Source organism: Blautia sp. AM28-27, assembly GCF_003480905.1.
In the GTDB taxonomy this organism is placed as follows: domain Bacteria; phylum Bacillota; class Clostridia; order Lachnospirales; family Lachnospiraceae; genus Fusicatenibacter; species Fusicatenibacter saccharivorans.
The window spans coordinates 403700-461370 of the sequence record NZ_QUJK01000002.1; the positions used below are offsets into that span (position 1 = coordinate 403700).

Annotated in this window: 48 protein-coding genes (2 of these 48 running past the window's edge); 40 read left to right on the forward strand and 8 right to left on the reverse strand. The window is 49.3% G+C overall.

From position 1 onward, the window contains the following. The 3 genes from fliB to DW743_RS06030 all read left to right on the forward strand — a co-directional run. Positions 1 to 1126, forward strand: the 3' portion of a protein-coding gene (gene fliB / locus DW743_RS06020; RefSeq protein ID WP_055265399.1) for a flagellin lysine-N-methylase. 50 nt of this gene lie to the left of the window's left edge; 1126 of the gene's 1176 nt are visible here — the last part of the coding sequence; the start codon falls outside the window, past its left edge; the stop codon is at positions 1124 to 1126. Positions 1127 to 1211: 85 nt separating this feature from the next. Then, positions 1212 to 1859, forward strand: coding sequence for a YczE/YyaS/YitT family protein (locus tag DW743_RS06025; RefSeq protein ID WP_117509208.1), 648 nt, complete (start codon positions 1212 to 1214; stop codon positions 1857 to 1859). A 137-nt stretch (positions 1860 to 1996) separates the two neighbouring features. Next, the gene (locus tag DW743_RS06030) at positions 1997 to 2482 is read left to right on the forward strand and encodes a cytidylate kinase-like family protein (RefSeq protein WP_022461910.1); all 486 of its coding nucleotides are present in this window, start codon (positions 1997 to 1999) and stop codon (positions 2480 to 2482) included. Positions 2483 to 2556: 74 nt separating this feature from the next. On the opposite strand, the gene DW743_RS06035 is transcribed toward DW743_RS06030, so the two are convergent. Next, positions 2557 to 3348 carry a DUF975 family protein gene (locus DW743_RS06035; protein WP_117509207.1) on the reverse strand — a complete coding sequence of 264 codons (792 nt, stop codon included), beginning with the start codon at positions 3346 to 3348 and terminating at the stop codon, positions 2557 to 2559. 295 nt (positions 3349 to 3643) lie between these two features. On the opposite strand from DW743_RS06035, the gene DW743_RS06040 reads away from it, so the two are divergent. The 4 genes from DW743_RS06040 to DW743_RS06055 all read left to right on the forward strand — a co-directional run bounded on the left by DW743_RS06040 (position 3644) and on the right by DW743_RS06055 (position 6993). Further along, the gene (locus DW743_RS06040) at positions 3644 to 4555 is read left to right on the forward strand and encodes a GTP pyrophosphokinase (RefSeq protein WP_226906353.1); all 912 of its coding nucleotides are present in this window, start codon (positions 3644 to 3646) and stop codon (positions 4553 to 4555) included. A gap of 32 nt (positions 4556 to 4587) precedes the next feature. Further along, positions 4588 to 4815, forward strand: a complete 228-nt coding sequence (locus tag DW743_RS06045; RefSeq protein WP_055227506.1) for a hypothetical protein — start codon at positions 4588 to 4590, stop codon at positions 4813 to 4815. Further along, positions 4812 to 5366 (forward strand): hypothetical protein, encoded by a 555-nt coding sequence (locus tag DW743_RS06050; RefSeq protein ID WP_022461914.1) that lies wholly within the window; start codon positions 4812 to 4814, stop codon positions 5364 to 5366. The genes DW743_RS06045 and DW743_RS06050 overlap by 4 nt, the downstream gene beginning before the upstream one ends. A 202-nt stretch (positions 5367 to 5568) precedes the next feature. Beyond that, entirely contained in the window at positions 5569 to 6993 is a 1425-nt protein-coding gene (locus tag DW743_RS06055; protein ID WP_158568543.1) for an alanine/glycine:cation symporter family protein, read from the forward strand. 19 nt (positions 6994 to 7012) lie between these two features. Here DW743_RS06055 and DW743_RS06060 read toward each other — a convergent pair whose 3' ends face one another. Next, complete coding sequence (locus DW743_RS06060) at positions 7013 to 7906, reverse strand: polysaccharide deacetylase family protein (RefSeq protein ID WP_226906352.1); 894 nt, start codon at positions 7904 to 7906, stop codon at positions 7013 to 7015. 136 nt (positions 7907 to 8042) lie between these two features. On the opposite strand from DW743_RS06060, the gene recQ reads away from it, so the two are divergent. The 3 genes from recQ (at position 8043) to DW743_RS06075 (ending at position 11288) form a co-directional block, all read left to right on the forward strand. Continuing rightward, positions 8043 to 9878 carry a DNA helicase RecQ gene (gene recQ, locus DW743_RS06065; protein ID WP_117509420.1) on the forward strand — a complete coding sequence of 612 codons (1836 nt, stop codon included), beginning with the start codon at positions 8043 to 8045 and terminating at the stop codon, positions 9876 to 9878. Positions 9879 to 9930: 52 nt separating this feature from the next. Further along, on the forward strand, positions 9931 to 10812 hold the full coding sequence (locus DW743_RS06070; protein ID WP_117509205.1) for a hypothetical protein: 882 nt from the start codon (positions 9931 to 9933) through the stop codon (positions 10810 to 10812). 137 nt (positions 10813 to 10949) lie between these two features. Beyond that, on the forward strand, positions 10950 to 11288 hold the full coding sequence (locus DW743_RS06075; RefSeq protein WP_055227503.1) for a cyclic-di-AMP receptor: 339 nt from the start codon (positions 10950 to 10952) through the stop codon (positions 11286 to 11288). Positions 11289 to 11292: 4 nt separating this feature from the next. Here the strand turns inward: DW743_RS06075 and DW743_RS06080 are convergent, their stop codons facing one another. The 3 genes from DW743_RS06080 to DW743_RS06090 all read right to left on the reverse strand — a co-directional run bounded on the left by DW743_RS06080 (position 11293) and on the right by DW743_RS06090 (position 14400). Further along, entirely contained in the window at positions 11293 to 12060 is a 768-nt protein-coding gene (locus DW743_RS06080; protein ID WP_117509204.1) for a TIGR03915 family putative DNA repair protein, read from the reverse strand. A 98-nt stretch (positions 12061 to 12158) separates the two neighbouring features. Further along, positions 12159 to 13598: a putative DNA modification/repair radical SAM protein gene (locus tag DW743_RS06085; protein WP_117509203.1), complete on the reverse strand. Its 1440-nt coding sequence runs from the start codon at positions 13596 to 13598 to the stop codon at positions 12159 to 12161. A gap of 322 nt (positions 13599 to 13920) precedes the next feature. Next, a complete protein-coding gene (locus DW743_RS06090) occupies positions 13921 to 14400 on the reverse strand; it encodes a COG2426 family protein (RefSeq protein WP_055265411.1) in 480 nt (159 codons plus the stop codon). A 278-nt stretch (positions 14401 to 14678) separates the two neighbouring features. On the opposite strand from DW743_RS06090, the gene hisH reads away from it, so the two are divergent. The 4 genes from hisH to DW743_RS06110 are packed head-to-tail and all read left to right on the forward strand — an operon-like array spanning position 14679 to position 18395. Further along, positions 14679 to 15296, forward strand: a complete 618-nt coding sequence (gene hisH, locus DW743_RS06095) for an imidazole glycerol phosphate synthase subunit HisH (RefSeq protein ID WP_117509202.1) — start codon at positions 14679 to 14681, stop codon at positions 15294 to 15296. Between the two features lie 3 nt (positions 15297 to 15299). Continuing rightward, positions 15300 to 16061 (forward strand): imidazole glycerol phosphate synthase subunit HisF, encoded by a 762-nt coding sequence (gene hisF / locus DW743_RS06100; protein ID WP_055265415.1) that lies wholly within the window; start codon positions 15300 to 15302, stop codon positions 16059 to 16061. A 19-nt stretch (positions 16062 to 16080) separates the two neighbouring features. Beyond that, complete coding sequence (locus tag DW743_RS06105; protein ID WP_117509201.1) at positions 16081 to 16773, forward strand: uracil-DNA glycosylase; 693 nt, start codon at positions 16081 to 16083, stop codon at positions 16771 to 16773. After that, positions 16770 to 18395, forward strand: coding sequence for a putative polysaccharide biosynthesis protein (locus tag DW743_RS06110; protein WP_117509200.1), 1626 nt, complete (start codon positions 16770 to 16772; stop codon positions 18393 to 18395). The genes DW743_RS06105 and DW743_RS06110 overlap by 4 nt, the downstream gene beginning before the upstream one ends. A gap of 229 nt (positions 18396 to 18624) precedes the next feature. On the opposite strand, the gene DW743_RS06115 is transcribed toward DW743_RS06110, so the two are convergent. Next, positions 18625 to 22878 carry a 2-hydroxyacyl-CoA dehydratase gene (locus tag DW743_RS06115; protein ID WP_117509199.1) on the reverse strand — a complete coding sequence of 1418 codons (4254 nt, stop codon included), beginning with the start codon at positions 22876 to 22878 and terminating at the stop codon, positions 18625 to 18627. A 258-nt stretch (positions 22879 to 23136) separates the two neighbouring features. Here DW743_RS06115 and tgt point away from each other — a divergent pair, with 258 nt between their 5' ends. From tgt to DW743_RS06155, 7 genes are all read left to right on the forward strand, one after another. Next, positions 23137 to 24273 carry a tRNA guanosine(34) transglycosylase Tgt gene (tgt, locus tag DW743_RS06120; protein WP_117509419.1) on the forward strand — a complete coding sequence of 379 codons (1137 nt, stop codon included), beginning with the start codon at positions 23137 to 23139 and terminating at the stop codon, positions 24271 to 24273. 123 nt (positions 24274 to 24396) lie between these two features. Beyond that, positions 24397 to 24741 (forward strand): preprotein translocase subunit YajC, encoded by a 345-nt coding sequence (gene yajC, locus DW743_RS06125; RefSeq protein ID WP_117509198.1) that lies wholly within the window; start codon positions 24397 to 24399, stop codon positions 24739 to 24741. Between the two features lie 283 nt (positions 24742 to 25024). Further along, entirely contained in the window at positions 25025 to 26110 is a 1086-nt protein-coding gene (gene leuB, locus DW743_RS06135; protein ID WP_117509196.1) for a 3-isopropylmalate dehydrogenase, read from the forward strand. Positions 26111 to 26140: 30 nt separating this feature from the next. Next, a complete protein-coding gene (ilvD, locus tag DW743_RS06140; RefSeq protein WP_055228625.1) occupies positions 26141 to 27802 on the forward strand; it encodes a dihydroxy-acid dehydratase in 1662 nt (553 codons plus the stop codon). A gap of 210 nt (positions 27803 to 28012) precedes the next feature. Continuing rightward, complete coding sequence (gene ilvB, locus DW743_RS06145; RefSeq protein WP_117509195.1) at positions 28013 to 29701, forward strand: biosynthetic-type acetolactate synthase large subunit; 1689 nt, start codon at positions 28013 to 28015, stop codon at positions 29699 to 29701. Positions 29702 to 29885: 184 nt separating this feature from the next. Further along, on the forward strand, positions 29886 to 30968 hold the full coding sequence (gene serC, locus DW743_RS06150) for a 3-phosphoserine/phosphohydroxythreonine transaminase (RefSeq protein WP_117509194.1): 1083 nt from the start codon (positions 29886 to 29888) through the stop codon (positions 30966 to 30968). Further along, positions 30968 to 32131, forward strand: a complete 1164-nt coding sequence (locus DW743_RS06155; protein ID WP_117509193.1) for a phosphoglycerate dehydrogenase — start codon at positions 30968 to 30970, stop codon at positions 32129 to 32131. The genes serC and DW743_RS06155 overlap by 1 nt, the downstream gene beginning before the upstream one ends. A 282-nt stretch (positions 32132 to 32413) precedes the next feature. Here the strand turns inward: DW743_RS06155 and cysS are convergent, their stop codons facing one another. Then, positions 32414 to 33862 (reverse strand): cysteine--tRNA ligase, encoded by a 1449-nt coding sequence (cysS, locus tag DW743_RS06160; RefSeq protein WP_117509192.1) that lies wholly within the window; start codon positions 33860 to 33862, stop codon positions 32414 to 32416. A gap of 984 nt (positions 33863 to 34846) precedes the next feature. Between cysS and DW743_RS06165 the strand changes: the two genes are divergently transcribed. From DW743_RS06165 to DW743_RS06190, 6 genes are all read left to right on the forward strand, one after another. Next, positions 34847 to 37060, forward strand: coding sequence for an ABC transporter substrate-binding protein (locus DW743_RS06165; protein WP_117509191.1), 2214 nt, complete (start codon positions 34847 to 34849; stop codon positions 37058 to 37060). A 119-nt stretch (positions 37061 to 37179) separates the two neighbouring features. After that, a complete protein-coding gene (locus tag DW743_RS06170; protein WP_117509190.1) occupies positions 37180 to 38751 on the forward strand; it encodes an ABC transporter permease in 1572 nt (523 codons plus the stop codon). Between the two features lie 6 nt (positions 38752 to 38757). Then, positions 38758 to 39726 (forward strand): ABC transporter permease, encoded by a 969-nt coding sequence (locus DW743_RS06175; RefSeq protein ID WP_055228618.1) that lies wholly within the window; start codon positions 38758 to 38760, stop codon positions 39724 to 39726. Between the two features lie 13 nt (positions 39727 to 39739). Beyond that, the gene (gene oppD, locus DW743_RS06180) at positions 39740 to 41488 is read left to right on the forward strand and encodes an oligopeptide ABC transporter ATP-binding protein OppD (protein ID WP_117509189.1); all 1749 of its coding nucleotides are present in this window, start codon (positions 39740 to 39742) and stop codon (positions 41486 to 41488) included. A 12-nt stretch (positions 41489 to 41500) separates the two neighbouring features. Continuing rightward, positions 41501 to 42805: an ATP-binding cassette domain-containing protein gene (locus tag DW743_RS06185; protein ID WP_270423095.1), complete on the forward strand. Its 1305-nt coding sequence runs from the start codon at positions 41501 to 41503 to the stop codon at positions 42803 to 42805. Positions 42806 to 43124: 319 nt separating this feature from the next. Then, positions 43125 to 44360, forward strand: coding sequence for a hypothetical protein (locus tag DW743_RS06190; RefSeq protein ID WP_117509188.1), 1236 nt, complete (start codon positions 43125 to 43127; stop codon positions 44358 to 44360). On the opposite strand, the gene DW743_RS19020 is transcribed toward DW743_RS06190, so the two are convergent. Beyond that, positions 44285 to 44539, reverse strand: coding sequence for a DUF6783 domain-containing protein (locus DW743_RS19020; protein ID WP_416388104.1), 255 nt, complete (start codon positions 44537 to 44539; stop codon positions 44285 to 44287). The genes DW743_RS06190 and DW743_RS19020 overlap by 76 nt on opposite strands. 101 nt (positions 44540 to 44640) lie before the next feature. Between DW743_RS19020 and glgB the strand changes: the two genes are divergently transcribed. The 13 genes from glgB to DW743_RS06255 form a co-directional block, all read left to right on the forward strand. After that, entirely contained in the window at positions 44641 to 47355 is a 2715-nt protein-coding gene (glgB, locus tag DW743_RS06195) for a 1,4-alpha-glucan branching protein GlgB (RefSeq protein ID WP_117509417.1), read from the forward strand. A 3-nt stretch (positions 47356 to 47358) separates the two neighbouring features. Further along, positions 47359 to 48231, forward strand: coding sequence for a mechanosensitive ion channel family protein (locus DW743_RS06200; RefSeq protein ID WP_055265441.1), 873 nt, complete (start codon positions 47359 to 47361; stop codon positions 48229 to 48231). Positions 48232 to 48397: 166 nt separating this feature from the next. Next, the gene (gene rimP, locus DW743_RS06205; RefSeq protein ID WP_022462927.1) at positions 48398 to 48865 is read left to right on the forward strand and encodes a ribosome maturation factor RimP; all 468 of its coding nucleotides are present in this window, start codon (positions 48398 to 48400) and stop codon (positions 48863 to 48865) included. Positions 48866 to 48896: 31 nt separating this feature from the next. After that, positions 48897 to 50078, forward strand: a complete 1182-nt coding sequence (gene nusA, locus DW743_RS06210; protein ID WP_117509187.1) for a transcription termination factor NusA — start codon at positions 48897 to 48899, stop codon at positions 50076 to 50078. A 30-nt stretch (positions 50079 to 50108) separates the two neighbouring features. After that, positions 50109 to 50387 carry an RNase P modulator RnpM gene (gene rnpM / locus DW743_RS06215; RefSeq protein WP_022462929.1) on the forward strand — a complete coding sequence of 93 codons (279 nt, stop codon included), beginning with the start codon at positions 50109 to 50111 and terminating at the stop codon, positions 50385 to 50387. Continuing rightward, positions 50371 to 50682, forward strand: coding sequence for a L7Ae/L30e/S12e/Gadd45 family ribosomal protein (locus DW743_RS06220; protein ID WP_055221524.1), 312 nt, complete (start codon positions 50371 to 50373; stop codon positions 50680 to 50682). The genes rnpM and DW743_RS06220 overlap by 17 nt, the downstream gene beginning before the upstream one ends. A gap of 95 nt (positions 50683 to 50777) precedes the next feature. After that, entirely contained in the window at positions 50778 to 53387 is a 2610-nt protein-coding gene (gene infB / locus DW743_RS06225) for a translation initiation factor IF-2 (protein WP_334291847.1), read from the forward strand. Positions 53388 to 53402: 15 nt separating this feature from the next. After that, positions 53403 to 53789 (forward strand): 30S ribosome-binding factor RbfA, encoded by a 387-nt coding sequence (rbfA, locus tag DW743_RS06230; protein ID WP_022462931.1) that lies wholly within the window; start codon positions 53403 to 53405, stop codon positions 53787 to 53789. Continuing rightward, a complete protein-coding gene (locus DW743_RS06235; RefSeq protein WP_117760940.1) occupies positions 53776 to 54759 on the forward strand; it encodes a DHH family phosphoesterase in 984 nt (327 codons plus the stop codon). The genes rbfA and DW743_RS06235 overlap by 14 nt, the downstream gene beginning before the upstream one ends. A 72-nt stretch (positions 54760 to 54831) precedes the next feature. Next, positions 54832 to 55758 (forward strand): tRNA pseudouridine(55) synthase TruB, encoded by a 927-nt coding sequence (gene truB, locus DW743_RS06240; RefSeq protein WP_117760891.1) that lies wholly within the window; start codon positions 54832 to 54834, stop codon positions 55756 to 55758. Beyond that, positions 55755 to 56690, forward strand: a complete 936-nt coding sequence (locus tag DW743_RS06245; RefSeq protein ID WP_117760893.1) for a bifunctional riboflavin kinase/FAD synthetase — start codon at positions 55755 to 55757, stop codon at positions 56688 to 56690. Before truB ends, DW743_RS06245 begins: the two co-directional genes overlap by 4 nt. 286 nt (positions 56691 to 56976) lie before the next feature. Next, positions 56977 to 57243: a 30S ribosomal protein S15 gene (gene rpsO / locus DW743_RS06250; RefSeq protein WP_022462935.1), complete on the forward strand. Its 267-nt coding sequence runs from the start codon at positions 56977 to 56979 to the stop codon at positions 57241 to 57243. A gap of 208 nt (positions 57244 to 57451) precedes the next feature. After that, on the forward strand, positions 57452 to 57671 hold the beginning of the coding sequence (locus DW743_RS06255) for a polyribonucleotide nucleotidyltransferase (RefSeq protein ID WP_022462936.1). 1877 nt of this gene lie beyond the right edge of the window; 220 of the gene's 2097 nt are visible here — the first part of the coding sequence; it begins with the start codon at positions 57452 to 57454; its stop codon lies beyond the right edge, outside the window.

Consider the following 57671-nt stretch of genomic DNA (forward strand, 5'->3'; position numbering starts at 1 on the left):
AGACTGCCCGGATACGTGCTGTGCCGGCTGGCAGATCGTGATCGACGAGGATTCCCTGGAGCGGTATGGAAATGAGAAGAGTGAGTTTGGAAAGCGCCTGCGCAATTCGATCGACTGGGAGGAAGAGTGTTTTTACCAGAACAACCGCCGCTGTGCCTTTCTGAATGATGAAAATCTCTGCGATCTTTACAAGGAACTGGGGCCGGATTCCTTATGTGACACCTGCCGCCTTTACCCGCGCCATACGGAGGAGTACGAGGGTCTGCGTGAATTATCCCTGTCCCTTTCCTGCCCGGAAGCTGCACGGATTATCCTGTCCTGCAAAGAGCCGGTGCGTTTTCTGGAGGAGGAGACCGACGAGGAGGATGATTTTGAAGAGTTTGACTTCATGATGTTCTCCCAGCTGGAAGACACGAGAGATGTTTTGTTCCGGATTCTGCAGAACCGCGAACTGCCGCTGCAGGAGCGCATGACGGCGGCAGAGCAGCTCGCAGAACAGTATCAGATCTGTATGGAGGAGCAGCGGGAGTATGATATCGATGACCTGCTTCGGAAGTATGAAAAGCATCTGGAAGAGGGAACCTTAAGCGAGTGCGTGGCGGAGAGCCTTGCGGAAAAAGGTGTGGATGCTGCATCCTTTCATGCATATGACCGCCAGGTGAAGGAACTTGCCGTTCTCCGCGGTCTCGAGCGTCTTCGTCCGGAATGGGATACTGTGCTTGACGGCACAGAAAAAGCGCTGTATCAGAACGGAGAAACCGCTTATCAGGCCATCTGTGAAGAATTCCATCGCACCTGGGGCGCTGCAGGTGAACGCCGTGCAGAGTGGGAAAACATCGGTGAGCAGCTTTTGATGTTTTTCGTCTACACCTATTTCTGCGGCGCCGTCTATGACGATATGGTCTGTTCCAAAATGGAACTCGCGCTGTTCTCTGTCCGTTGGATTCAGGAAATCCTGGTTGCACGGTGGCTGGAAAATGGAAAAACGCTTTCCATGCACGACATCGAGGAGCTTTCCTGGCGCTATGCGCGTGAGGTCGAGCATTCCGATGATAATCTGAATGCGCTTGAGGACTGGCTTTTTGAAACTTATGCACCAGAAGGCTGTGTGCTGGAGGAGGAGTAATCCTGCATCCGATAGACTTACTGCACATTTTCCCTGATGTGTGTTAAGATAGAAGCGTTGTTACAGAAAGAAAAGAGGGAAAATTATGCAGGAAAAACAAAAGAAATGGATTCTGCGCATTGCGCTTTATCTGATTGGAATTATGGTGCTGGCACTCGGTATCACACTGAATACGAAGACGAACCTCGGCGTATCGCCCATCATCTCCATGCCGTACGCCGTGGCACAGATCTTCGGCTATGAAACAGGAACCGCCGTCTTCGTGGCGTATTTGATCTTCATCGTATTACAGATCGTACTGCTGAAAGGAAAATTCCCGCCGTTCCAGCTTCTGCAGGTTGCCGCAAGTTACCTGACGAGCGCCTTTATCACCATCTTCGACCGGATTTTCCCGGCACCTGACCAGATGGGAATGCGGCTTCTCGTTCTTGTCCTTGCCATCATTCTTACGGGAATCGGCGCCGCTGTGACCGTAGACGTCAACATCGTCCCAAACCCGGCCGACGGCCTGGCAAGAGTTCTCGGCGAGCGCTGCGGAAAGAACATGGGTTTCGGAAAAAATCTTTTTGATTTCTCCGCCATCGTCATTTCCCTTGCGATCGGCCTCATCGATGCCGGCCGCCCGGTAGGAATCGGAATCGGCACTGTTATAGCCATGGTCTGCACAGGAAGAGTCATCGCGGCATTCAATCATTTCGCAAAAAAGAAAATAGAAGAAATCACCATCGCCTGAGTGATCCATGCCCCTGTCGAAAAACCTTGAGTTTTCGGTGGGGGTTTGTTATAATAAAAGACAGCGAAAGAAAAATTTTTTGATTTGTCATAAGGCGTTTGTTTGCGTTATGAGAAGTGCGAAGGAGGAAGTGGCAAATGAACTTAGTTATTACGATGAGCCGCCGGTTTGGTACTGGGGCGAGTATTATTGCGAAAGAACTTTCCGAGAGACTGCATATCCCGGTATATGATAAGGACGATGTAGAGCACGGCATGCGTGAAAATGCCTTTGAATCTGAGGCGGATGCGATCCGCGAGCTGGCGAAACAGCCGTGTATTATCATTGGACGGTGTGCTTCGGAGTTTCTGAAAGATAAAAGCAACGTCATCAATATTTATGTCTGCGCGGACAAAGAGGACCGGATCAAACGTATCATGAAGCTGTTTTCCCTGACAAGAGAGGCGGCTGAGGTGATGCTGGAAGAGACAGACAAGCAGCGTGCCGAGTATTATTATAAAAATACCGGAAAGACATGGGGCGATGTCAATAACTACCATATGATCCTGAATACCTCGGATCTTGGCATCGAGAACTGTGCCGATATTCTGATGCGGTATTTTGAAATGAAAGATTATATCTAAGAGATATTTAAAAAGAAATACATAAAAAATCAGGTGCTTCCCGAAAAAGAGAAGCACCTGATTTTTTGTGCGGTTTAGTAAGCCTGATACGTATTGCCATAACTCCGGCTGGAGAAGTAATTCTGTTTCAGAACCAGGAACAGTTCGGCATCGGTTGCATATTTGTACGGATACAGATAGAAAATACCGACAAGATTGCAGGTGATTCCGGAAAGAATATACCATCCGATAAAGGAGAGATCAAGAATAAATGTATTCATCTTTTCACCGTTCATCATTTCACGGCTGATGCGGAATGCTTCTTCGGTCGAAAGTTCCGGGTAGTCGGCGAGAAGATAAGGAACCATGCGGTATTCATAAGCTTTCACAATTCCAGGAATCAGAAGAAGCAGCGACCAGAGGAATATATAAAGATTTTTTAAAAACAGAGTCCACACAGTTTTTCCATAGTAGCCGTTCTGGAATCCGAACAGTATGTTGCCAAGTCCCGCTTTTTCCATCGAGTTTTCAATGAAAAACCTCGAGCCTCCTACCTCAAATGGTGCAAGAACAAAAATACGGATCAGAATAAAGGCAAGACCAATGACAAGAAGTACAATGCCGCTGAAGACAGTAAAAACAAATTTAACCGGTCCAAGCGGGGTGAATTTTTCTGCAAAGGATTCCACATTGAAGTTATCGGAAGAAATCGTAAATCCAGATATACCGACCGAGTTAGTCTGATTGCTGTCATTGTTGGAATTTCCAGAATTAGAAGTACCGCTTCCGACCAGCAGAGTCAGAATCAAGGCGGCTACCACACAGATCCAGTAATTGCGTAAAAATGCGGCTTTTCCGCGGGTTTTCAGTTCCTCTCGAGTCCACATAAAAAAGACCTCCCTCTTAATGTAAGTGTAAACAGCAGACAATTCTGCCAAGTCACGATTATCTTACCATGGGGCAGGTGAAACATCAAGACAGCTTAAGGAAAGTTTAAGAAATTGGCAGAAAGATTAAAGTGGAAATGTGCATTCTTAAATAAAGATTTTACTTGTGAAGCGGGGATGAATGTGCTATAATCTCTCCGGTGCGTCAGAACGCAGCGGGGCCGGGTTTCTCCGGGGTGCGTTCTGAAAAAAAGAAACCTGTACGTTGAATTGACAAAGAGAGCGAGGAATCTACGTGTATCTGACAAAGGACGAGTTTTTGCAGAAATTCGGAATTCTGCCGCAGGAATTTGAGGAAGCAGATATTTCCTGGGAAGAACTGCTGGAAATTGCGGATGATTATGAACGGCGCCGTCCGACGCTGGAAAAGATCCGAAAAGAATTTGTGGCAGAGTTTTTGCAGGACAAGGAAAAAGAGATCGGACTGCAGTCGTACCACAGCCGTCTGAAGGACACCGAACATCTGGTGGAAAAGCTGGTGCGCAAGCGCCTAGAAAATTATGCAAAGTACCGGAAAATGGATTCGACAAGCTATATGCGTTACGTGACAGATCTGATCGGAATCCGGGGACTTTTGCTGTATCGGGAGGACTGGGTAAACTTCCATAAATACATTACGCACTGGTTTAAAAATGATCCGGAGAAATACATCCGTGATTACGGCCGTGACTACGACCAGAACGCATCGGGCTATATGGCAGAGCCGCCGAAAGTCCATACAAGACTTGGCGATTACGCCGACATTTATGTGAACTGGATTCCGGAGGAGAACATTCTGGACCGGAAACATTACCGTGCGGTGCATTACATTGTCGTTTACCGCGGCGTCTACATTGAAATTCAGATTAAGACGCTGTTCGAGGAGGGCTGGGGAGAGATTGACCACAGCATTCTTTACCCGCGGCGCAAGGGAAACGCCATGCTGACAGAGTTTTCCGAGCTGCTGAACCGTCTGGCGGGCATGGGAGATGAGATGGGATCGTTCTACCGCCGTCTCCAGGTTGTGCCGGATGAGAAGTTCCAGAGCAAGGAAACGATCGTGCGCAAGCGTGAATTAAAACCGCAGGTCAAGGCAGCGGTGGAAAAACGCGATCTGAATGAAATTCATACGATGGATGATGCCGTCTGGAGCATACTGAAAGAATAAAACTGCTTTTCAGACATGGGAAAGGATAAAAAATGGATGGAAGAAACACGGGCCGCATGGGCTTCTCTCATGCAGCAGAGGACTCTGCGGAGAATATGATGGCGGCAGTCAAAGCCGGAAAAATCCGAAAACATCTGATGGGAAATACCTCGCCGATCCGCTACGGAACAATGGAAAAACGCGAGATGACCGAATATACCGACTTTGTCCGGACGAAACTCTGCTATGAAATCCTGAATCTGCCCGGGGAGGAAAAATGAATACAATAGAAAAAATATACACAAACTACGACGGACTTCTGGAAGAATTTTCCGAGGAAGTAATCCAGAGCCGTTACGCTGTTTTTTACGAAGAAATCGAGGAATTTGCCAAGAGTCTCGGCATCCGCGAGAAAATCCAGATCAGCGAGTCGCTGTTGAGCCATGCAGTGCTGGACTATTTCACGGATATTTCCCGCCTGAAACATTTTCATCAGGCAAAGCATATCAATTCATTGAAAGTGATCTCCTATGAGACCTACTGGCTGCTGCGGAGAAAACCGATCCAGATCCTGGTGGAGGATGAGACATCGGATGCGATGGCATTTCTGAACGAAAAGTTCGTCTTTTCCCGGATTGCCAAATATCTGATGGGCGACGGAAAACGGGTGATTTTAAGTCCGGAGACGAAAAAAGGCTTTCTGAATTATCTCGATTCGCTGTTTTATTACCTGAAATACCGCAATTACGATGCAGAAATGCTCGAGATGATGCTGATGGGCTTCAAAGCGGGTGTTCTCGTGGCGGATGATTTAAAGGAGCAGGAGTCCTGAAAAACGGGCGGAAGCGGAATACAACAAAATAAGATGAAGATCGAAAGAACCGGACGGGCCGTAAGGCTGCTGTCGGGTTCTTTTTTTGTGCGGTGCTGCATAAAGTGCAGAGAAAACATTGCGATGCATGGACAGAAAACCGTTTAACAATGGAGGGACGGGAACTGCTTTCCTTTGGAACTTTGTACAGGGAGGAATGGATATGACCACGCTTGAAAAAATCAATGCATTTCTAAAAGCGGTGAATGCAGCCGCCTGGGGACCGCCGCTTCTTTTTCTGCTGCTTGGGACAGGCATTTTTCTGACCATCCAGCTTCGCGCGCTACCCATTCGACGGTTGTTCTTTGCGCTTCGTACAGCATTCGGCCGTGAGGCGAGATACAGCGGGGAGAAAACAGAAGCAGGAGTTTCGCCGTTCGCATCGCTGATGACGGAACTTGCGGCGGAAATCGGGACGGGCAATATCGTGGGGGTTGCCTCCGCAATGGCGCTTGGAGGACCAGGAGCACTGGGATGGATGATGCTGGCGGCGGTTGTGGGACTTGCTTTGAAATTTTCTGAGAGTTTTCTCTCGGTGCAGTACCGGATGCAAAGAAAAGACGGAACATACTGCGGCGGTCCGATGGTGACGCTGACCAGAGCATTTCCGGGGGAGCGGCTGGCGAAGATGCTGGCTGTGTTTTTTGCCGGAAGCACCGTGCTGGTATCTCTCGGAATGGGCAATATGACGCAGGCAAACTCGATTGCGCTGGCGATGCAGGATACGTTTGGCGTGGCAAGAGAAAAAAGCGCGTTGGTGCTGACGATTCTTCTTCTGCTCGTGGTGACAGGCGGACTGCGTTCCATTGCAAAAGCGGCGGAGGTGCTGGTACCGGGAATGGCACTCTTTTATCTGGGCGGGGCAGGAATGGTAATCGGTCTGCACGCCGGAGAGCTTCCGCGGACACTGCTTGCGATAGTACGGGACGCGTTTTCTTTCCGGGCGGTATCGGGAGGAGCGGTGGGTGCGGGAATTTCCCTGCTGCCGCCGGCCTTGCGGTATGGAATTTCCCGCGGTGTGTTTTCGAATGAAGCAGGGCTTGGAGCAGGCGGAATCAGTGCTGCGGCGGCACAGACCGACGATCCCGTGCGGCAGGGGTACATCAGCATGACAGGTGTGTTCGTTGATACCATGGTGATCTGTCTTGTGACCGGCCTTGCCGTTGGAGTGACCGGGGCGGCAGAGGGGATACTGGAGGCGGAAAAAGCGGATGGAGCGGCGATGGTAATTCAGGCCTTTGAAAGTGTGTTCGGACCGGCGGGAGGCTATGTTGTCGCGGTCGGGATTCTGCTGTTCGCATTTGCAACGATGGCCGGCTGGGCATACCAGGGGGAGCAGGCGTTTCTCTGGCTGGTGAAAAAGGATAGCTTCGGAATGGTTTACCGTGTTTTCTTCTGTTTTGCAGCGTTTGCCGGGTGCGTCTGCATGGCAGAAACGGTCTGGAATTTTGCGGAGCTTGCCAATGCCTGCATGGCGGTGCCGAACCTGCTCTGTGTGCTGCGGCTCTGGAAGGAAGTAAAAGAGGAGGCATTCCGGTTTGAAAGCAGGATAAAAAAAGCAGAACAAAAGAAAGATAGAAATACATGAGAAACCGTATTTCCGGTCCTCAGGCAGATTTCGATGCGAGCTGATCGAGAGAGCCGAAAGAATATCCCATTTCTTCCCATTTCGTCAGCAGCTCATCGAGAATCTCCGCGTTGGTGGATGAGGTATTATGAAGCAGGACGATGGCACCGGGATGAATGCGTCCGGTCAACTTTTTGAAAGCCTCCTCGTGGGTCGGCTGCTGATCCTGGTACCAGTCTACATAGGCGAGACTCCAGAAAAACGTCTGGTATCCGAGGTCCTTTGCCATCTGCAGGTTCTGTGTGCTGTATTTTCCCTGCGGCGGCCGGTAAAATTTCACCATTTCCTGGCCGGTGGTTTCCTGATAAAGTGTGGAGACTCGGTTCAGTTCTTCTGAGAAGGCTTCCTGCGTGGAGATTTTGGACATATCCGGGTGCGACCAGGTGTGGTTTCCGACGATATGGCCTTCCGCTGCCATACGTTTGACAAGATCCGGCTGGTCGGAGAGAAAATTGCCGACGACAAAGAACGTTGCGGGAGCCTGATGCTTCTGGAGCGCATCAAGAATCGTTGGTGTGTTGCCGTTTTCATAGCCGCAGTCAAACGTCAGATAGATGATGTTTTCTTCCGGTGAAGCGGCAAACCAGGCGTTGTAGGCGGCAAGCTCTTCGGATGTAGCATTGCCGACGGGAGTCTTCCCTTTTTCCGGGAAGGAGAGCCCCCAGTTTTCGGCAGCAGAGGAGAGGACGGGCATCGAAACGGAAGAAACAGGTGTCTCCGGCGCAGCAGAGAGAAAAACTGGGGCTGCCTTTCGGAGCGCACGGCAGGTAAAGTGGGACAGAACAGAGCCAAAAAGAAAAGCGGAGCAGAAAAAAGCGGCGGCGATACCGGCTTTTTTCAGGATCCGGCGGGAAAGGGGTGAAAGAGAACGCATAAAATCCCCCTCCAGGACTTTTTGAGACAATATATGTATGGATGAAAGAAAACATGCGGCACACATCTGTTTGACTTTACCTGCAATCTATGTCACAATGGAGGTAGAGTGGATGGAAAGGGCAGAGAAAAACAAGATGACAAAATATGAGGTTTTAAAAAAGTACTTCGGTTACGATTCCTTCCGGGAGGGGCAGGAGATGCTGGTGGATGCGCTTCTGAACGGACAGGACGTGCTCGGCATCATGCCGACCGGAGCAGGAAAATCGCTGTGTTATCAGATTCCGGCGCTTCTGCTGCCAGGAATTACCCTGGTGGTATCACCGTTGATTTCTCTGATGAAGGATCAGGTATCGACCCTGAACCAGGCGGGGATTCACGCTGCGTTTCTGAACAGCTCCTTAAGTGCGGCGCAGTACCGGAAGGCACTCGGCTTTGCCATGGAGGGCCGGTACAAGATTATTTATGTCGCCCCGGAACGCCTTCTGACACCGGAATTTTTGTGCGCGGTGCAGTCGATGGAAATTTCGATGATTAGTGTTGATGAGGCACACTGTATTTCCCAGTGGGGTCAGGATTTCCGCCCAAGCTACCTGAAAATCACAGAGTTTGTCGAGCAGCTTCCCGCACGGCCGGTGATCGGTGCCTTTACGGCAACGGCAACAAAAGAGGTACGGGATGATATCGAAGCACTACTGTCTTTGCGTGATCCGGTACGTCTGGTCACAGGCTTTGACCGGAAAAATCTGAAATTTACGGTACAGCAGCCGAAAGATAAATTCGCAGCCGTGGAATCATTCCTTGCAGAGCACGAGGCGGACTGCGGAATTATTTACTGTCTGACCAGAAAAAATGTGGAGGAGGTCTGTGAGAAACTCGAGCAGAAAGGATATTCTGTCACAAGATACCATGCGGGTCTCTCTGACCTGGAACGGAAGGAAAACCAGGAAGATTTTATTTATGACCGGAAGCAGATCATGGTAGCGACAAACGCTTTTGGTATGGGAATCGATAAATCGAATGTGCGGTACGTCATCCATTATAATATGCCGAAAAACATGGAAAGCTATTATCAGGAGGCCGGACGAGCAGGCAGGGACGGCCTTCCGGCGGAATGTATTCTGCTGTACGCGGGACAGGACGTCATCACAAACCAGTTTTTTATCGAAAACATGGCGCAGGAGAGTGAGGATCCCGAGACGACAGCGCTGATCCGTCAGCGGGAGGAGGAACGGCTGAAGAAAATGACGTTTTACTGTTTCACCCATGAGTGCCTCAGAGATTATATCCTGAGGTATTTCGGGGAATACGGTTCCAATTACTGTGGAAACTGTTCCAACTGCCTCTCGGAATTTGAAACGGTGGATGTGACAGCGGCGGCAAAGGCAATCCTTGGCTGTGTGCGGGAATGCCGTCAGCGCTACGGCACGACGGTGATTCTCGATACCCTGCACGGTGCGAATACCGCGAAAATCCGCCAGTACCGCATGGATGAAAACTCCCATTACGGGGAACTGGCAAAAGAGCCGGTCTACCGGCTGCGGCAGATCTTAAATGAACTGCAGGTCCGGGAATATCTCTATGTAACGGCCGACACATACAGCATTGTGCGCCTGTTGCCAAAAGCGGCGGAGCTGCTGGATGAGGACGGCACGATGCTGATGAAGATGGCAAAAGAAGAAAAACGGATTCCGAAAGCCGCAAAAGAGAAGACAAAGACAAAAACCTCGGCAGCGGCAAAGGATCTTTCCAACGAGGAGGCCGCGGTATTCGAAAAACTGCGGGCACTCCGGATGGAGCTTGCAAAGGAGCATAAAGTGCCTCCGTATATTATCTTCTCGGATAAAACACTGATCCAGATGGCGATGGAGAAACCGTCCAACAAAGAGGAAATGCTGGCGGTCTCTGGTGTCGGCGAGAGCAAATTTGAAAAGTACGGGGAACCGTTTCTTGCATGTCTTGCAGAAAGATAAAACAAGTCGTGTAAAAAAAACGGGAAAACAACAGGAAAGGAAGAATACGCTTATGAAAAAAGAAAACGCAGTTATTTTTGGAGTGACCGGTGTTGTAGTTGCCGCCGTGCTGATTGGAGGCGGAATCTATATGAAAACGGAACGGGACCGAAATCTGAATGCAGATACAGCAAGTACTGCAGCGGACAGCAATAGGGCAGAAGAAGTACAGAAAGCCGTATTTCTTGCAGAAGATTCCGGGTTATGGTACCTGGGAGATCTGGAACACGGAAACATCTATGTGACACATACACCGTCCGACACACTTTACGATGAAAATGGAAATGCTATTGATCCGTCCGAGATCAAAAAAGGAGATTTTCTTCAAGTGGAGGGCGACGGTATTATGCTGAACTCCTATCCGGGACAATATCCGGGTATCAGCCGTATTATGAGAATCAGCGGCGGTACGGAGGCGGATGCAGAAAAATTCGATGAGGAACTTTCCCAGATTCTGCCGGAAAAGGATCCATCGGAAATTCCGTTTCTGAATCTGTGCTACACACAGCCAAATGCCCAGGTGACAGCTATGGCAACACAGGGAGGTTATACCTGGTCTTATGTTGATGAGGACGGCAATGGTCAGAACGTCGTTGCGGACAGTGCGTTCATTCTGGAATGGACGGAACTGAGTGATCTGCATACAGCAAATGACGAAGGAAAAACCGATCTGGAGCTTGTCTTCTCGGAGGAGCCGGATTCTGTCACAGCAGAAAGATGGCCGGCCGAAGACCGGGGGCAGAACTTTGGCAATGGTTACCCGGAGGGAGAAAGCGTTTCTGTGGAGCATGCGGAGAGCTGGAGCATTCCGGGAGCCGAGGCCGGCTACATCTACGAAGTGGACGCGGTATTCGAAAATGGAACCGTGTCATACGGATTTGAAGTGAAAAAGTAAAAAAAGACTTTCTTTTTCCGTGACATTATGCTATTTTTACTGTGAAAACAGAAAAATGCAATGTGCCATACGGCATAAGCAGCTGACTTTTCAAAAATCAGAATCCGTTTGACCGGAGGATGCGAGGAGGAATTTGTATGAAGTTAATTGTTGCTGTATTACGGAAAGAGGACGAGGCAGACACCATTGCCGAGTTGAACAAAAAAGGCTTTTTTGTGACGGAGCTTGCCACGACCGGCGGTTTCCTGAAGGAGAAGAACACAACACTGCTGATCGGAACCGATGATCATAAGCTCGACGCTGTGCTTGCGATCTTAAAACAGGAAGCAGGGCTTCGGAAAACAGTTACCTATGCGGCCACCCCGATGGAAAGCGGAAACTTCTGCCCGGGCGGAAATTACTCTGTTCCGATTGATACCCAGACAGGAGGCTGTACTGTGTTTGTGCTGAACATGGAACAGCTGGAAAAATTCTAAGACTCTAAAAATTTTTAAATTCCGGCATATGATCCCGGTAGTGGAGCGGCAGATGCGTACGCTGACAGTCGGGATTGGAACGCTCTTTGATGGCAATTGCGGTGAAAAATCCTTTCCAGAGTTCTTCGTAAGGGTCCGAAGTGGATTCCGTGAGGGAAAGGCGTTCTATTTCATCCGGAGAAAGACGGGTCAGATAAAAGGGCCGGTCAGCGGGATGCACGACGGCAAGCTGCCGGTTATCATCGAGAATCATCCAGTTTTCTGAGGGAAGCCGGTCAGAAAAATGGGGAGCGACCAGGGTCAGCACATTGGCTTTCGGGGAAATATGCGAGACCAGGATCGGAAAACCGGAGGAAATATTTGCAAAACGGATAAATTCCCGGAACGAATGCGCTTCATTTGTGACCTGACGGGAAACTTCAAAAGCGTGGAATACCGCCGGTTCCTGCAGCATATGCAGGGTATCCTTTCCATAGGAAAAGCCGTAGAGCAGAAAACGATAAATGATGTCGGGAGCGTCGCTTCTCTCGGACATTGCACAGAGATAGACGAGCCGCCAGGCTGCTGCGCCGATCTTCTTTTGAATGGATCGCGTGACGCTGGCGGCTTTTTCTGTGTCCGGCTCAACATGGCAGTAATCGCAGAACAGCTCCAGATTGCCGACTGGTTCCGTCATCAGCCGTACATTGCGGTAGCCGAGACGGGAATTCCAGGCTTCATAGATGCAGGTCAGGATCGACGCAAGATCCGGGCTGCAGGTGTAAACAGTCATAATAAAATCCTTTCTGAAATCAATTGATACAGACAACAGCCTTCTGCAAAAAGCGCAGATACAGCAAAAAGGCTTTTCCGTGAGAAGAACGCCCGGGATTATATATGCCCAGGTACGGCAGCATCAAACAGAGAAAGCTGCTGATACTGTTCCGGATGGGAAACCTCCCAGTTGGAGGCGGCTTCCTCTCCCGTGAGCTGCCGGGTCAGAAACTGCTGTTCCAGCCGCATGTGATACATCATTTTTCCCTCGCAGGTGATAAAATATTTGGCGCGTTTCAGCACCACACCGATCTTTTTCAGATGATCAAATGAAAGATGGGAGCTTCTGCGGCTCTTTACAATCCGCATGGCCGATTTCGGCCCGATGCCGGGAACGCGCAGAAGGTCGGCATACTCAGCCGTGTTGATCTCCACCGGAAACAGCTCCATATGGCGCAGCGCCCAGTCGCATTTCGGGTCGAGCTGTGCATGAAAGTTCGGGTGGGCTTCATCGAGCAGTTCATCCGCCTGAAAACCGTAGAAGCGGAGCAGCCAGTCTGCCTGATAAAGGCGGTGTTCCCGAAGAAGCGGCGGCTTGGTTTCACGTGAGGGCAGGGCGGAATCCTCGTTGACCGGAATGTAGGCGGAGTAAAAGACGCGCTTCAGGTCATACTGCTGGTAGAGAAGCTGTGAGGTGGAGAGAAGCTGGTAATCGTTTTCCTTTGTCGCACCGATGATCATCTGCGTGCTCTGGCCGGCAGGAACGAAGGGAGCAGAGCGTTCCTTTTCCGGCAGTGACCGCGCGGAGGAGGAAGAGATCCAGCCCAGATCGGCAGCGGAGGCGGAAATCTGCTTTCGTGTATCGAAAATGGAGTGGGAGAGATAGCGGTTTCCCGAGGAACGCTCTAAAAAAGCGCTTTTCCCTGCGGTCAGCCGGTAATCTACAATACCGGACTGGATCTGGCGCATGGGTTTTAAAATCGCTTTCTGTGTCTTCTGCGGGGCCAGTTTCTGCAGCCCTTCTCCGGTCGGGAGTTCCAGATTGACGCTCATGCGGTCGGCGAGATAGCCGGTCTTTTCGATCAGCTCGGCGGGTGCGCCCGGGATAGCTTTGACGTGGATGTAGCCGTTAAAGCGGTAACGATTACGTAAAAGATGCAGAGTGCGGTACATGAGCTCCATCGTATGGGCAGGATTTTTGCAGACGGCGGAACTTAAAAAGAGTCCCTCAATATAGTTTCGGCGATAAAATTCCGTGACGAGTGTACAGACCTCCTCCGGTGTAAACGTGGCGCGCTGCCGGTCATTCCCGGCGCGGTTGACGCAGTATTTACAGTCGTAGATACAGTCGTTGCTCTGCAGAATTTTCAACAGAGAGATACAGCGTCCGTCGGAAGAAAAGCTGTGGCAGATACCGCAGGAGACCGAATTGCCGAGATGTCCCTGTTTTCCGGCACGGTTCACACCGCTGGAAGTGCACGCAACGTCGTATTTGGCCGCGTCAGCGAGAAGATTCAGCTTCTCGGAGAGAGAAAGTGTTTGTGATGATAACTGCATGGCAGAAAAATTCCTTTCTATGTCCAAATGAATACGAATAAAAGTAAAACAATAAGATAACAGGTATTTTATAAAAAGAACAACTGTTCGATAAAAGAAGTGTAACACAAATCGAACGAATGTTCAAGAGGAAAAATGAAAATAGTACAAGAAAATACTGGAAGAAAAGAAACAGAATTCGATCCGGAAAAACGTGAACAGGAAACAGCAGGGAAAATTTCTGTTAGAAAAAAGTTATACAAAAACAGCCGCACAGATCGGAAAAACAAATCTGTGCGGCTGTAAGCCAAATTTTATGGAATTGAAACGGAAGCAGAGCCGTTTACGCCAAAAGCGCCCCAATTGCCCCGAATACGCCGGAACTTGCAAGCAGCATGATGACGCTTGCAAGGAGAACACCGCCCATGATGGCGAGAACGCTGGTCTTAAAGTCCATATCGAGGATACTTGCGGCCAGTGTGCCGGTCCATGCGCCGGTTCCCGGGAGCGGAATGCCGACGAAGAGCAGCAGGGCGAGCGGAAGTCCGCGGCCGGCTTTTGCTTTCAGTTTTTCCCCGCCTTTTTCGCCTTTTTCCAGACACCAGGTGAAGAATTTTCCGATATACTTTTTATCACATCCCCAGACAAGAACCTTTCGAGCGAACAGGAAAATAACCGGAACCGGAAGCATATTTCCGATGACGGCGATCAGATAGGCCGGAAGCGTCGGAATATGGAAAGCTACCGCGTACGGAATCGCACCACGCAGCTCGATGAGCGGAACCATGGAAATCAAAAATACAATCAGATATTTGGTAATCATATACACCTCTCGTTTTTCACAAAATGTTATCGTTTCTTAGTGCAACGCTCTTATTGTAGCGTGATGCCCGCCATTTGTCCAGTATAAAAAGAAAGAAAGGAGCGGGAGTAAAAGAAATCTTAAGAATTTCTGCATTTTTGTATAATTTTATAACCTTCAAAATTTGAATTTTAGAAAACGGTATGTTAGAATGAAGTGTACTGTTTGCAAAAGAACAGCAGAGATGCCCCCAATGACAGGGGGCGTGGACTGAAATAACAAACGAGGAGGACCCACCTATGATTGCACTGATCGACTATGATGCCGGAAATATAAAAAGCGTGGAAAAAGTCTTTCAAAGCCTTGGAAAAGAGGTTGTACTGACCAGGGATCCAGACGTGTTAAAACGCGCAGATCACGTCGTTCTGCCGGGTGTCGGCAGCTTTGGAGATGCGATGGAAAATCTGAACCGCTATCATCTGGTACCGGTTATTCATGAAATCGTAGAAAAAGGGACTCCGTTTCTTGGAATCTGCCTCGGACTTCAGATCCTGTTTGAACGCAGCGAAGAGAGCCCGGGCGTTGCAGGCCTTGGCCTGTTAAAAGGAGAAATTCTCCGGATTCCGGACAAAGAGGGCTTAAAGATTCCGCACATGGGCTGGAATTCCATCCATCTGCAGAACGGTGGACGCTTATTCAAAGGCATCCCGCAGAAATCGTATGTTTACTTTGTCCACTCCTACTATCTGAAAGCAGAAGAGGAGGAAATTGTAAAAGCAACGACAGAGTACAGTACACACATCCATGCATCTGTGGAAAAAGGAAATCTGTTCGCCTGCCAGTTCCACCCGGAAAAGAGCTCAGATCTTGGGCTTGCCATTCTGAAAAACTTTGCGGAAATTGGAGAGGAGGACTGACGGATGTTTACAAAACGAATTATCCCATGCCTGGATGTAAAAAACGGAAGAGTCGTAAAAGGTGTTAATTTCGTCGATTTAAAAGATGCCGGCGACCCGGTGGAGATCGCAAAAGCGTACGACAAGGCAGGAGCCGATGAGGTTGTTTTTCTTGATATCACGGCCTCCTCCGATCAGAGAGGAACTGTTGTTGATATGGTGCGCAAAGTAGCAGCAAACGTTTTTATCCCGTTCACCGTCGGCGGCGGAATCCGTACCGTGGATGATTTCAAGATGCTGCTCCGCGAAGGAGCCGATAAAATCTCGATCAACTCCTCTGCCATCAACAATCCGCAGCTCATCCACGACGCGGCACAGAAATTCGGCAGCCAGTGCGTGGTCGTTGCGATCGACGCCAAGAAAAGAGCGGACGGAAGCGGCTGGAATATCTATAAAAACGGCGGCCGCATCGATGTCGGCATCGATGCCGTTGCGTGGGCAAAAAAAGCAGAAAGCCTTGGCGCCGGAGAAATCCTGCTCACCAGCATGGACTGCGACGGAACAAAGGCGGGATACGATATCGAGCTGACAAGAACGATCGCAGAGAGCGTCGGCATCCCGGTCATCGCATCCGGCGGCGCAGGAACGCTGGAGCATTTTTATGATGCCTTAACCGAAGGAAAAGCCGATGCTGCACTTGCCGCATCTCTGTTCCACTACAAAGAACTGGAAATTCGTGAAGTCAAAGAATATCTGGCAGGCCGCAATGTGCCGGTCCGCCTGTAAAAGGAAGGGAGAAAACGATATGCCGCCTCTTAGCGGAAGCTGGGCCAATGCCCTGAAAGGAGAATTCTCCAAAGATTATTATAAAAAACTGTTTCAGACGGTGGGAGCGGAGTACAAAACCCACACGATTTACCCGCCGGCTGATGATATTTTCAATGCGTTCCACTTTACCCCACTTGAGCAGGTAAAAGTAGTCATCTTAGGCCAGGACCCGTACCACGAGCCGGGACAGGCACACGGACTCTGCTTTTCTGTAAAACCGGAAGTAGACATTCCGCCGTCCCTGGTCAACATTTATAAGGAACTCGAAGACGATCTGGGATGCTACATCCCGAACAACGGCTATCTCGAAAAATGGGCACGGCAGGGTGTTCTGATGCTGAACACGGTGCTGACTGTGCGTGCGCATCAGGCAAATTCCCACAAGGAAATCGGCTGGGAGCAGTTCACGGACGCGGCAATCAAAGTGCTCGCCGGGCAGGACCGCCCGATGGTCTTCATCCTCTGGGGACGTCCCGCACAGCGCAAAAAAGAGATGATCCACAATCCAAAACATCTGGTGCTGATGTCCGCTCATCCGAGCCCGCTCTCTGCATACCGCGGATTTTTCGGCAGCCATCCGTTTTCCAGAACGAACGAATATCTGGAAGAAAACGGTCTTGCGCCGATTGACTGGCAGATCGAAAATGTAATCCGGGGAGCGAAAGAATGAGTAAAAAGAAAAATACGTTACTGAGAAATACTTCTATCTTGATGGCTGCAACGATTATCTCGCGTGTGATCGGTCTTTTATACCGGTCGCCGCTCGGCGAAACCATTGGAAATGAGGGACTTGGTTATTACAGTACAGCGAGCAATCTGTATACGATCCTGCTGCTGATCTCGTCCTACAGTATTCCGATGGCAGTATCGAAAATCGTATCCGAACGCCTGGCATTAAAAGAGTACCGGAACGCACACCGCGTTTTCCGCGGAGCCCTCCTTTATGCCGTAATCGTGGGAGGAATCGCTGCACTGGTGGCGTTTTTCGGCGGAAAATTCCTTCTGCCATATAACCAGCAGAATGCCATCCTGGCCCTGCGCGTACTGGCACCGACCATCTTCTTCTCGGCGATTCTCGGCGTCCTGCGCGGCTATTTCCAGGCCCACAGCACGATGATGCCGACTTCGATTTCACAGATCATCGAGCAGATATTCAACGCTGCTTTCAGTATCGGTGCAGCCTGGTTCTTTATCCAGCAGTTTGCGACAAATGACACCGAGCGTGCGAAATTCGGTGCTGCCGGCGGAACCCTCGGAACGGGAGCCGGTGTGCTGGCAGGCCTTTGCTTTATGCTGCTCGTTTACGGGGTAAACCGGAAAAGCATTCTGCGAAAAGCAGCCAAAGACACACGCCACCGCGAAGAATCCTACCGCGAAATCTTTCAGGTACTCTTTCTGATGGTAACACCGGTCATCTTCACGACCTTTATTTATAACTGTAACGCTTACCTGGACAACTATCTGTTCTTTACCATTCTCGGATGGCACGGCGAAAACCAGAAAGCGCTGAACGCTGCATACGGCGAGTTTTCCAACTATTACGTTACGCTGATTAACGTCCCGCTTGCCATGGCAAGCGCATCCGCATCTGCGATGATGCCGGAGGTGTCTTCCTGCTACGCAACCGGTGACCTCGACGAGGCAAACGACAAAATTCTGGAAACGATCCGCCTGACCATGTTTATTTCCATTCCGGCTGCCGTCGGCCTTGGAGTCCTGGCATTCCCGATTACAGGCGTTTTGTTCCCGTCAAGTTCGAGCCTTTCCGGCAAACTGCTGATGATGGGTGCCGTATCGGTTGTCTTTTCTGCACTGTCTACCATTACCAACAGTGTCCTGCAGTCGATCGGGCAGCAGAAGAAAGCCTTGCACAATGCAGCAATTTCCCTTGGAATGGATCTCGTCGTCCTGGCGCTGATCCTTGCAGTTTTCCCAAAGACAAACATTTATGCCGTTGTCTTTGCAGGAATCCTGTTCTCCCTTAGCATGTGCGTATTGAATAACCTTTCGATCCGCAAACACCTGAATTTCCGCAATGAGTTCAAAAATACCTATGTAAAACCATTGATCGCAGCAGCTATTATGGGTGTTGTAACCTGGATTGTTTATTATGGTCTGTTCGCCATTACGAAGCGTCCATCGATCAGTATGCTGGCCGCAATTCTGATCGCAATCGTCGTATATCTGATTGCTTTTGTGGTTGTAACCGGTACGACGGAAGCAGAAATGCGCCGTATGCCGATGGGAACGAAGCTGGTAAAGGTTCTCCGCATCCTGCGGATTTACCGCTGAAAACAGAAGAGAAAATCCTGCTTTGCGGGATTCTCCGCCTGCGGCGGGCCGCTTTAGCGATAGAATTCCCCGCCGCCGCAGTGCGATCCTGCCCGGAGGGCTTATAACGGGGAATGTCAACGAAATTTCCTGTTATGTAAAAAAAGCTCCTGTCCGGAAAACAGAAAAAACTGTTTTCCGGACAGGAGCTTTTTTAAATATCGGAATAGAAAAATCAGTATGTAACTTCTTATGCGTCTTTCTCTCCGCCAGATTCCTGTTTCAGATTCTTATTTGCGGTAGAAAGCATCAGCTTAATACGGTTCAGCTGGTTAACCTCCGAAGCGCCTGGATCGTAGTCGACTGCCACGATATTTGCCTTCGGATACTCCTTGCGAATGGCTTTAATAACACCTTTACCGACAATATGATTCGGCAGGCACGCAAACGGCTGGATGCAGACGATATTGTAAACGTCGCTGTGGATCAGCTCCATCATCTCGCCTGTCAGGAACCATCCCTCACCTGTCTGGTTACCGCAGGAAACAATCGGAGAAGCATACTTCGCCAGATCCCGTACATCAGCCGGCGGATCAAAGTGTTCGCTCTTCTTGAACTCTGCAACTGCCGCGCTCCGCAGCCAGTTGATCAGCTTAATGCCCGTATTTCCGAGCATCGAAGAGCTCTTCTTGAATCCAAGGTGCTCTACCTTGAAATTCGTATTGTAGAAGCAATAGCAGAAGAAATCGATCAGATCCGGCACAACCGGCTCGGCGCCTTCGCTTTCGAGAAGCTCCGCCAGATGGTTATTGGCCGCCGGAAGGAACTTAACCAGAATCTCGCCGACAATACCGACACGCGGTTTTTTCTCGTCCGTAATCGGAATGTGGTCAAAGTCGCGGATCATCGTGCGGCAGATCTGTTTAAAACGGGTATGACTCAGGTGTTTGGAAGAAATGAAATCAATACAGATTTTCTCCCATTTCCTGTGAATCCGGTCTGTCGTGCCCTTTTTCTGCTCATAAGGACGCATCCGGTAGATACATTTCATCATGATATCACCGAACTCCGCCGCATAGCAGAGACGGATTGCAAGATCCGGTGTAATCTTGAAGCCCGGATTTTCTTCGAGACCGCTCAAGTTAATCGAGATGACCGGAATCTGCGTCATATCGGCCTTCTCCAGTGCACGGCGAATAAATCCGATATAGTTGGAAGCACGGCAGCCGCCGCCGGTCTGGCTCATGATGACGGCTACTTTATTCAGGTCATACTTGCCGGAGAGCAGCGCCTGCATAATCTGTCCGACTACCATCAGAGACGGATAGCAGGCATCGTTGTTTACGTATTTCAGGCCGACGTCGACCGCCTCTTTGTTGTCATTTGGAAGCACTTCCAGATGGTATCCGGCAGCATTGAATGCAGGCTGCAGAATCGAGAAGTGGATCGGTGACATCTGCGGGCAGAGGATCGTGTAATCTTTGCGCATCTCTTTTGTGAAGACCGGCTTCTGGATCGAGGATGGAACAATTTCACGTACCGCCTGTTTGCGGTCATGTGCACGCAGAGCGGCGAGCAGAGAGCGGACACGGATTCTGGCAGCGCCGAGGTTGTTGACCTCATCGATCTTCAGGCAGGTATAAATTTTACCGCTTCTGGTCAGAATCTCATAAACCTCATCGGTGGTAACGGCGTCGAGACCGCAGCCGAACGAGTTCAGCTGGATCAGGTCAAGATCATCGCGTGTCTTTACGTAGTTTGCAGCCGCATACAGACGGGTGTGATACATCCACTGGTCATTGACACGAAGCGGGCGCTCGAGCGGTGCAAGATGGGAAACAGAGTCCTCTGTTAAAACGCACAGACCGTAGGAGTTAATCATATCCGGAATACCGTGATGAATTTCCGGATCGATGTGGTACGGTCTTCCGGCAAGTACGATACCTCTGCGGCCGGTTTCTTTCATATACTGCAGCGTCTCTTCACCTTTTTTCTGCATATCACGTCTTGCAGCGGCGAGCTCCTCCCATCCGGCATGGACAGCGGCGCGGACCTCATCCTCCGGCAGGCCGGAAAATTCTTTTGCCAGGCCGTCGGCGAGAACCTTTTCACTCGTAAATGCGAGGAACGGATTGCGGAATGTGATGGAGTCGTCCTGGAGCTCATCCACGTTGTTTTTGATGTTCTCCGCGTAGGAAGTAACGATCGGGCAGTTGTAGTGGTTGATGGCCTCCGGGAACTCGGTACGCTCGTACGGGATACACGGATAGAAGATGAATTTTACGCCGTGGCGTAAGAGCCAGGTCACATGGCCGTGGGCCAGTTTCGCCGGGTAACACTCGGATTCACTCGGGATCGATTCGATGCCGAGCTCATAAATCTTGCGGCTTGAAGTCGGGGAGAGTACCACGCGGTATTTCAGCTGCGTGAAGAAGGTGTACCAGAACGGATAGTTCTCGAACATATTGAGGACTCTCGGAATGCCGACCTCTCCGCGGATTGCTTCATCCTGCGGCAGCGGCTGGTAGCCGAAGATTCGTTTGTATTTGTATTCGAACAGGTTCGGAATATGATCCTTGTTTTTCTCTTTTCCGATTCCGCGCTCACAGCGGTTTCCGCTGATGTACTGACGGCCGCCGGAGAATTTGTTGATGGTCAGACGGCAGCTGTTCGTACAGCCTTTGCAGTTTGCCATCGTGGTCGAGTATTTCAGCTCATTGATCTTTTCGATGGAGAGCATCGTAGTCTCCTGATCTGCCGAATAGCGCTCTCTTGCGATCAGCGCCGCACCGAACGCACCCATAATGCCGGCGATGTCCGGGCGGATGGCTTCGCAGTTGGCGATCCGCTCAAAGCTTCGAAGAACGGCATCGTTGTAGAATGTACCGCCCTGTACGACGATGTGGCGTCCCAGCTCGGTGGCATCGGAAACTTTAATTACCTTATACAATGCGTTTTTGATGACGGAGCAGGCAAGTCCGGCAGAAATATCAGCAACGGATGCGCCTTCTTTCTGCGCCTGTTTTACCTTGGAATTCATAAATACGGTACAGCGGGTACCAAGATCGATCGGGTGTTTTGCGAACAGTGCTTCGTGTGCAAAATCCTGTACACTGTAGTTCAGGGACTGCGCGAAGGTTTCGATAAAGGAACCGCAGCCGGAGGAACATGCTTCATTGAGCTGTACGCTGTCTACAGTGCCGTTTTTGATCTTGATACATTTCATATCCTGACCGCCGATGTCGAGAATACAGTCGACTTCCGGATCGAAGAATGCTGCGGCATAGTAATGAGAAATCGTTTCAACCTCACCCTCGTCCAGCATCAGCGCAGCTTTGATGAGTGCTTCGCCGTAACCGGTGGAACAGGACCAGGCGATCTGTGCGGAATCCGGCAGTTTGGAGTAGATTTCCTGGATCGCGCGGATCGAGGTGCCGAGCGGATTTCCGTGGTTGTTGCTGTAGAAGGAATACAGAAGAGCGCCATCCTCACCAACGAGCGCGGCTTTTGTGGTTGTGGAACCGGCATCGATTCCGAGATAGCAGTTTCCTTCGTAAGTGGAAAGATCAGCCGTTACAACATTGTTGACGCTCTGGCGGGCCAGGAATGCATCGTACTCCTCCTTGTCTTTAAACAGCGGTTCGAGACGGGCAACCTCAAAATCGATGGCTACTTTTTCTTCGAGCCGTTTTTTCAGCGCGAGAAGAGAAACCTCGGTCTTTCCCTCTGCATTCATTGCAGAACCGATGGCTGCAAACAGATGAGAGTTGTCCGGCACGATCGCGTGCTCGTCATCCAGTTTTAAGGTGCGGACGAACGCTGTCTTTAATTCCGAGAGGAAGTGCAGCGGGCCGCCAAGGAAGGCAACGTGGCCGCGGATTGGTTTACCGCAGGCAAGACCGGAAATGGTCTGGTTGACGACTGCCTGGAAAATAGAAGCGGCAAGATCCTCTTTTGTTGCACCGTCGTTGATGAGCGGCTGGATATCCGTTTTTGCGAATACACCGCAGCGGGCAGCGATCGGGTAGATGGCCTGGTAATGTTTCGCGTACTCATTCAGGCCGGTTGCATCGGTCTGCAGAAGAGAAGCCATCTGGTCGATGAACGAACCGGTACCGCCGGCGCAGATACCGTTCATACGCTGTTCGACATTGCCGCCTTCAAAATAGATGATTTTGGCATCCTCGCCGCCGAGCTCGATGGCAACGTCGGTCTGCGGAGCCAGTGCTTTTAACGATGTGGAAACTGCGATAACCTCCTGCGTGAACGGAATGCCAAGATGGTTGGCAAGCGCGAGTCCGCCGGAACCGGTGATGACGGGCTGCAGGGTCAGTTCGCCCAGTTTTTCGTGGGCTTCCCCGAGCAGATGGGCAAGTGTTTCCTGGATGTTTGCAAAATGGCGCTCGTAATCGGCAAAGAGAAGCTGGTTCTCTTCGTTGAGGATCGCAATTTTAACAGTAGTGGAACCGATGTCGATTCCAAGAGTATATTTTTTATCAGTCATGAATCAAACTCCTTTTATAATAAGAAACAATCTCAACACATTATACGACAAAAAATAAGGAAATACAATTGGAAAAAAGGCGATGTCTTATGAAAAAAGTATAAAGTCCTTGTGAAAAATGGAGAAAGCGGGAAAGAAAAAAGAGAGAAAAAAGAAAATTCAGGCATTGTCAAAAACAGATTTTGCCTGTATACTAAAAATAGTATGCCCTGCATGAAAACAGGAGGCAGGGATCATTGAGAAAGGATGAAAAGCGTTATGTATAAAATTCTGAAAATGGAAGGAAGAGCGAAGCGCGCCCATATGGAAACCGTGCACGGCAATATCGAAACGCCGGTATTCATGAATGTCGGAACTGCAGCAGCAATCAAGGGAGCTGTTTCCACCGAAGATCTCCAGCAGATCGGCACGCAGGTAGAACTTTCCAATACGTATCACCTCCATGTGCGCCCGGGAGATGAAGTCGTAAAGAAGATGGGCGGACTCCACAAATTCATGGTCTGGGACAAACCGATCCTGACCGATTCCGGCGGATTCCAGGTGTTTTCTCTGGCAGGCCTTCGGAAAATCAAGGAGGAGGGTGTCTATTTCCACTCGCACGTAGATGGAAGAAAGATCTTTATGGGACCGGAGGAGAGTATGCAGATCCAGTCCAACCTGGCTTCAACCATCGCGATGGCTTTCGACGAGTGCCCGTCGAGTGTGGCAGAGCGCCGTTATGTGCAGAATTCTGTCGACCGCACGGCGAGATGGCTGCAGCGATGCAAAAATAAGATGCAGGAGCTGAACCAGCGGGAAGACACGATCAACAAACATCAGCTTCTGTTCGGAATCAACCAGGGTGCGATTTATGAGGATATCCGCATTGACCATGCAAAACGGATTTCCGAGATGAATCTCGATGGCTATGCAGTCGGCGGTCTGGCAGTAGGAGAGAGCCACGAGGAGATGTACCATATTCTCGACGAAGTCGTTCCGTACCTGCCGAAAGACAAACCGACGTATCTGATGGGCGTTGGAACGCCGGCAAACATTCTGGAAGGCGTAGAGCGCGGCATCGATTTCTTCGACTGCGTATATCCGAGCCGGAACGGACGCCACGGCCACGTTTACACAAACCATGGAAAAATGAACCTGTTCAATCAGAAATACGAGCTGGATCCGCGTCCGATCGAGGAAGGCTGCCAGTGCCCGGCGTGCCGTCACTACAGCAGAGCCTACATCCGTCATCTGCTGAAAGCAAAAGAGATGCTCGGCATGCGGCTCTGTGTTCTGCACAACCTGTATTTCTATAACAATATGATGACAGAAATCCGGACCGCGCTGGACGAGGGCAATTTTGCTTCCTACAAACGGGCAAAACTCGCAGGATTTGAGGAATACGACAAAAAGTAATCGGGAAAGTATGAAATCTTTGGAAAATATCCGAAAAAGACTTGCCCATCGGTTCCGGATTGTGTATTATGATAGGTGTGTCTAAAGAACGGGATGTACTCTCGAATAACAGGAGGAAAGAAAATGTTTTTAGCAACAACAACAGCAGCAAACAGCGGTGTGATGAGCACTGGTATGTTAATTATGTGGCTGGTCATCATGTTCGGTATGATGTATTTCTTAATGATCCGCCCGCAGAAGAAAGAGCAGAAAAAACTGCAGGCAATGCTGAATGACCTCGCAGTCGGCGATGCAGTCATCACAACAAGCGGTTTCTACGGCGTAGTCATCGATATCACAGACGACGATGTCATCGTAGAGTTCGGAAACAACAAAAACTGCCGTATCCCGATGCGCAAAACAGCCATCACAGAGGTTGAAAAACCGGAGACAGCAGTCGTTGAAGAGAAAACAGAAAAGAAAAAATAATTTCACACGGCGAAAAGCCAGGAAAAACGCAGGTATTCAAAAAGAACGAATGCCTGCGTTTTTTTCGCCCCCGAAACTTCTTCGGCGGAACACGGCGAAAACGGGGAAAAATGCCGCGTATTTTTCTTTTAAATGGCAAAAAAGCAAAAAGATTATTGCGTTTCGTCCGATGCAAAGAAATTTCGTGTTGAAATTACCGGAAAAATGGCGTATAATTTAGAAATGCTATAGACGCAGAGAAAATAGAACGGTTTTTCAGCCGGAAGAAAAGAGGGAGAAAAATATGGAATACCGTATTGGATTAATTCACGGTGACGGAATCGGACCGGAAATTGTAAAGGAAGCAAAAAAAGTTCTGGACGCTGTCTGCGAGAAATATGGACATAAGTTTGAATATACCAACCTTCTGCTGGGCGGAGCCTCCATTGATGTGCACGGCGTGCCGCTGACAGATGAAACCATAGAAGAAGCAAAGAAATGCGACGCTGTCCTGATGGGCTCCATCGGAGGAGATGCAAAAACATCCCCATGGTACAAATTAAGCCCGGACAAGCGCCCGGAGGCAGGACTCTTAAAAATCCGGAAATCGTTAGGCCTGTTTGCAAACCTGCGTCCGGCTTACCTGTATCAGGAATTGAAAGATGCCTGCCCGTTAAAAGAAGAGATCATCGGCGAGGGCTTCGACATGCTGATTATGCGTGAACTGACCGGCGGCCTGTACTTTGGAGAGCGCAGCACTGTAGAAGAAAACGGCATCCGGAAAGCAACCGATACGCTGACCTACAGCGAGACCGAAATCCGCCGCATTGCAATCCGTGCATTCGACATCGCCATGAAGAGAAAGAAAAAAGTAACGAGCGTAGATAAAGCAAACGTTCTCGATTCCTCCCGTCTGTGGAGATCCGTGGTAGAGGATGTTGCAAAAGATTACCCGGAAGTTACCTTAGAGCATATGCTGGTCGACAACTGTGCGATGCAGATCGTCCACAATCCGTGCCAGTTTGACGTCGTTCTGACCGAGAACATGTTCGGAGATATTCTTTCCGATGAGGCAAGTATGGTAGCAGGCTCGATCGGAATGCTTTCTTCCGCCAGCCTGAAAGAGACAAAATTTGGTCTGTACGAGCCAAGCCACGGCTCTGCACCGGACATCGCAGGAAAGAACATCGCAAACCCGATTGCAACGGTTCTGTCCGCAGCCATGATGCTCCGCTATTCCCTGGATCTCGATCAGGAGGCAGAGGCAGTCGAAAATGCTGTACAGAAAATTTTAAAAGACGGATACCGGACCGTAGACATTATGTCTGAGGGATGTACCCAGGTATCTACATCCGAAATGGGAGATCTGCTGGTAAAAGCACTGGCATAAAACTGTAAGATAAGAAAAGAGGAAAAAATCATGAGAAGTGATGCTGTAAAAAAAGGAATCGCACAGGCACCACAGCGTTCTCTGATGCGTGCGCTGGGTCTGACCGAAGAAGAAATGAAAAAACCGCTCGTAGGAATCGTAAGCTCCTACAATGAGATTGTACCGGGCCACATGAACCTGGATAAAATTACAGAGGCTGTAAAAATGGGCGTTGCCATGGCAGGCGGAACACCAATCGTATTCCCGGCCATTGCAGTCTGTGACGGTATCGCCATGGGACACATCGGAATGAAATATTCCCTCGTTACCCGTGACCTGATCGCCGATTCCACCGAGTGTATGGCAATGGCACATCAGTTTGATGCCCTGGTATGTATCCCGAACTGTGATAAAAACGTACCTGGTCTTCTGATGGCAGCAGCAAGAGTCAATGTTCCGACCGTATTTGTCAGCGGCGGCCCGATGCTTGCCGGCCACGTAAAAGGCGAGAAGAGAAGTCTTTCGAGCATGTTCGAGGCAGTCGGCTCCTACGCTGCCGGAACCATGACAGAGGAAGACGTCTATGATTTCGAGTGCAATGCGTGCCCGACCTGCGGTTCCTGCTCCGGTATGTACACCGCAAACAGCATGAACTGCCTGACCGAGGTTCTCGGTATGGGCTTAAAAGGCAACGGAACGATTCCGGCGGTATACTCCGAGCGTCTGCGCCTGGCAAAGAGAGCCGGTATGCAGGTTATGGAGCTGTTAAAACAGGATATCCGTCCAAGAGACATCATGACAAAAGAAGCGTTCCTGAACGCTTTGACGGTTGATATGGCACTTGGATGCTCCACCAACAGTATGCTTCACCTTCCGGCGATTGCGCATGAGGCGGGCGTAGAACTGAATCCGGAAATGGCAAATGCCATCAGTGAGAAGACTCCGAACCTCTGTCATCTGGCTCCGGCAGGATACCACTATATCGAGGAGCTGAACGAGGCAGGCGGTGTTTATGCCGTTATGAATGAGCTGAACAAGCTGAATCTGCTGCACACAGAGTGTATGACAGTAACCGGAAAGACCGTAGGAGAGAACATCAAAGGATGTGTCAATAAAAATCCTGAGATCATCCGCCCGGTTGAGAATCCATACAGCAAGACAGGCGGTATCGCCGTTCTGAAAGGAAACCTGGCACCGGATACCGCAGTTGTCAAACGTTCTGCTGTTGTTCCGGAGATGCAGGTTCACGAAGGTCCGGCCAGAGTCTTCGACTGTGAGGAGGATGCCATCGAGGCAATCCGCGGCGGCAAGATCGTGGCAGGTGATGTTGTTGTGATCCGCTATGAGGGACCAAAGGGTGGTCCTGGTATGCGTGAAATGCTGAATCCGACTTCTGCCATTGCAGGTATGGGACTTGGTTCTTCCGTAGCCCTGATCACAGATGGCCGTTTTTCCGGCGCATCCCGCGGTGCATCCATCGGTCATGTCAGCCCGGAGGCAGCAGAAGGCGGTCCGATCGCGCTCGTTGAGGAAGGCGATCTCATCCGTATCAATATTCCGGAGCATAAGCTGGAAGTTGTCGTATCGGACGAAGAGCTGGCACGCAGAAAAGCTGCATGGACTCCGAGAGAGCCGAAAGTAACCACAGGTTATCTGAAACGCTACGCCAAGATGGTTTCCAGTGCAAATAAGGGAGCTATTCTGGAGTTCTAATTCAGAAAAACTATGAGAAACACGCTCTGCGAGTTTCTCATAGTTATCGCGGCAGTCGCCAAGGTCTCGTGCAAGCACGGACTTTGGCTCGTTGCCCGCGTAAATCATAAAATCATATCAGCCGTCCGAACGCGCTTTTTCTCGGATGGCTGATTTCATAAACAGATTTCATACACAAAGCGAAAAACATAAGGAAGGAATCATACAGACATGGAATTAACTGGATCACAGATTGTTATCGAGTGCCTGAAGGAGCAGGGTGTGGATACCGTGTTCGGCTATCCGGGCGGAACCATTTTAAATATCTATGATGAACTTTACCGTCATCCGGAAATCCACCATATCCTGACCTCACACGAACAGGGTGCTGCGCATGCGGCAGACGGATATGCGCGTGCTACCGGAAAAACAGGCGTCTGCATGGCTACAAGCGGCCCGGGCGCAACGAATCTTGTCACCGGAATTGCAACCGCCTACATGGATTCTACACCGATGGTAGCGATTACCTGCAACGTAGGAAAGGCACTGCTTGGAAAAGACAGCTTTCAGGAGATTGACATTGCGGGTGTCGCAATGCCGATCACAAAATACAGTGTGATTGTAAAAGATATCACCGTTCTTGCAGATACGCTGCGCCGTGCGTTTACGATCGCAAAGAGCGGAAGACCGGGCCCGGTTCTGGTCGATATTACAAAAGATGTCACAGCGGCAACGTATGAGTATGAGCCGAAGACTCCGGAAAAAATTGAACCGTTTACTGAGAGAATTACAGAAGAAGGCCTGGATCACGTCGTATCCCTGATTCAGGAGTCGAAACGCCCGTATATTTTCGTGGGCGGCGGCAGTATCATCTCCGGCTCGTCCGAGGAAGTGCGCGAACTGGCACACCGCATCCAGGCACCGGTCTGCGACACCCTGATGGGAAAAGGTGCGTTCCCGGGAACGGATGAGCTGTACACCGGCATGCTCGGTATGCACGGAACGAAAACATCGAACTACGGCGTGACAAAGTGCGATCTGCTGATCGTGCTCGGCGCAAGATTCTCCGACCGCGTCACCGGAAATGCCGCAAAATTTGCCAATAACGCAAAAATCGTTCAGATCGATGTGGATGCGGCAGAAATCAACAAGAATGTTGTTGTCGAGTCGAGCATCATCGGAGACGTCAAAGAGGTCTTAAAACGGCTGAATGCGAAGCTGGAGCCGATGCACCATGATGAGTGGATTGCAAAGATCAGGGAAATGAAAGAAAAATACCCGTTAAAGCATGAAGAGGGGCTTACCGGACCGTATGTGATCGAGGAGATCTATAAGGCAACGGACGGACAGGCAATTATCACAACGGATGTCGGCCAGCACCAGATGTGGGCGGCACAGTATTACCGCTATACGAAGCCGAGAACGCTTCTGACATCAGGCGGTCTTGGAACGATGGGCTTTGGTCTTGGAGCAGCGATGGGTGCAAAAATGGGACGCCCGGACAAGGTTGTCATCAACATCGCAGGAGACGGCTGCTTCCGTATGAACATGAACGAGCTGGCAACCCTTTCCAGACATAACATTCCGGTCATTGAGGTTGTTGTCAATAACCACGTGCTCGGTATGGTGCGCCAGTGGCAGACTCTGTTCTACGGAAAGCGGTATTCCAACACGGTTCTGCAGGATCAGGCAGACTTTGTGAAGGTTGCCGAGGCGCTCGGTGTAAAGGGAATCCGTGTGACAAAAAAAGAGGAGATGGGTCCGGCGATCCGTGCAGCAATCGAGAGCGGAAAACCGGCGCTGATCGATGTGTGGATTGACTGTGATGAGAAGGTATTCCCGATGGTTCCGGCCGGAGCACCGATCGAGGATGTTTTCGATGCGGAGGATCTGGCAAAAAAGGAGCAAGAAAAGGATTGACAGATTTCTGACAAAGGGGTATCATAGTTTCAACGTGGTAAAGCAATACCGTATTACCATATGAATTGCAGACTTGTAAGAAAAGATGTAAAGGAAATACATAAGATTACAATGGAAACCACCGGTATAGAAACGGTGGTTTCCAAGTAATATAAAGCAGTAAGAGAAACAGGAGGACAAAAAAATGAGCAGAGTCTATAATTTTTCCGCAGGACCGGCGGTTCTGCCAGAGGAAGTGTTGAAAGAAGCCCAGGAGGAAATGCTGGATTACCGTGGATGCGGCATGTCCGTCATGGAGATGAGCCACCGTTCCAAAGTATTCCAGAACATCATCGATGAGGCAGAAGCAGATCTTCGTGACCTGATGGGAATCCCGTCAAATTACAAAGTTCTGTTTCTTCAGGGCGGTGCCTCCCTGCAGTTTTCCATGATTCCGATGAACCTGATGAAAAACGGTGTCGCTGATTACATCGTAACGGGCCAGTGGGCAAAGAAAGCATACGCAGAAGCACAGAAATACGGAAAGGCAAACAAAATTGCCTCCTCTGAGGATAAAACATTTTCCTACATCCCGGACTGCAGCGATCTTCCGATCAGCCCGGATGCCGATTATGTTTATATCTGTGAAAACAACACCATTTACGGAACCAAATACAAAAAACTGCCGAATACCAAGGGCAAAACCCTGGTGGCAGATGTCTCCTCCTGTTTCCTCTCCGAACCTGTTAATGTCTCCGATTACGGCATCATCTACGGCGGTGTCCAGAAAAACATCGGACCTGCCGGAATGGTCATCTCCATTGTCCGTGACGATCTGATTACCGACAATGTCCTGCCGGGAGCACCGACCATGATGAAATTCAAAACGCATGCAGACGCAGGCTCTCTGTATAACACGCCGAACTGCTACTGCATCTACATGTGCGGCAAAGTGTTCAAATGGCTGAAGAAAATGGGCGGACTGGAAGTCATGAAACAGCGCAACGAAGAAAAAGCAAAACTGCTGTATGATTTCCTGGATCAGAGCAAGCTCTTCAAAGGAACCGTTGTACCGGAAGACCGTTCTCTAATGAACGTTCCGTTTATCACCGGAAATGCAGATCTGGATGCCAAATTCGTCAAAGAGTCCAAAGAAGCCGGACTTGAGAACCTGAAAGGTCACCGTACCGTCGGCGGTATGCGTGCAAGTATCTACAATGCAATGCCGAAAGAAGGTGTAGAAGCACTCGTAGCCTTCATGAAAAAGTTCGAGGAGGAAAATCTCTAATGTTTCAGTATCATTGCTTAAATCCGATTGCAGGCGTAGGCCTTGTAAATTTTAATGAAAACTATCAGCAGAGTGAAAGCCTGGAGGGAGCCGATGCGGTTCTCGTCAGAAGTGCAGCCATGCACGGTATGGAGCTGCCGAAAAGTCTTCTTGCCGTAGCAAGAGCAGGAGCCGGTGTCAACAACATTCCGCTTGCCGACTGCGCAGAGCAGGGTATCGTTGTATTCAACACACCGGGAGCCAATGCAAATGGCGTCAAAGAGCTGGTGCTTGCCGGCATGCTGCTTGCATCCCGCGATATCGCAGGCGGTATTGAGTGGGTGAAGAGCGACAAAGAAGACGGCGACATTGCAAAGACAGCAGAAAAACAGAAAAAGAAATTTGCCGGCTGTGAGATCAGCGGAAAGAAGCTCGGTATCATCGGACTTGGCGCGATCGGTCAGCTTGTAGCAAATGCAGCAACCCATCTTGGCATGGAAGTATACGGATACGATCCGTACATTTCTGTCGATGCGGCATGGAATCTGTCCCGTGACATCCATCACATCCAGAATGTAGAAGATATCTACCGTACCTGCGATTATATCACCATCCATGTTCCGCTGATGGACAGCACAAAAGGTATGATTAACAAGGCAGCGATCGATGAGATGAAAGACGGCGTGGTTCTTCTGAACTATGCAAGAGACCTCCTGGTTGATGAGGATGCTGTTCTGGAAGCATTAAAGGCCGGAAAAATGAAAAAATATGTGACTGACTTTGCAAACCCGAAGGTAGTCGGCGCAGAGGGAACCATCGTTACTCCGCATCTTGGAGCATCGACCAAAGAATCCGAAGATAACTGTGCTGTCATGGCGGTTAAAGAAATCCGTGATTTCCTGGAGAACGGAAACATCAAAAACTCCGTCAACTTCCCGAACTGTGATATGGGTGTATGCACAGGAGCAGGCCGTGTGACCATCTGCCATAAGAATATTCCTGGTATGCTGGGTGCATTTACCACCGTTATGGGTAACGCCGGTGTCAACATCAGCGACATGACAAACAAAGGTAAAGGCGATTACGCTTACACAATGATGGATCTGGAAAGCGAAGCAACAGAAGAGATCGTAAAAGCGCTGGAAGCAGTAGACGGCGTATTAAGGGTTCGTATTATTAAATAAAGAAACAGCCATCCGAAAGAAACAAAAAAGGCGGTATCCGGAAAATGGATGCCGTCTTTTTTTCGATGCCATGCATCCGAAGGAAGCCGCAAGCAGCAGGTGAAAAAGCATAAAAAAGAGAACTGCCGCATCAGAGCAGTTCTCTTTGGAAGAAGTTTAATAGAAAGTGCAGCCGCGTTTTCACAGGTAATATACTGGTCGGTTGTTGCTTTCAGCACATGAAATTCCCTGTTTCCTTCGTAGGAAATGAAGAAGAAAATCAGAGTTCCTCTTTCGTGCAGATCAGATCCGTTTCCAGACGGCTCCGCCGCGTACATCAGCAACTTCAATGCCCTGGGCTTTCAGGTCATCGCGGATTTTATCTGCTTCTGCAAAGTTTTTGGCTTTTTTTGCCTCATATCGTTTCAGAACGAGCGCATCAATTTCCGGATCTCCTTCACCGGTAATCTGATAGCCGGACGCGGTGGAAGCAGAAGTTGTCTTTGCAGCCTCCTTTCTCTTCGCATCTGCATGAGCGAGAAGGGAAAGACCGAGTACCTGATCGAAACTGTCGAGAAGCGCCAGCTTTGCAACATCATGCATGTCTGCTTTTAACACATCGTACAGCGTTGTGATGGCAAGCGAGGTGTTGAGGTCGGCATCGAGCGCTTTCTGGAATTTCTCTTTTAAAGCAGTCATAGAAGCTTCCTCGGCCGGTCCGTCTTTCGGGTCTAAAGCGGCGATGCGGGCGATCAGCTTGTCGTAGGCAATTTTGGCGTTGTCCAGGTTTTCCCAGGTGAAGACAAGCGCCTTACGGTAATGGGACTGGAGGCAGAAGAAACGGTAGACGAGAGGATCATAACCTTTTTCCTCAAGAAGAGAAACGGTTAAAAACTCACCTTTCGATTTCGACATCTTTCCAGTCGATGTATTCAGGTGATGCACATGGAACCACTGCGGGCACCAGGCGTGGCCAAGGTAGCTTTCGGACTGTGCGATCTCGTTTGTGTGGTGCGGGAATGCATTGTCTACGCCGCCGCAGTGCAGGTCAAGGTATTCGCCATTGTATTTCATGGAGATACCGGAGCACTCGATGTGCCATCCCGGATAACCGACGCCCCACGGGGAATCCCATTTCAAGGCCTGGTTCTCAAATTTGGATTTCGTAAACCAGAGAACGAAATCATTTTTGTTGCGTTTGTTTGTATCTTCCTCTACGCCCTCACGCACACCGACCGCGAGGTCATCCTCGTCGTGATCGTTGAATACGTAGTAGTGGTCGAGACGGCTGGTGTCAAAGTAAACATTTCCGCCGGCAAAGTAAGCGTAGCCGGTGTCCATCAGTTTTTCAATGATTTTGATATATTCGTCAATGCATCCCGTTGCCGGCTGTACGACATCCGGGCGCTTGATGTTCAGCTTTTTGCAATCCGCAAAGAATGCATCGGTGTAATACTGTGCGATTTCCATGACTGTTTTGTGCTCGCGCTTTGCACCTTTGACCATCTTGTCCTCGCCGGTGTCCGCATCGGAGCTTAAATGGCCGACATCGGTGATGTTCATGACACGGTTGACGTCGTAGCCTTCATAGCGGAGTGCCTTTTCCAGGACATCCTCCATAATATAACTGCGCAGGTTTCCGATGTGCGCAAAATGATAAACGGTAGGTCCGCAGGTGTACATTTCTACACGGCCCGGTGTGTGTGTCAGGAATTCAGCTTTTTTATGGGTTGCAGAATTATAAAGATACATAAAAGAAGTCTCCTTTTTTCTTTTCGTGCGGATACGGATGCAGAAGTGATGATACACAAGAAAGCAAAAAAGCGTCTGCTGTATCCGACAAGGATATCAGAGACGCCGCGTGCGGTGCCTGTTTTCCGTGTACTGCACTGGTTCCTTATTAAAATTAATATTAGCAGGATTTTTTTTTGCTGTCAATAGTCCGGAGACTGTCGAAGACAAAAAGTAAGAAAGTGTTACTGTTCACACGCTACTATCCCGCGAGGCGTTTTGGCATGAATATGCCAAAATCCCGAGACATACAGCGCGAATTTATGCGGTTAGCATAAATTCTGTGCATCGCGAAGCGTGTTACTGAGAACGGAGTGAACAGTAACAAGAAAGTGATTTCGGTGTGAGCGGTCTTCATGGAAGGCTTTGCTTTGTAAAAGAAGGAAACGAAAGTAAAAAACGAAAGTAAAAAACGAAAGTAAAAAACAGTATGACGCTCTTAAATAAGAAGAAATGTGATTTTCAGAAGTCTGTTTTTGCGTCCGGCAGGATTCTTTCCCGGAGCAAAATCTGAAACAAATACAAAAAGACAGTGCTGCAGAACGCAAATGGAAAGAAACAATTATTTGTGTAATCTTTTTTTATTCTAAAACCGAAGAATACAGGAAAATAGAAAAACAGCATCAGAACAATACCCAAAAAGAGGAAAATAGAGGATTTTGATGACTTTAAATGCAGTTTATACACTTTTCTCCTGCATCGGATATTGACAAACAGAGAGAGTTCTGGTTATAATGAACCCAGTTGTTTTTGGACAAACGGACAAATGTACGGGCATGAGGGATGAAGAAAACAAATCTTGTTGGACGCATCTCCTTTTTGTACTATTCGTTTTGATGTGGTAAAGTGCCAAAATGAAAAACGGTGGAATGGCGAAGCCGTTCCGGTAAATGTCCGGATGATGCAAAAACAACGCGAATCCATGAAAGGAGTTAGGAAGAAATTATGAAAAGAAAAATTGTAAGCGCATTACTTGTTATGAGTATGACTGCAAGCCTGGTTGCCTGTGGAAATTCCGGCAGCGGAAGTTCTGATCCGGCGGATGAGAGTGTAAGCGTAAGCAGCAGCGCATCTTCCGAAAGCAATGCAAGCGCATCTGCAAGCAGTGAGAGCGAAGCCGAGGCAGAGGAGTCCGAAATGCCGGAAGGATACGACGAGACCAGCACAGAGCTCTATAACGAGGCACTGGGCGATTTCAACGATGCACTTGCTACTGCAAAGGAAGCAGAAACGGTGGATGAGAGATATGCCCTGATGGCAGTTGCCGAGGGAAAACTGATGGAGTCCGCCATGATGTACCCGCTCACCTCAAGAGGTGGTACGTACGCGATGTACAGAATGGCTCCGCGCACCAAGGACTATACCCTTTGGGGAAGCGATAAGGACCGTTATCATCAGTATGTTGTAACAACTGACTTTATCAAGGCAGAAGATTACAACGAGATGAGAGCAAAATGGGATGAGCTTAAAGGAACAGGAACCTATGAGAGCTGGGTAAAAGAATATCTGGCAGGAAAAGGTTACACCTTAAAAGACAGCTTCTCCATGCCGTATGCGAGCGATCCGGTAACATGGGACGGACTTGCAACTTCCCGTGCGGCAGATACCGATGCGATCATCAATACCTATGACGGACTGATGGAGTACGATGTAGAGGGAACTCTGCAGCCGGCACTGGCAGAATCCTATGAAGTATCTGATGACGGACTGACCTATACCTTCCACCTTCGTAAAGATGTAAAATGGACCGATTCCCAGGGACGTGAAGTGGATACTGTAAAAGCAGATGACTTCGTGGCCGGAATGCAGCATATGTGTGATGCACAGGGCGGTCTGGAATACCTGGTACAGGGCGTGATCAAAAACGTATCCCAGTACATCAGCCGTGAAGTTACCGATTTCGACGAGGTTGGTGTAAAAGCTGTTGATGACTATACCGTAGAGTACACACTGGAAGAGCCATGCAGCTACTTCATGACCATGCTTGGCTACACCATCTTCATGCCGATGAGCAGAAGCTACTATCAGTCCCAGGGCGGTAAATTTGGTGCTGAGTACGATTCCTCCGCAGCAGATTATCAGTACGGAAAAGATTCCAACTCGATCGCATACTGCGGACCGTACCTGGTAACCAACGCTACAGCGAAAAATACCATCGTATTTAAACTGAGCGATTCTTACTGGAACAAAGACAACGTAAACATTAAAACCCTGACCTGGCTGTTCAATGACCAGTCTGATGTTACCAAAATGTACACAGATGCAAAAGCAGGTACCGTTGACTATGTAAACCTGAACACCTCCACTATGGAGACAGCAAAATCCGAAGGTCTGTACGACCAGTACGCAGTAGTTTCAGATACCGATGCTACTTCTTTCATGGCATTCTACAATATCAACCGTACTGCGACTGCAAATGCCAACGACGGAACAACAGCAAAGAGTACAAAGTCTGACGAAGAAATCCAGAGAACGAACAAAGCACTGCAGAACGTTCACTTCAGAAGAGCGATCAGCTTTGCAGCAGATCGTGGCGCTTACAATGCACAGCAGGTTGGCGAGGATCTGAAGTATACTTCCCTTAGAAATACCTTTACCCCGGGATATTTCGTAAGCCTGTCAAAAGACACTACCATTCAGATCAACGGAACCGACACAACCTTCCCGGCAGGCACCTACTATGGTGAAATCGTACAGAAACAGATCGACGCCGACGGCGTGAAGATCAAAGTATGGGATGCCGAAAACAAGACCAGCGATGGCTTTGATGGATGGTACAATCCGGAAAACGCAGTAGAAGAACTGAATACCGCAATCGAGGAGCTCGCAGAAGAGGGCATCACCATCGATGAGAGCAACCCGATCCAGATGGAATATCCATATCCGTCTGCAGTAGAAGTTTACACCAACAAAGCAAACTCCTACAAGAAATCAGTAGAGGCTGCCCTTGGCGGAAAAGTTGTGATCAATCTGGTTGATGCCGTAGACCTGGATGGATGGTACTATGCAGGATACTATGCAAACTATGGTTATGAAGCAAACTACGACGTATACGATGTCTCCGGATGGGGTCCGGACTTTGGTGATCCGTGCTCTTACCTGGATACCATGCTTCCGGACTACGAAGGATACATGACCAAATGTTTCGGTATCTTCTAATTTTGGAAAAGGTAAAATTGGAAAGATCAGAACAGTTGAAAGCCAATGAATAAACCGGCAGGGGGATGGGAACAAAAAAAGCCATTCCCCTGTCATATTGTGTTAAGGAATGAGAGAATATGACAAAATATCTTTTTAAGCGTTTGTTGCATGGCCTTGTTTCCGTAGTAATCGTTGTTGGATGCGTTATGACTATGATTTATTCTCTGATGGACCGAAATCTGATTTTCGCACAGGACGCCACCTATTCCCATCAGAGCAATAACCAGAAAAAGGTGTACAAATATCAGAAGTGGGAGACATACGGATATCTTGATTATGTAACCTATGCAGATTATTTGAACGCTCTCAAAGCAAAAGGCGAAATTGACGAGGATACGAGATCCAAAGCAGTAGCATTCGGAAGAACGAAAGACCAGGATTCAGAACTGGTATCTGAATATGTAAAAAAATTTACAGCTTATTATAAAGCAAAAGGTTACACCGTAAGAAGATACGATGCGATCATGATGGGTAAGAAAAAATATGCCAACGGCGGACAGCAGCAGCTGTTTGCATACAGGGATATTCCGCTTGCAACGCGTCTCGGAAAATATTTTTCCGGTTTGATTGACATCGACAGCATTCACGATGCTGCAAAGGTAGAAGGTAAGAGGGGGATTACATTTACCTTACACGATCCGGTATATGGGGGAAAGAAATTTTCACCGGCCATCATGGGAAATGGCACAACACACAAGTACTTGATGTACTTTGACTCAAAATTCCCATACTTCCATCAGAATATAATCACCATAAATTTAGGAAAGTCCTATTCCGTAAATGAGGGTGTGGATGTAGCACTGACCATGACCCGCGCGCAGGGATCCTACGTAAAATCGGAGATTACCTACCCAAGCGGTCTGGTGGAATACAGTGCAGACGATCTGCACAGCGCAACGTATATGAGCGAATCTCAGGATGCAAGCGCTGTTCATTCCGATCGGTTCACAGATGACTATACCAACGTGGATACAGTTAAGAGTGGTAAATCAAAAATCGGCTATTCCTTTGTAATCGGTATCATTGCCGTAATTCTTTCCTATCTCATCGCAGTGCCGCTTGGCATTCTGATGGCGAGAAAGAAAGACAAACTGGTTGACCAGCTTGGAACCATCTATATTGTATTCATTATAGCAGTACCTTCACTGGCCTATATTTTCCTGTTTAAGGCAATCGGAGGAAAAATGGGTCTGCCGACCACCTTTGACATGGATTCGAAGAGCAAGCTGATGTATATTCTGCCGATCGTTTCCCTGGCACTGCCGCAGGTGGCAAACCTGATGAAATGGCTGCGTCGATACATGATCGACCAGATGAACTCCGATTACGTAAAATTCGCAAGATCCGGTGGACTGACAGAGGGAGAAATCTTTACGAAACACATTTTGAAGAACGCAGCGATTCCGATCGTGCAGGGTGTTCCGGCGAGCGTACTGTTCGCACTGACCGGCGCCATCATCACCGAGCGTGTGTACGTAGTACCAGGTGCCGGTAATCTGCTGACCGAAGCAATCAGCAAATATGATAATGGTGTTATCGTAGGTGTTACACTGTTCTACGCAGTGCTCTCCGTGATTTCCATCATCCTGGGCGACGTTTTGATGTCCATGGTGGATCCGCGAATCTCATTCTCAACGAAAGACAGGTAGGGACTTATGAATTATGATTTAGATAAATTCGGTCTGTCTGAGGAAGAACTGTTTTCTCCTGTAGATAACAGCTCTCTGGAGTCTGAGAAAATTACGGCTCCGAGATATTCCTACTGGCATTCCGTGTTCCGCGTATTTTTTAAGAAAAAAATCAATATTGCCGTACTTTGCCTCCTGGGTGTGATTCTGCTGATGACGTATGTGTATCCGCTCTTTGTGGAGTACGACCGTTTCGCCAATCTGATGAACGGCGCGACAAAACATCTGTCTCCAGGCAAAGCATTGCAGCAGCTTGGATTCAATATTCACTGGATTTTAGGATCCGGTGCTTCCGGACAGTCGACATTTGACGCTGTCTGGTTTGGTTCCAGAATTTCAGTTTCCCTGGCGTTTATCTGTGCGCTCATCAACCTTTCGATTGGTGTGATTGTCGGATCTGTCTGGGGATTTTCGAAGAAGGTTGATGTCTTCATGATGGAGGTTTACAACATCATCGGAAATATTCCGTATGTACTTCTGATCTCCGTCCTGGTGCTTATTTTTTCTCCGAGCTTCTGGACCATGGTATTTGCACTGACCGTTACCGGATGGCTTGCCATCGCGTACTTTATCCGTACGCAGGTCGTTATCATCCGTGACAGAGAGTATAATCTGGCATCAAAATGTCTTGGAACTTCGATTTTCCGCATTGCGATGAAGAATATTCTCCCGTTTATGACATCTGTCATTGTTACTCTGGCGGCAACTGAGATTCCGTCCTACATCTCTTACGAGGTGTTCCTGGCTTACATCGGTATGGGACTTTCTGACATGTCTCTGGGAAGACTGATCTATGAGGCTGAGGGCGCCATGCTGACACCGGGATGGGGATTCGAATTCTGGAGTCCGGTTGTTGTCGCTTCAATCATCACCGTAGTATTATATGTAGTTGGACAGAACCTTGGAGATGCGTCCGACCCGAGAACACATATGTAGGAAGGAAAGCCGCATGGAAGATAAAAAAGTATTATTATCGATTAAGGACTTACAGGTAAAATTCCGTGTCCGCGGCCGTATCCTGACGGCAATCCGGGGCGTAACGCTGGATATTTACGAGAATGAGTCCATTGCTATCGTAGGAGAATCCGGTGCCGGTAAATCCGTATTCACGAAAGCGTTTGCGGGTATGCTGGACAGCAACGGTTTCATCGATCAGGGAGATATCATTTTCAATGATGACGAACTGAGTGATACGGTTGTTCCGCTGAATTCTTATGCGAAAAAGACCATCGCTTCTACCCTGGAAAAACTGAACGAGTATTCCAAACTGGAATATGGTTCAGAAGTATTTCTGAAAATGAAGGCGCTGGAGCAGGAAAAAGAAGAAAAAATGACGCTGAGCGAGGAAGAGCGCGAGAAAGCAGAGGCTGAAATCAAGGAACTTGTAATAAAGAGAACCGAACTTTTCAACTATAAGCAGACACTCGATACTTCCAAAGAAAAAGCGAAAGTCAAAGAGACATCCGCGGAGATTTCCAGACTGGATGGAGAGATTAAGGCTCTGCAGAAAGCAAAAGAGGAAAAAATCAAGGCTCACAAACAGGCTGCCATGAACGATACGGCATACAATCAGGCGTATGAGGCAAAAATGGCAGAGTACAAAAAAGAGTACGCCGGCCTGACAGCAAAAGAAATTACGGACGAGACGAGAAAGAGAAACGAGATTCTTGCCAAAGAGATCTATCTTTCTGTCGGACGTTATAAACTGCGTAAAAAGGTTCGCATGATCAAGAAGCTGCACGAGGCATTCAAAGCTGCGATGGAACGCGGTGTGGATCTGAATGACGAGCAGAAACGGAACAGCGTTTTCGACCAGGCAACTTTCCGTGTACGCTATCTGGATGAGACACCGGAGCGGCTTCATGGAACCTGTATCATTAACCTGGCAAAAATCCAGGATCCGAATGACTGGGGCCAGATCCGCGGTAAGAAAATTGCAACCGTATTCCAGGATCCGATGACTTCCCTGAACCCGATCATCACAATCGGAAAACAGATTACGTCTGTTATCATGAAGCATCAGAATGTCAGCGAGGTGGAAGCAAGAGCACAGGCGCTTGAGCTGATGGAAAAGGTTGGTATTCCGAACGCAGAGCAGCGTTTCGATGATTATCCGTTCCAGTATTCCGGCGGTATGAGACAGCGTATCGTTATTGCGATTGCACTTTCCTGCCGTCCGAAGATCCTCATCTGCGATGAGCCGACAACTGCGCTGGACGTTACGATTCAGGCACAGATCCTGAAGCTGATCAAGGATCTTCAGAAAGAGTACAACTACACCATCGTGTTTATTACCCACGACCTTGGTGTCGTAGCGAATATCGCAGACCGTGTTGCCGTTCTGTACGCAGGACAGATCATCGAGTTTGCGAACGTAGAAGAGCTGTTCTACGATCCGCGCCATCCGTACACCTGGGCGCTGCTTTCTTCCCTGCCGCAGCTTGCGGAGCGGAATACAAAGCTGTTTTCCATTACCGGTACGCCGCCGTCTCTGTACAATAAGATTATCGGAGACCCGTTTGCACCGCGTAACCAGTACTGTCTGAAGATTGATACTCTGGAGGAGCCGCCGATGTTCAAGGTAACGGATACCCACTATGCCAAGACATGGCTGCTGGATCCGAGAGCGCCGAAGACAGAAAAACCGGAAGCTATTCAGAATATTCACGAAAAACTGTTAAAAGCATATAACTTATAGGAGAGTTTGAAAGTGTCTACAAAGCAGGAAAGCAAGACCACTGTTTCGCATCTGCCGGAGCATGGTCCGATTGACGAAAATGGAAGAGAAATCTTACTGCAGGTAAAAAATGTAGATATCACTTTCGGCAAGGGCGATGACGCAGTCAAAGCGGTAAAAAATGCTTCTTTTGACATCTACAAGGGAGAGACCTTCTCCCTCGTAGGCGAGTCCGGTTCCGGAAAGACAACGATCGGCCGTGCGGTCATTCGTGTCAACCCGTGTTCCGCAGGAGAGATCCTGTATAAGGGCGTTAAAATTTCCGGTAAGATTCCGCATTCCCTGGACCGGGAGGTTATCCGAAACATTCAGATGGTATTCCAGGATCCGGCCGCATCGTTAAATGAGCGTGCGACGGTCGATTATATCGTATCCGAGGGTCTTTACAACTTCCATCTGTACGAGAACGAGGCAGACCGTGTGAAAAAGGTAGAGAACATGATCAACGAGGTTGGTCTTCTGCCAGAGCACCTGACCCGTTACCCACATGAGTTCTCCGGCGGACAGCGCCAGCGTATCGGTCTGGCCCGTGCCATGGTTATGGAGCCGGAGCTGGTTGTAGCCGATGAGCCGATCTCCGCACTGGACGTATCGATCCGTGCCCAGGTCCTCAATCTGCTGAAGAAATTCCAGAGAGAAAAACAGGTTACTTATCTGTTTATCGCCCATGACCTTTCCATCGTACGGTTCATTTCCGACCGTATCGGTGTTATCTACAAAGGAAATATCGTAGAGGTTGCGGACGCAGAGGAGCTGTTCAACTTCCCGCTGCATCCATACACCCATTCCCTGATCTCTGCGATCCCGATTCCGGATCCGCAGCTCGAGAAGAATAAGGTGCTGTACACCTATGACCCGTCCATTCACGATTATTCCGTGGACAAACCGGAATTCGTGGACATCGGACACAATCATTTTGTATATGGAAATAAAAAAGAGATCGAAGAGTATAAGGCACTCCGTGAGAAGGGAGAGCCGCTGCAGCCGATCACCATCCGAAAGCCTGGCGAGGAAGTAAAAGAGGAGAACCACGAGGTTCATCTTTCCAAGGCAGAAGATGAATTCCTGAAAACTCCGGTTCACGATACCGGAAGCGTCTGGTACAAAGTGCTGTCGTTCTTCTTCCCGATCATCGGTATCATCGCAGCGATGGTATACAAAAAGAAACAATACTATCACAACTACAAAGCATGCAAGCAGGGCGCGCTGTACGGATTTGCTGTACTTGCCGTGATTCTCCTGATCTTTATCATTGCATTGATTTTAGTTGCCCTATAGTGGACAGGAAAGAAAAAGTGGCCCGGAACCAGAAAAAAGGTTCCGGTGCCGCTTTTTTTGATTTACGCGAGCAACGAGCCAAAGTCCGTGCTTGCACGAGACCTTGGCGACTGCCGCGATAACTTGAGAAACTCGCGGAGCGTGTTTCTCATAGTTTACAGGAAACTTCGTTGAAATTTTCTGTAAATTAAAAAAGTTGTGGCTTCCGGAACGAAGTGCGAGATGAATTCCGTTCCGATTTTACTTGACGGGCGATGTGTTTTTTGGGACAATAAATCACAGCGGAAAAGGAAAATTAGAATGAAAGAGGAGCAAAAAAATGGGAAGAACAGTAAAAGATCCGAACAGACGGCTGCCAAAGCCGGTACAGAAGGTCTGGCTTTCCGAAAAAAATGTCGGACGGCGCATCCTGCTTGTAGTACTGCTTCTGGCGATTGGATCCGGTTTTCTGGTGTATGGTTTTATGAACTTTCTGCATGGAGATTCCGGCTGGCGTGAGATCAGTGTAAAGGCAGGCGCGGATTTGAACTGCGGTGAGGATTTTACCTTGAAATATAACGTTGGCGCAAGCGGGGTTTCTGCAGGCGGGGAGGCAAAGGCGCTTTCGCTGCTTTACACAGATGCGGCAGTGAAAGGCTACCGGCTTTTCAATATAGATGAGAGCTTTGAGGATGTGACAAACCTGTATGATATCAACCAGCATCCAAATGAAGTGCTGACGGTAGATCCGGTTTTATACGATGCACTGAAAAAAGTATCCGATGCCAATTGCCGGGAAATTTATCTGGGACCGCTGTATGCGTCCCTGGAAAATCTCTGCGCCAGCAATGATGATGCGGCTGCAGCGCAGTTTGATCCGAACCGGAACGATGCGGCAGCAGAAGAAACGGCAGCAGTTGCTGCCTTTACACAGAACCCGGATGATATTTCACTGGAGCTGTCAGGGGAAAACCAGGTCTGTCTGCATGTGTCAGACGCGTATCAGGCGTATGCCGCAGAGATGGGCTATACCGCATATCTCGACTTTTTCTGGATGAAAAATGCTTTTTTGATTGATTATCTGGCGGATACGATTCGTGGCGAGGGCTATCAGCTCGGCATTATTTCCAGTAAGGACGGTTTCGTGCGCTGTCTCGATGAGACGGGAGAAAAAGAGTACCGGTATCCGCTGTATCATCTTTCCGGGAACGAAATCCAGTCATACGGAACAATGACGTATGAAGGACCGAAAAGCATCGTGTTTTTCCACGCTTACCAGGCGGGCAGCCCGGATGCGTACCGCTATTACCAGTATCAGGACGGAACGATGCGCACGCCGTATCTTAGCGCGGCAGACGGAAAAGACCACACAGCAGCCTCCGAACTGATCGTCTATTCCGGTGAATATGGCTGTGCCAATACGCTGCTTGCAGCATTTTCTGATTATCAGGCCGAATCGCTTTCCAGGGAGTCCCTGGAAACACTGACTTCACAGAACATTTACAGTATCTGGTTTGAGAACGATGAGATGCAGACGACAGATGAAGATCTTGCCGTAATCGTAGGAAATGAATAAAAAACAAACCAGATTTGCATTGTACAATCGCAGTTAGGATGGTAGAATAAAAACAGAATTTGAAAAATCATTTCCACAATCTGCAAGCCCCACTTCGCGATCTGTTTTGACCTTATCCGGTTGCTGCAGACCGTTTGGGCTGAAAATGGGACTCGCAGCTCACGAAAAGCTTTTTTCAAACACGCTCTGGCATGAATGAGTGCTTTTTTATGCGATTTTGTATGGGGGAAGCAGCAGCGAGAGCACGTAAAATAAAAAAGGAGGGGTTATAATTTTGAAAATGGAAGAAAAATTATACGATTATATGGATTGGGCGGAAATAGAAGCCGTGGTCTATTCTGAGGAAAATCATCCAAGAGACATCTTGGGACCGCGCGTAACGGAGGATGGTATTTTGATTCAGGCGTTTTTCCCGGGTGCAACCCGTGCAGCCGTACATACGATCCGCGACGGAAAACAGACCGAGATGGTTTGCGAGGATGAGGCGGGATTTTTCGCTGTGCTGCTTCCGGGAAAGAAAATTCCGTCCTATACGCTGATCTACTGGGACGGCGACGGAAACCAGATGGAGCATTACGATCCGTATGCCTATCCGATGCAGTTCACCGAGCAGGAACAGAAACAGTTTGAAAACGGCATCTGCTATTCCATCTATGAGAAGCTGGGTGCACACCCGGTAAAGATCGATGGTATCAGTGGTGTTTACTTCGCTGTCTGGGCACCGAATGCGATCCGTGTCAGCGTTGTCGGGGATTTCAATAACTGGGACGGAAGAGCATATCAGATGAATCTTCTGGAGTCCGGGATCTATGAACTCTTTATCCCCGGTGTTCGCGCGGGCGACATCTATAAATATGAAATTAAGGCAAAGGGCGGTCTGACGTATCTGAAATCGGATCCATACGCGAATGCAGCACAGCTGCGTCCGAACAATGCGAGTGTTGTGGTTGATCTTGGAAAATATGCCTGGCAGGATGAGAACTGGATGAAGAAGCGTGGTGTCACACAGGGCGACAAAGCGCCGATTTCTGTTTATGAAGTGCATCTTGGCTCCTGGAAAAAACCGGACGATGGCCGTGAATTTTATAACTACCGTGAGATCGCTCCGATGCTGGCTTCTTACGTCAAAGAGCTCGGCTACACCCATGTAGAACTGATGCCAGTGATGGAGCATCCTCTTGACGAGTCCTGGGGGTATCAGGTAACGGGCTATTACGCACCGACAGCACGATACGGAACGCCGGATGACTTCCGCTATTTTATGGATACGATGCACCAGAACGACATTGGTGTTATTCTCGACTGGGTACCGGCACACTTCCCGCGCGATACCTTCGGACTTTCTGCGTTTGATGGAACGTGTCTGTACGAGCATTTTGACCCGAGACAGGGATCCCATCCACACTGGGGCACGCTGATTTACAATTACGGCAGACCGGAAGTAAAGAACTTCCTGATCGCCAATGCGCTTTTCTGGGCAAAAGAGTACCATGCCGACGGAATCCGTATGGATGCGGTTGCATCGATGCTGTATCTTGATTATGGCAAGCAGGACGGGGAGTGGGTCGCAAATATCTACGGCGGAAATGAGAACCTTGAGGCAATCGAATTTTTAAAACATCTGAACTCCATCTTCAAAAAAGAGTTCCCGGATGCGCTTCTTATCGCAGAGGAATCGACCGCATGGCCGAAGGTGACGGGAGAACTCGACGATGAAGGACTTGGCTTCGACTACAAGTGGAACATGGGCTGGATGAATGATTTTACGGAATATATGAAAAACGATCCGGTATACCGCGGGGCACATCACGATCAGCTGACTTTTTCTATGGTATATGCATACTCGGAGAAATTCATGCTGAGTCTGTCGCACGATGAAGTGGTTCACCTGAAAGGGTCTATGTATACCAAAATGCCGGGTACACCGGAGCAGAAAATGGCAAATCTTCGTCTGGCGTACGCTTATCAGATGGTGCATCCCGGAAAGAAGCTTCTGTTTATGGGACAGGAATTTGGACAGGAAAAAGAGTGGAATGAGAAACAGTCCCTGTCCTGGGAGCTTCTTGAGGACAAGGAACATCTGCAGTTAAAGAACTATATGGCAGCACTGCATGCGTTTTACAAGGCAAATCCGGCACTGTATCAGCTTGACGAAAAGCCGGAGGGCTTTGAGTGGATCAATGGCATGGAGTGGGAAAAGAATCTTCTGATCTTCCTTCGCAGAACAAGGAAGAAAGAAGATACGCTGCTTGTCGTATGCAACTTCTCGAATGTCGAGTACGATGATTTCCGCATTGGTGTGCCGTATCCAGGAAAGTACAAAGAGATGTTCAACAGCGATGCGGAAAGCTATGGCGGAACAGGCGTCGGAAATCCACGCGTGAAAATGTCGAAAAAAACAGAGTGCGACGAGCGGAAAAACTCGATTACCGTAAAACTCGCACCGCTTTCTGTTCAGGTATTTTCTTATACGAAGCCGGAGACGGGCGCTGCAAGCAATAAGAGCGCAAAGGCAAAAACTGCAGCGAAAGCGGCAGCAGAGAAGAAAACCGGAAAGAAGGGAAAACCGGCTGGAAAAACGGAAGAAGCAGTAAAAGCAGTAAAAGCAAAGAAAACAACAAAGACTGCCCAAAAAGCAGAGAAAAAGGTATCGGAAAAAACGGTGAAAACCGCAGAGAAAAAGCAGGGAACTACGACTGCGACAGAGAAGGTGGAGAAAGCCGTAAAGCAGGCGATCGACAGCAAACCGGTGAAAACGGTAGAGCAGACGGTGGACAAGCTGGTGAAAGCCGGAAAATCTGCAGCGGCAGAGGCAGCAAAAGCTGTGGAAAAATACCGCGCAGCCGCCGATCCGGAAAAGAAGCCGGCTACAAAGCCGGAAACAAAGCCGGAAACAAAATCAGAGGCAAAACCAGAGACAAAAACGAAAAAAAGCACAGGCATGAGTGAACTCGGCGAGGAGCTGCAGAGAAAATTCGAGACAGAGGAGAGATAACACATGGTGAATCTGACAGCGGCGGAACGCGTCTATGAATACTGGATCGACAAGGCCTCTTCGGCTGCCGATCTGGTGCTGAAGATCGTGTTTGCAGTAATTCTGTTTCTGGTTGCACGCAAACTGATCCTGTGGCTCTGTGGTCTGATCCGGAAAAACATGCGGCGTTTTCACACGGAGGAGGCGGTGGTCAGTTTCACCGTTTCCATGGTGAAATACAGTCTGAACACGCTGCTGGTGCTGACCATTATCGTTCAGCTCGGTATCGTATCCGAAGCGTCGATCGCAGCAGCTATCGCCTCCGCCGGCGTTGCCGTATCCCTGGCATTGCAGGGCGGTCTCTCGAACTTTGCAGGCGGGGTGATGATTCTGCTGCTGAAGCCATTTAAGGTCGGTGACTACATCATTTTTCCGGGCGAAGGTCAGGAGGGAACGGTTAAGAAGATTGAGATGTATTATACGACAATCAACAGCATCGACAACCGTACCATCATGATCCCGAACGCTAATCTGACGAACCACACCATCATCAACGTGACGGCGATGGACCGGAGAAAGCTGGAGATCAAAGTCGGCATTTCTTATGAGTCCGATATCAAAAAAGCGAAGGACATCCTGCGCCGCCTCGTTGAGGAGGAACCGCATTTTCAGTCGGAGGAACAGCAGTTTTTCGTAGATGAGCTGGGCGAGAGCGCGATTACGGTCGGTCTCCGCGCCTGGGTCGCAACGGAAAATTACTGGCCGGTCAAATGGAAAATGAATGAGCGCATCAAAGAAGAGTTTGACGCGGCGGGAATTTCCATCCCGTATAACCAGCTCGATGTCCACATCTGCCCGGAACCGGCGAACAAAAAAGCCGGAAAAGGCGATAAATAAAGGATATTTTGAAAATTAACCCTTGCAATTGCACGGAAAAGGTGCTATAGTAAAGTTGTTAATAAGTGACTGTTAAGGAGTGGACGATTTCGTCCACTCTTTCTTGTGTACAGGGAAATGAAAGAATTTTTCGAAAGTTTCCCTGAATCAAAAAGGTGGTGAGGATTTGAGCAGAAGAGAAGAATACGAACAGAAGGCAGAAGAACTGATCACTCCGATTGTAGAAGCCAATGGTTTTGAACTGGTGGATGTGGAGTATGTCAAAGAGGGCGGTACCTGGTACCTGCGTGCTTACATCGACAAAGAAGGCGGAATTACCGTGGATGACTGCGAAATCGTCAGCCGTGCATTTTCTGACCGGCTGGACGCAGAGGACTTTATCGATGACGCCTATATCATGGAGGTCAGCTCCCCGGGCCTTGGACGTCCGCTGAAAAAAGAGAAAGACTATAAGAGAAGCATGGGAAAAGAGCTGGAAATCCGGACATACCGTGCGATCGAGAGAAACCGGGAATTTTACGGAATACTCACCGCATATGATGATAACAGTGTGACCATTTTGGAGGAGGACGGAACAGAGCGCGTCTTCCAGAAAAGCGATATTGCATTGATCCGTTTAGCATTTGATTTCTAAACAGACGCAGATACAGGAGGAAAAGAGAAAAATGAATACAGAATTAATGGAGGCCCTTGAAGTTCTTGAGAAAGAGAAGAATATCAGCAAAGATACCCTGCTTGAGGCAATTGAGCAGTCGCTGATCCAGGCCTGTAAAAACCATTTTGGCAAAGCAGATAATGTAAAGGTAAGCATTAACGCCCAGACTGGTGATTTCAAAGTCGTAGCAGAGAAAACCGTTGTTGATCTGGTACAGGATCCGATCATGGAGATCGCCCTTTCCGATGCAAAACGTGCAGACTCCCGCTATGAACTCGGCGATATCGTTCCGGTAGAAATCAAATCCAAAGAGTTCGGCCGTATTGCAACCCAGAATGCCAAAAACGTCATTCTTCAGAAGATCCGTGAGGAAGAGCGTAAAGTTCTGTTTGATCAGTACTTCGAGAAAGAGCACGATGTGGTTACCGGTGTGGTACAGCGCTATGTGGGACGCAACGTCAGCATCAACCTCGGTAAAGTAGACGCTCTGCTGACCGAGAACGAGCAGGTCAAAGGCGAGAAATTTGAGCCGACCCAGCGTGTGAAAGTATACGTTCTGGAAGTAAAGAATACAACCAAGGGACCGAAGGTTATGGTATCCCGTACCCATCCGGAACTCGTAAAACGTCTCTTTGAGTCTGAGGTTTCCGAGGTTGCGGAAGGCATCGTAGAGATCAAGAGCATTGCCCGTGAGGCGGGAAGCCGTACGAAAATGGCAGTATGGTCCAACGATCCGAATGTCGATGCAGTCGGCGCATGCGTCGGTATGAACGGAAGCCGTGTCAACGCGGTTGTCAACGAGCTGAACGGCGAGAAGATCGACATCATCACATGGGATGAGAACCCGGCACTCCTGATCGAGAACGCACTGAGCCCGGCAAAAGTTATCTCCGTTATGGCAGACCCGGAGGAGAAGACCGCAAAAGTAATCGTTCCGGATTACCAGCTTTCCCTTGCCATCGGTAAAGAGGGACAGAACGCAAGACTTGCCGCACGTCTGACCGGATTCAAGATCGACATTAAGAGCGAGACCCAGGCACGCGAGGCAGGAGACTTCGACTACGTAGAAGAGGAATACGAGGAAGAGGACAATTACGATGAGTCCGCAGCAGAGGAGGAAACCATCTCTGCAGAAGAAAACTTCGACGAGAATGATGTAGAAACAGCAGAGAAAGCCGGAGACGAAGAGTAATTAAAATAAAAACAAAGGCGGGATGAGCATTTGAGTACAGTTCGTAAAGTGCCGCTGCGTAAATGCATTGGCTGCAATGAAATGAAAAACAAAAAAGAAATGATCCGCGTGGTGAAAACCACCGAAGGAACGATTGTTCCGGACACAACCGGAAGAATGAACGGACGCGGTGCTTATGTCTGCTCTCTGGAATGTCTTGGGAAAGCAATGAAAAACAAAGGACTTTCCCGTTCTCTGAAGGCAGAAATTCCATCAGAGGTTTATGAGCAGTTAAAGGAGGCATTTGCGAAGATTGAACAGTCAAAGTAAAGGATTATCCATGCTGGGCCTTGCCATGAAGGCGGGTAAGGTATCGAGCGGCGAATTTGCGACCGAGCAGGCCGTAAAGAGCGGCAGCGCATACCTTGTCATTCTGGCGGAAACGGCGTCGGCCAATACACAGAAGAAATTTCGCAATATGTGTGCATACTATAAAGTGCCATGCATTCTTTTTGGGGACAAAGAGCAGCTTGGAAGAGCCATCGGAAGAGAATACCGTTCTTCCCTTGCCGTATGTGAAGCGCATTTTGCAGAAAAAATAGCAGCATTGTTGGCAGAAGCGTAAGGCGTAAGGCCGGAAAGGTCGGTGGATGGATGCAGGAAACACGAAAACCGCAGAAAGAGGAGAAAAGATCATTGGAAAAGAAAGATACAGAAAATATGGAAATGAAGAAACCGGAAGAGCAGGCAAAACCGAAGAAAAAGAAAATTATTTCCGTTGTGCGTCCGCAGAACGCAACAAGTAAAGAAGCAAAAGAGTTCACAAAGAACCAGGGACAGAAAAAAGACCGTCCGTCCCGCGGAAACGGCCGTCCGGAAGGAAACCGCAATGGAAACGGAAGAAGCGAGGACCGTCCGAACCGTGGAAACGGAAACGGCGGAAATGGAGATCGTCCGAACCGCAATGGAGACCGTCCGCAGGGAGAGCGCCGTTTCAACAATAACGGAGACCGTCCGAACCGCAATGGAGACCGTCCGCAGGGAGAGCGCCGCTTCAACAATAACGGAGACCGCCCGAACCGCAGCGGAGACCGTCCGCAGGGAGAACGCCGCTTCGGCGGAAACAATGGAGACCGCCCGAACCGCAGCGGAGACCGTCCGGGAGGAGACCGCAATAACGGCGGAAGAAGTGGAAACGGTGAGAGAAGCGGAAGACCATTCGGTGAGCGTTCCGCACGTCCAAACGGAGGCAGACCGGGAAATAATGGCGGAAGACCGTTCGCAGGAAAGGATGATGATTCCCAGAATCAGAACCGCCGTCCGGGAGGAGACCGCCGCAGAACCGAGCATAAGAGCTCTGCAGGCGATACAATGAGCCTTGGCATCAAGAAGCCAGGCCGTGATACAGGAAGAAAAGAAAAAGACAAAAACAAAGATTCTTTAAGAGAAAATAAATTCAGTGAAGACAGAGGAAGAGGCGGAAACCGTCCGAACCAGGGACATCATCAGCAGTCCAGACTCCCGAAAGCGCTCCAGAAACCAGTCAACAAACCGAAACAGGAAGCTCCGAAGGACGAGGTAAAGGAGATTACCCTGCCGGAGAAAATGACCATCCGCGAGCTGGCTGAGAAGATGAAAATGCAGCCGGCAGTCATCGTAAAGAAACTGTTCATGGAAGGAACGATGGTTACCGTAAACCATGAGATCGATTTCGAAAAAGCACAGGAAATCGCGCTTGATTATAACATCATCGCTGAGCCGGAAGAGAAAGTCGATGTGATCGAAGAGCTCTTAAAAGAGGACGAAGAGGATGAAAAAGACATGGTTCCGCGTCCGCCGGTAGTCTGCGTTATGGGACACGTTGACCACGGTAAAACATCTCTTCTGGACTGCATCCGGAACACCCATGTCACCGACCGCGAGGCTGGCGGTATTACCCAGCACATCGGTGCATACACCGTTTCGATCAACAAACAGAAGATTACGTTCCTCGATACCCCGGGACATGAGGCATTCACCGCTATGCGTATGCGTGGAGCCAATGCAACGGATATCGCCATTCTCGTTGTCGCAGCAGACGACGGTGTGATGCCGCAGACCGTTGAGGCAATCAACCATGCAAAAGCAGCCGGCGTTGAGATCATCGTTGCGATCAATAAGATCGATAAACCAGGCGCAAACGTAGAGCGTGTAAAACAGGAGCTCTCCGAGTACGAACTGATTCCGGAGGACTGGGGCGGAAGCACCGTATTCGTTCCGGTATCTGCAAAGAACAACGAAGGTATCGACGATCTGCTTGAGATGATCCTTCTGACTTCCGAAGTGCTCGAGCTGAAAGCAAACCCGAACCGGAAAGCAAGAGGTCTTGTCATCGAGGCTGAGCTGGATAAAGGAAAAGGACCGGTTGCTACCATTCTGGTACAGAAAGGTACCCTGCATGTCGGCGATTACATCGCAGCAGGCGCATGCTCCGGTAAAGTCCGTGCGATGATGGATGATAAGGGACGCCGCGTCAAAGAGGCAGGCCCGTCTACTCCGGTTGAGATTCTCGGACTTTCCGATGTTCCGAACGCAGGAGAGATCCTCGTTCAGACCGATAACGATAAAGAAGCAAAGAACTTCGCAGCAACCTTCGTGGCAGAGAACAAGAAGAACCTGCTTGAGGAGACAAAAGCGAAGATGTCCCTGGATGATCTGTTCAACCAGATTCAGGAGGGTAACTTAAAAGAACTGGCACTTGTTGTCAAAGCCGATGTACAGGGATCTGTCGAGGCAGTAAAACAGAGTCTTGTCAAACTCTCCAACGAGGAAGTTGCCGTACGCGTCATCCACGGCGGTGTCGGTGCGATCAACGAGTCCGACGTTATGCTGGCAACCGCATCTTCCGCCATCATTATCGGATTTAACGTACGCCCGGATGCGAACGCAAAATCCATGGCAGAGCAGAACGGCGTAGACATCCGTCTGTACCGTGTCATCTACCAGGCAATTGAGGATGTTGAGGCAGCCATGAAGGGTATGCTTGAGCCGGTTTACGAAGAGAAAGTTATCGGCCATGCCGAGGTACGTCAGCTCTTCAAGGCATCCGGTGTCGGAACGATCGCCGGAAGCTATGTACTGGACGGAACGTTCCAGAGAGGCTGCAAAGTTCGAATCAGCCGCGAAGGAAACCAGATCTTCGAAGGAAATCTGGCATCCCTCAAACGTTTCAAAGACGATGTCAAAGAAGTGCGCTCCGGCTATGAGTGCGGTCTTGTATTTGAAGGATTCAACGATCTTCAGGAGTTCGATCAGGTCGAGGCTTATATCATGGTAGAAGTGCCGAGATAGAAATGAGGAATTAAGTTGAGAAAAAACAGTATTAAAAACACCAGGATCAACGGGGAAGTACAGAAAGAGCTTTCCAACATCATCCGGAACGAGATCAAGGATCCGCGCATCGGAATGATGACCTCTGTCACAGCGGCAGAGGTAGCGCCGGATCTGAAGACGTGTAAAGTATATATCAGTGTGTTTGGCGATGATGAGGCGAAGAAAGAAACCATCCGCGGCTTAAAGAGCGCGGAGGGCTTCATCCGCCGTATGCTGGCCAAGACCATTAACCTCCGCAATACACCGGAGCTGACCTTTGTCCTGGATGAGTCGATTGAATATGGCGTTACGATGTCGAAACTGATTGATGAAGTAACACACAAAGAAGACAAAAAGGATGAGGAAAATGAAGAAAATTGATGAAATTCTAAACGGAGTCTCCTGCATGGCCATCGCCGGACACGTTCGTCCGGACGGTGACTGCATCGGTTCCTGCCTGGGATTATACCAGTATCTTCGCGACAATCGGCCGGAGATTCAGGCAGATGTCTATCTTGAGGATCCACGGCCGGAATTTTCCTATCTTCCGGGCTTTTCTGAGGTAAAGACAAGCTGTGAAGAGAAAGCGTACGACCTTGTGGTCCTTCTGGATGTATCCAGCGAGGAGCGCATCGGCGTTGCCGCACCGCTTCTTGCAAAAGCGGGAAAGACGATCTGCATCGATCACCATGTGACGAATACAGAATATTGCGAAATCAATCACGTAGAGCCGGATGCAAGCTCTGCCTGCGAGGTGCTGTTCGGGCTTCTGGAGGAAGAAAAGATCTCCGAGCCGTGCGCCGAGGCGCTGTACACCGGTATTGTGACCGATTCCGGCGTATTCCAGTACAGCAGCACCTCTCCGCACACGATGCGGGTTGCGGCCGCTCTGATGGAAAAGGGAGTTCCGTTTACCAGAATCATCGAGGATGCATTCTTCAAGAAAACATACGTACAGAACCAGATTATGGGACGCACGCTGACAGAGAGCATCATGCTTCTCGACAAGCAGTGTATTGTCGGTATCGTGCGGAAGAAGGTCATGGACTTCTATGGCCTGACAACGGGAGATATGGACGGCATTGTCAGCCAGTTAAAAAATACAGAAGGCGTTCACGTAGCGATCTTCCTGTATGAGCTGGAGCCGCAGGTCTTCAAAGTAAGCCTCCGCTCCGACGAGCTGGTTGATGTGAGCAAAATCGCAGCCGTATTCGGCGGCGGCGGCCATATCCGTGCGGCTGGCTGCACGATGTCAGGTTCTCCGTATGATGTAATCAACAATCTGACTCTGTATATCGAAAAACAGCTTCTTGCAGAAGAGGAAGAAGAGACGACAGAGGAAGAAGCATAAACAGGAAACAGCCGGGCGCAGAAAATATATCCACGCCCGGTTTTCTTGTGAAAAAGAGGGAGACAAAACAACATGATAAACGGAGTTCTGAACGTATGGAAAGAGGCGGGATTTACGTCGCATGACGTGGTTGGGAAGCTGCGCGGCATCCTGCACCAGAAAAAAATCGGCCACACCGGAACCCTAGACCCGGATGCGACGGGCGTGCTTCCGGTCTGCATTGGAAAGGGAACGCGTCTCTGCGATATGCTGACCGATGAAACGAAGACGTATGAAGCGCTGCTTCACCTTGGAATCGCAACGGATACGCAGGACATGAGCGGAACCGTGACAGCAGAAGCGCCGGTGACCGTGACGGAAGAAGAGGTGCGGGACTGCATCGCCTCGTTTGTCGGGGAGCAGCAGCAGGTGCCGCCGATGTATTCCGCGCTGAAGGTTAATGGAAAGAAACTCTACGAGCTGGCGCGGGAAGGCATCGAGATCGAGAGGAAGGCCCGCACGGTGCACTTTTACGAGATCAGCATTCTGGAAGTGAAGCTTCCGCTGGTGCGCATGGAGGTAACGTGTTCGAAGGGAACGTATATCCGCACCCTGTGCCACGATATCGGCGAAAAACTGGGCTGCCACGGATGTATGGAGCAGCTGATCCGCACGAGAGTCGGCCAGTTTGACCGAAACGGAGCGCACACGCTTGACGAGATCGCAGCGATTGTCGGTGAGGGCCGCCTTTCGGAGATCCTCGTGCCGGTCGATGAAATGTTTGCCGCGCTGCGCAGCTTTGCGACAGCGGACGATCATGCGAAAAAGCTTGCGGAAAACGGAAATCCGCTGAAACCGGCGCAGATCCGCGAAATCGGGGAAACTGCTTCCGGCGGGGACTTCGCAGAAGACGAGGAGTTCCGCCTTTATCTCGATGGCGGAACGTTTGTCGGTATTTATCAATACAGACCATCACAAAACTTAACCAGACCGGTCAAGTTATTTCTGGAGAGAACATGAGATATCTAACAAAAACACTGGATTTTGACAGCAGAGGGGACAGCGTTGTAACCCTGGGAAAATTTGACGGCCTCCACCGGGGGCATATGCTTCTGATCCGCCGTGTCCTTGCAATCGGCAGAACGGAAGGACTGGAAACGGTTGTGTTTACGTTTGACGTGCCGCCGCAGTCGAAAGTGCAGCATGTCAAGCCGCATCAGCTGCTGACGAATGAGGAGAGAAGAGCCCGCCTCGAACAGCTTGGCATGGACTGCCTTGTGGAATGCCCGTTTGTGGATGAAGTGATGCACATGACGCCGGAAGCCTTTATCAAAGAGATTCTGGTGGATAAGCTGCACGCGAAAAAAGTTGTTGTGGGAAAGGATTTCGGTTTTGGCTACAAGAGAAGCGGCACAGCCGAAATGCTGAAAGAAATGGGCCCGTCCCTTGGTTTTGAAACCGAGATCATCGAAAAAGCAGAGGAAAACGGCCGCGAGATCAGCAGCACCTGGGCACGGGAAGAGCTGGAACAGGGCAATATGGAAGCCGTGAGCGGTCTGCTCGGCTACGATTACGCGGTTCACGGCGAGATTGTCCACGGTCATGCACTCGGCAGAACGATCGGCGTGCCGACCATCAATCAGATCCCGCCGGCAGAAAAGCTGCTTCCGCCGTTCGGCGTCTACGTTTCCGAGGTGAAAATCGAAGGAAAAATTTATTACGGTATCACAAACATCGGTGTTAAGCCGACGGTACAGGAAAAATTTACCGGCGTGGAGACGAATCTTTTTGACTGCAGCGAGGATCTCTATGGAAAACAGGCGGAGGTTTCTCTGTTAAAATTTCTGCGCCCGGAGCAGAAATTTGTTTCGATCGACGCGCTGAAAAACCAGCTCGATCATGATGTTGCGGCAGGAAAAAAATATGTAGAAAAAAAGTTCGCTCAGCAGTGAAACACTCGCTGTTTCGCTGCGTAAGAAAGTGATTCAGGTGTGAGCAGCTCTCCTTTTGCGAAGCAAAACTTAAAATGAGAGCTGCGAAAGTTACAGTTCGGAGAACTGTAACTACGTGAAAATTCATCGCGAAAACATCTGATTTTAGTATTTACAATTCGAAAAGCGTATGCTATACTAATCGAGTATGTGGGACAAAAAAGATCCCCGGACCCTGATTCAGAGGCAGGACACTCCGACCACTTCTTAGTCAGCGGTGCAATCAAAATAATAGGAGGAATTTAAAATGATTTCGAAAGAAAAAAAACAGGCAATCATCAAAGAGTATGCAAGAACTGAGGGAGATACAGGATCACCGGAAGTACAGGTAGCTGTTCTTACCGCAAGAATCGAGGAGCTCACTGAGCATCTGAAAGTTCACCACAAAGATCATCACTCCAGAAGAGGTCTTCTGAAAATGGTTGGTCAGAGACGTGGTCTGCTTGACTACTTAAAGAAAACTGATATTGAAAGATACCGTGCTTTAATCGAGAAGTTAGGAATCAGAAAATAATCAGCTTGGAACAACGGGCGGGATACATTTTCCGCCCGTTTCTTTGCTTGTAAGATCAAAGACAGCAAACGACATGGAGCCATTCTGGGCGCAGGAATTTTATCCGAGACCACTGAAAAACACATTGAAAGCTGCATCTTGTCCGTATTCCGGTGTGCTTTTCAGTTGTTTCGGAAATTCTGCTCAGAAGAAAAAAAGGAGATTATTTATGTACAAGAGTTTTTCTATGGAACTGGCAGGCAGAACCCTGACCGTAGACGTAGGCCGTGTAGCAAAACAGGCAAACGGCGCAGCATTTATGCATTATGGCGATACTGTAGTTCTTTCTACAGCAACCGCATCTGAGAAACCGCGTGATGGCATCGACTTCTTCCCATTAAGCGTTGAGTACGAAGAGAAGATGTACGCCGTTGGAAAAATCCCGGGCG

Bases quoted from the DNA above. Each gene is read 5' to 3' on its own strand.
- DW743_RS06030 (WP_022461910.1), top strand. From the start codon at position 1,997: ATGAACTTAGTTATTACGATGAGCCGCCGGTTTGGTACTGGGGCGAGT.
- oppD (WP_117509189.1), top strand. From the start codon at position 39,740: ATGGAAGATAAAAAAGTATTATTATCGATTAAGGACTTACAGGTAAAA.
- DW743_RS06175 (WP_055228618.1), top strand. From the start codon at position 38,758: ATGAATTATGATTTAGATAAATTCGGTCTGTCTGAGGAAGAACTGTTT.
- hisF (WP_055265415.1), top strand. From the start codon at position 15,300: ATGTTTACAAAACGAATTATCCCATGCCTGGATGTAAAAAACGGAAGA.
- DW743_RS06105 (WP_117509201.1), top strand. From the start codon at position 16,081: ATGCCGCCTCTTAGCGGAAGCTGGGCCAATGCCCTGAAAGGAGAATTC.
- DW743_RS06085 (WP_117509203.1), bottom strand. From the start codon at position 13,598: ATGCAGTTATCATCACAAACACTTTCTCTCTCCGAGAAGCTGAATCTT.
- truB (WP_117760891.1), top strand. From the start codon at position 54,832: ATGATAAACGGAGTTCTGAACGTATGGAAAGAGGCGGGATTTACGTCG.
- yajC (WP_117509198.1), top strand. From the start codon at position 24,397: ATGTTTTTAGCAACAACAACAGCAGCAAACAGCGGTGTGATGAGCACT.
- DW743_RS06155 (WP_117509193.1), top strand. From the start codon at position 30,968: ATGTTTCAGTATCATTGCTTAAATCCGATTGCAGGCGTAGGCCTTGTA.
- DW743_RS06045 (WP_055227506.1), top strand. From the start codon at position 4,588: ATGGATGGAAGAAACACGGGCCGCATGGGCTTCTCTCATGCAGCAGAG.
- DW743_RS06050 (WP_022461914.1), top strand. From the start codon at position 4,812: ATGAATACAATAGAAAAAATATACACAAACTACGACGGACTTCTGGAA.
- DW743_RS06055 (WP_158568543.1), top strand. From the start codon at position 5,569: ATGACCACGCTTGAAAAAATCAATGCATTTCTAAAAGCGGTGAATGCA.
- DW743_RS06075 (WP_055227503.1), top strand. From the start codon at position 10,950: ATGAAGTTAATTGTTGCTGTATTACGGAAAGAGGACGAGGCAGACACC.
- ilvD (WP_055228625.1), top strand. From the start codon at position 26,141: ATGAGAAGTGATGCTGTAAAAAAAGGAATCGCACAGGCACCACAGCGT.
- hisH (WP_117509202.1), top strand. From the start codon at position 14,679: ATGATTGCACTGATCGACTATGATGCCGGAAATATAAAAAGCGTGGAA.
- DW743_RS06060 (WP_226906352.1), bottom strand. From the start codon at position 7,906: ATGCGTTCTCTTTCACCCCTTTCCCGCCGGATCCTGAAAAAAGCCGGT.
- infB (WP_334291847.1), top strand. From the start codon at position 50,778: ATGGAAATGAAGAAACCGGAAGAGCAGGCAAAACCGAAGAAAAAGAAA.
- recQ (WP_117509420.1), top strand. From the start codon at position 8,043: ATGACAAAATATGAGGTTTTAAAAAAGTACTTCGGTTACGATTCCTTC.
- DW743_RS06025 (WP_117509208.1), top strand. From the start codon at position 1,212: ATGCAGGAAAAACAAAAGAAATGGATTCTGCGCATTGCGCTTTATCTG.
- rpsO (WP_022462935.1), top strand. From the start codon at position 56,977: ATGATTTCGAAAGAAAAAAAACAGGCAATCATCAAAGAGTATGCAAGA.
- nusA (WP_117509187.1), top strand. From the start codon at position 48,897: ATGAATACAGAATTAATGGAGGCCCTTGAAGTTCTTGAGAAAGAGAAG.
- DW743_RS06165 (WP_117509191.1), top strand. From the start codon at position 34,847: ATGAAAAGAAAAATTGTAAGCGCATTACTTGTTATGAGTATGACTGCA.
- DW743_RS06190 (WP_117509188.1), top strand. From the start codon at position 43,125: ATGGGAAGAACAGTAAAAGATCCGAACAGACGGCTGCCAAAGCCGGTA.
- cysS (WP_117509192.1), bottom strand. From the start codon at position 33,862: ATGTATCTTTATAATTCTGCAACCCATAAAAAAGCTGAATTCCTGACA.
- DW743_RS06200 (WP_055265441.1), top strand. From the start codon at position 47,359: ATGGTGAATCTGACAGCGGCGGAACGCGTCTATGAATACTGGATCGAC.
- DW743_RS06170 (WP_117509190.1), top strand. From the start codon at position 37,180: ATGACAAAATATCTTTTTAAGCGTTTGTTGCATGGCCTTGTTTCCGTA.
- tgt (WP_117509419.1), top strand. From the start codon at position 23,137: ATGTATAAAATTCTGAAAATGGAAGGAAGAGCGAAGCGCGCCCATATG.
- leuB (WP_117509196.1), top strand. From the start codon at position 25,025: ATGGAATACCGTATTGGATTAATTCACGGTGACGGAATCGGACCGGAA.
- DW743_RS06245 (WP_117760893.1), top strand. From the start codon at position 55,755: ATGAGATATCTAACAAAAACACTGGATTTTGACAGCAGAGGGGACAGC.
- ilvB (WP_117509195.1), top strand. From the start codon at position 28,013: ATGGAATTAACTGGATCACAGATTGTTATCGAGTGCCTGAAGGAGCAG.
- DW743_RS06070 (WP_117509205.1), top strand. From the start codon at position 9,931: ATGAAAAAAGAAAACGCAGTTATTTTTGGAGTGACCGGTGTTGTAGTT.
- DW743_RS06110 (WP_117509200.1), top strand. From the start codon at position 16,770: ATGAGTAAAAAGAAAAATACGTTACTGAGAAATACTTCTATCTTGATG.
- DW743_RS06115 (WP_117509199.1), bottom strand. From the start codon at position 22,878: ATGACTGATAAAAAATATACTCTTGGAATCGACATCGGTTCCACTACT.
- glgB (WP_117509417.1), top strand. From the start codon at position 44,641: ATGGAAGAAAAATTATACGATTATATGGATTGGGCGGAAATAGAAGCC.
- serC (WP_117509194.1), top strand. From the start codon at position 29,886: ATGAGCAGAGTCTATAATTTTTCCGCAGGACCGGCGGTTCTGCCAGAG.
- DW743_RS06235 (WP_117760940.1), top strand. From the start codon at position 53,776: ATGAAGAAAATTGATGAAATTCTAAACGGAGTCTCCTGCATGGCCATC.
- DW743_RS06080 (WP_117509204.1), bottom strand. From the start codon at position 12,060: ATGACTGTTTACACCTGCAGCCCGGATCTTGCGTCGATCCTGACCTGC.
- DW743_RS06090 (WP_055265411.1), bottom strand. From the start codon at position 14,400: ATGATTACCAAATATCTGATTGTATTTTTGATTTCCATGGTTCCGCTC.
- DW743_RS06035 (WP_117509207.1), bottom strand. From the start codon at position 3,348: ATGTGGACTCGAGAGGAACTGAAAACCCGCGGAAAAGCCGCATTTTTA.